Genomic DNA, 57,671 nt, shown 5'->3' with positions numbered 1-57,671 from the left:
AGCATTTACTATGAACGAAATCAGATGATGCAGGATTACATGATACTGCAAAAGGATTCCTTCCGGTCGGAAGCAGGAATGAATGATAAGGTAATACAGGACTTTAAGCAGAGGATGGACGAGCGTAAATATGAGGCCATGCGTCACAGAGGAGCCGTGGGCGTACTGACAGGTGTGTGCAGTGTACTTGCGGTTACGGTTCTGGCAGGCGGCGTGGCTATGTTCAGTAATTATCAGAAGCTTCACCGTATGGAAAGCGTCATTGCCTCGGTTATGCCGGAGGGACGGGGCGCAGGAGAACTTCTGGCTGATTTCGGAAAGGCCTCGGATAAGATGGAAGCTTCCTCAGGAAAAGGCTGGACTTCAGCAGATGAGCCGGATTATCTTATTGAGGAAGCGGCAGGAGAGGTGTATCCTACCACAGCTCCGGCAGATGAGGCTGGGAAGGAACTGCCTGCCCAGGTAAACCCGGAGACTATGCCGGTATCTGGAGATGGAGGCCACAGCAGCCAGGACAGCCAGGAATCCCAGGCTGTAATCTCAGAACTTCAGAACGTGTCAGAGACATCTCCCTCCGGGGATCAGACAGAACAGACGCAGAGAGAAGAAACAGGAGCTATTCAGACTCCGGCTTTCACAGAGGCTCAGAAGGAGGCAGCCCAGTCTCAGGAGACGAAAGCTTCCGATGAGAAAGAGGCAGGCACTTCCGGGCTTCCTCCCTCAGGGGGGAGGGAAAATGCCTCTGATGAGACGGTTTCGGCTGTGAACTACAAGGTTTACACAGTGACTGACGGGGAGACTTTATACGGAATCTGTTATAAGCTATATCAGAATTTAGGTCACATAGACGAGATATGCCGGGTCAATGCCCTCTCTGACCAGAACAGCATTTACGCAGGACAGAAGCTTCTTGTTCCGTAGAAATCAGAGGAAAAATTCCGGCCTCTCCAAAAAGGTAATGCGTTTTGCCCAGAATTGTTGTATACTTATCCATAGATGCGAAAGACGATTATTGGGAGAAGGTAAGATGGGCAGCACCAGTTCAATGAGCCGTGAAAATAAAAAAAAGCAGTTAAAACGCCGGATAGTTCCCTCTGGCGGTTCCTATGAGGAGGACGGCCGTAAGGCTGTACATAACGCCCGCCTCAGGGCAGTCCGAAAGCGGCTGCTCATCGTTCTTATTCTGGTAATTCTGTCAGTTATTACCGCCCTGGCGCTGTACCAGTATGACCGCTATCATTCCTTTACGGAGTATCAGGTTATCTGGGAAAAGAGCCTTTTAAGTGAGGCTCAGGAGTCTGCGGTTAAGGGAGAGGGCAGCTTCTGTGAATACAGGGATTTCGAAGATGGAGTACTTAAGTACACCAAGGACGGAGCGTCCTATATTGACTCCCAGGGCCGTGTGGTGTGGGTTCTAAGCTATGAGATGAAATCGCCGGTAGTTTCTGTCAATGGTGATTATGCGGCTATTGGAGACCAGCAGGGTAATCGTATCTATATTTGTGACAAAACTGGATGTATTGGACAGGCTGCCACTCTGCTTCCTATTCTTCAGGTAAGCGTATCTGCTCATGGGGTTGTTGCCGCCCTGCAGGAGGACGCCAATGCCAGCTATATTTACTATTATGAGCGGGATGGGAGGGCTATGGAGATTTGGATCAAATCCCTCCTTTCAGGAGACGGCTATCCGGTAGCCATGAGCCTCTCACCGGGAGGAACCCAGTTGCTTACCTCCTACATGTATCTGGATCAGGGCATGATAAAATGCAAGATTGTTTTTTACAATTTCAGTCTGGGAAAGAATGACCCCAACCGTGTGGTTGGAATTTTCTTTCCGGCAGATTTGGCAGACGCCATGGCTGGAAGCGTTCATTTTCTGGATGACAGCCATGCCGTCATTTTTACAGACAAGGGGCTTCAGTTTTTTTCCACTAGAGTGGAAACCTCCCCTGAGTCTGTGAAGCAGGTGCTCATTGAGGAGAATATCCGCAGCATCAGCAGTACCCAGGAATATGTGGGGGTAGTGACGGACAATATGGAAGGGGAAAATCCCTACAGTCTTAAGATATATAAAAATGACGGAACCCCTGTATTTAATAAAACCTTTAATTTTCAGTATACAGGCTTTGATATTGACGGAGATTTGGTTCTTCTGTACAATGAGAGTGCCTGCGTGGCCTACAATATGACAGGCACTGAAAAGTTTAACGGAACCTTTGATTTTACTGTATCCAAGGTATCTGCTGGGCGTTACCCAGGCACGCTTCTTGTGACGGGTCCCCAGATGATAAAGGAAATAAAGCTGCGATAGAGTGAGTATAAAGACACTCGGCAGTATATAGAAAGAAAGGAAGAGCGTACCATGGGGATGAAATGTATCGGAGTTGACATCGGAGGAACTTCTGTAAAAATCGGATTATTTGAGGTTACTGGAGAGCTTCTTGATAAGTGGGAGGTGGAGACTAGGAAGGAGGAAGGCGGTAAATATATTCTGCCGGATGTGGCGTCCTCCATCAAAAGCCGCACTGCTGAAAAGGGCATTGATCTAAAAACGGAGGTGAAGGGCGTAGGACTGGGTGTTCCCGGGCCTGTGCTTCCTGATGGATATGTGGAGACGTGTGTAAATCTGGGTTGGCGCAAGTTAAATCCTCAGGAAGAATTAAGCGCTCTTTTGGATGGCATAAGGGTAAGAAGCGGCAATGATGCCAATGTGGCTGCATTAGGTGAAATGTGGCAGGGTGGAGGTAAAGGCTACAGCGATCTGGTCATGATCACTCTTGGAACAGGTGTTGGAGGCGGTGTAATTCTGAATCAGAAGATTGTGGCAGGAAAGCACGGACTGGGCGGCGAGATTGGACATATTCATGTGAGGGATGAGGAATGGGAGCATTGCAACTGTGGCGGCATAGGCTGCGTGGAGCAGATAGGCTCTGCCACAGGCATTGCAAGGGAGGCCAGAAGAAAGCTGGCAAACAGCGATAAGCCCTCAGCCCTTAGGGAGCTTGGAGATACTGTTACCGCAAAAGACGTGCTGGATGCAGCCAAGGCCGGAGATGCGCTGGCTCTGGAGGTGATGGAAGTAGTAGGACATTATTTGGGTCTGGCATTATCCATGGTAGTGATGATCGTAGATCCGGAGATTTTTGTTATCGGAGGAGGCGTATCGAAGGCGGGCCAGTTTCTGATTGATGTGATTCAGAAGCACTACGACCATTTTACAGTTATCTCCCCTCGCAAGGCCAAGTTGGGGCTGGCTACCCTGGGAAACGATGCAGGGATTTACGGAGCGGCTCGTTTGATTTTGTAAAACCTACGAAGGCTAAAGAAAAAATCAATAAACGGTTCCTATACAACCAGTATATCCATAACATGGGGGGATAAAGAAGACGTCAGAGGGGTACAACGAATATGCGAATCCTGGTCTTCTGAAACGATCTTTCTTAAAAAGAGGGGATAAAATAATCAGATCAAAACGTTCAGTCTTAAGACAGGTTTTGCCGTGTCAGGACTGAACGTTTATTTGTGATAGAAAGCCCTTTCGATTGTTACATTCCGGGAACCCATGCTCCGCTTTCGTCTACCCAGAAGCCATCTGGGGTACGCCGGCTGGCGTACATGGCGCCGGTTCCAGTATCCAGATAGTAGAAGACTCCGTGTATTTCAACCCATCCGGTTTGCATATAGCCTTGCTTGTCAAAGTAGTACCAGTTTCCGTCTGTTTCCAGCCAGGCGGCTGCCGGGTATGAGCCGTCTGGATTCTTCCACCACCATCTGATTCCGTCGGCTGCCCGTTCCCAGCTTCCTGTGCTGCCGTTGGAGACGGCCAAAGCCAGAGGGGTATTTCCAAGAATCGCCGCCTGTTCAGCTGAGACAGTCCAGGAGCCGGAGGTAATCCAGCTGCTCTTGGCATTGTTGCTGGATGTTACGGAACGGACTTTAAAATGGTAGGTTCCCGGCTCTGTGATTAAATGGGCAAAACGATAGGTGTTCTCGTAAACAGACTCAATAGAGCTAACAGCTGTACTGTCTTTTAACAGCTGCACCTGATAATACTTGGCTGTAGATACATCGTTCCAGCTGCCAGTGGCATCGTTGGCATCAGTCCATTTGACGCCGGAGGGAGCGGCTGCCCTGCTGATGTCCGCATCCTTATCAAACACCAGACGGACGGTAAGAATCAGAGCTCCATTGTTGTCCTGCCGATCGGCCTTTACAAAGTCCACCTTATCATAACGGTTTTTGATGGAACTGCTCAGATTCAGCTTAAAGCTGCCGGCAGACTCACTGCCGAAATAGTATTCCTCCTCATCTTCCACACCCAGGACGATTTCCACTTCCGGTGGGTTAGAGCGGGTCCAGTTATCGCCCTCGTCGTTGATTACTTCCACAGAATCGACATAGTAGGCGTCAGTGTTACTGCCGGAGGCTGAAACATACACCTCTCCTCCACTGCTGCCGGTACGGATATCCGTGTCAAAGGTTAACGTAATTTTTCCAACCTTTGATTTGCCAGCAGCGGTGGCGCCAGAGGCCAGAGCTGCTGAAAGAAGCATTGAAAATAAAAGCGTGGCGCCCAGTTTTTTTGATAGAATCATAGGCTCAGTCCTTTCTGAAACGTAATTGAATTGCATGAGCAGATTTTATACCTGCCCTTCTCCTTGTATCAGAGAAGAAGGGGGAAGCATACCTGGAGGCATTCTGCTATTTCGGCGGGCATCTTAATGTGGGTATTCGCCTTGTACCGGTTTACCCAACTGCATACCGTTGTAAGGCTCATTATACCATATCCTCCGGCTATGGTATCCCTCCGGGGGATGCACATGGTTCGGAACGGTGCTCTGCCACGCATTCGCGTGTCACCGAACCAGCGCGGTATCATATCCGGAGATATTATACCACATGCCCCAGAGGATTGTCTTACATTTTACTTAAAAGTTAGTAGAGCGGGGAAGGGAAAAAATAAATTCTGTTCCAACGCCCTCGGTACTGATTACGTCTATATTTTCCCCGTGAGACTGGATAATTTCCTTTACAATAGAAAGCCCCAGTCCAGTACCCTTCTTGTCCTTGCCTCTGGATAAATCTGTTTTGTAGAAGCGTTCCCAAATTTTCTTTAGACTGTCTTTGGGAATTCCGATTCCCGTATCCTTTACAGAGACAAATATCTTTTCATATTGTCCCGAAGCCTGTATATAAATGGTGGAATTGTGGTGGCTGAATTTGATAGCATTGTCGATGAGATTGTACATGACCTGCTGGATTTTCCCCAGGTCTGCATACACCATCTGTATGCTGTCTGAAAAGGTCAGCTCAAAGCGGATATGCTTTGCGTCACAGGTTCCCTCAAAGGAGGCGGCCGTATCTTTGATAACGCGGTTAATATCGAAGTTTGAGCGGGACAGGTAACCCTTGGCATCCAGAGAGTTCAAGGTAAGCATACTCTCTGTCAGCTTGTGGAGACGATCGGTTTCGGAAATAACCCGGGAAATGTATTTTTCGTACATTTCCTGAGGAATGGTGCCGTCCAGAATTGCCTCCAGATACCCTTTGATAGAGGTAAGAGGAGAACGGAAATCGTGGGATACGTTAGCAATAAAGTTTTTCTGATAACTTTCCATCTTGTTCAGCTCGTCAGACATATAATTCAGTGTATCCGACAAATAACCCATCTCGTCATGGGTGTTGACATCGATCCGGTAATTCAGGTTCCCGGCTGCATATTCATTGGCTCCTACCGTGATCTTGCGCAGAGGCAGATATACAGTTTGTGTAAATACCAGCAGAATGATAAGGGAGAGACCGAACAGAGCAGCTGCTGATATATACAATATATTCAGGATATCATTCTGAGTCTGAGTAATCTGTCTTATAGGCATGTGAATCAGCACATAGCCGTAGGTGTTGTAATTGCCGGTGATAGGAGCGGATACGCTGAGCACATCCTCCTTAAAAAGTCTGTAGTACTGTCCGATGGAATAAGAACGGTTTCCGGCTGCAGCAGGATCGAAGTTGCTGATTGTATCTTGAAGCCTGGTGCCGTTGGTGCTGTCCATGATAATGGAGCCCTGCCGGTTTACAACCCATATTTCCGCCTGAATGTACTTGGATAGAGCGCGGATTTGGAAGGTGATTTCTTCCGTGTCCATCCGCTTCCCCTGATACATGGAACTGCAGGAGGAAGCGATAGCATTGGCTTCATCATAGAGGGTATCGGCTTTGTACTGGATCAGATAGTCCCTTGTCATTTTGGATGAAAAGGTGGCTACGGTAATGAAACCCAGCAGACCGAAGAGCAGATATCCCAGTATAAATTTGGAATACAAGGAACGGGTCATGGCTTTACCTCTTTACCTCAAATTTGTAACCAATTCCCCAAACGGTACTGATGGCCCAGCTTTTGTGATCTTTGATTTTTTCTCGCAAACGCTTGATATGTACGTCTACGGTACGGGTATCTCCAATGTACTCATAGCCCCAGATGTGATCCAAAAGCTGTTCCCTGGTAAATACCTGGTTGGGAGAGGCGGCTAAAAAATATAAAAGCTCCAGCTCCTTCGGAGGCATTTCCACGGAGTGGCCCATATAGATAACAGAATAATTGGTCAGATTTACGATTAGATCCGGGTATTCCACATATTCACCCTGCTGCTGGGAAGATGGGGTAGGAGAAGGAGAAGCCTGATAACGGCGCAGTACTGCCTTAACTCTGGCTACCAGCTCTTTGGAGTCAAAAGGCTTGATCATGTAGTCGTCTGCTCCCAGTTCCAGTCCCAGAACCTTGTCGAAGATTTCGCCTTTGGCCGATAGCATAATAACAGGCACCTGAGAGCTGGCGCGCAGCTCCCGGCAAACCTGGTAGCCGTCGATTCCCGGCAGCATTAAATCCAGCAGCACCAGATTTGGCTTAAACTCCGGAAATACCCGCAGGGCTTCCTCTCCGTCTCCTACAATCATGGTTTCATAACACTCTTTCATCAGGTAAAGGGAAATCAATTCCGCAATGTTTGCATCATCATCAACAATCAGAACCTTTTGTTTCTCTGCCATATATAATCCTCCTTGCTATGAGCGCTAAGAGATCAAACATTAATCCCTTAAATGCTATCTATGCCGGGCATCTGTTGGGCATGGTTTTTCGCAATGGTGCCGGGCTATTTAAATGTCACGATAGTTACGCCGCTATCCCCTTCTCCGAACTCACCTAGTCGGAAGTCCTTTACGTATTTCAACTGGCGCAGCCGTTTATGGCAGGCATTTTTCAGAGCTCCGGTGCCGCGGCCGTGTACGACCCGTACATTGGACAGGTGGGCCAGGTACGCATCGTCCAGATATTTCTCCATTACAGGCATTGCCTCGTCCACAGTCATGCCAATTAAATTAACTTCTGTGGAAATGGTAGAGGATTTGGATAGTTTAATCTGGCTGCTGCTTCCTTCTCTGCGGTTCTGGGCTCTGCTGCCGTAGCTGGCAGAAGAGCCGTCGCCAAAGCTTGCGTTGATGTCTTTTTCATGCAGCAGCTCTAGATCCTTTATGTTGACCAGGGAGCGGAGTATTCCCATTTGTACATAGAGATCGCCCTTTGCATTGGGAAGAGTGCTTACTGTGCCCTTTAAATTCATGGACAGAACCTTCACTCCGTCTCCGATTTTCAGCTTCTTGGGAGAAATGGGCTGGCTTGGCCCTTTGGACTTGACTGCCAGTTGATCGTCAGCCTTCTTAAGCTGTTCCCTCAGTTTAGCCCGTTCAGCTTCCAGCTCTTTGTTGATACCGGAGCTGGAGGACAGCTTGTTAATCTGCTTGATGGTCTGATCCGCTGTCTCCTTAGCTTCTCTTAGGATGCGCTGGGCTTCCTCAGCCGCATTTTTCAGAACTTTTTCCTTGCGTTCATTCAGGCGTTCCTCCTTTTGAGTCAGACGGGCTTTCAGCTGTGTGATTTCCTCTTTATAGGTATTGATCTCCGCCTGCTCCCTCTCAATGGTTAGGCGGCTGGACTCCAGGCTGGCCAGAAGATCCTCAAAGGATTCATCCTTAGCTTCCAGATGAGTTTTCGCATCCTCAATAATGTAGTCCGGCAGGCCCAGCTTTTTGGAAATTGCAAAGGCATTGCTTTTACCTGGAACGCCGATAAGCAGCCGGTAGGTGGGCTGCAGAGTTTCCACATTAAATTCGCAGGAGGCATTTTCCACGCCGGAGGTAGTGAGGGCAAATACCTTCAGCTCGCTGTAGTGGGTAGTTGCCATGGTACGGCACTTCAGGTTGTGGAGGAAGGAAAGGATGGAGATAGCCAAAGCCGCCCCCTCCGTAGGGTCTGTACCTGCTCCCAGCTCATCAAAGAGGCATAGGGAATGGGAGCCTGCTTCATTTAGAATCGTTACAATATTGGTCATATGGGCAGAAAAGGTGCTTAAGCTTTGTTCAATGCTCTGCTCATCGCCGATATCCGCGAACACTTCCTCAAATACAGCCAGCTCAGAGCCTTCCCAGGCCGGGATATGAAGCCCCGCCTGGCCCATAAGGGTAAAAAGGCCTACGGTTTTGAGTGAGACGGTTTTGCCGCCTGTATTGGGACCGGTTACGATGAGGAGATCAAACTCCTTTCCCATCCAGAGGTTGATAGGCACGACCTTTTGAGGATTTAACAGAGGGTGGCGTCCGTCCTTTATATGAATATAGCCCTTGTTGTTAAATATTGGGGCGCTGCATTTGTAATGGCGTGACAGGCCGGCTTTGGCGAAAATAAAGTCCAGTTGGGCCAAACGCTCCATGTCCAGCTTCAGCGTCTCCATATGGGGGGCAGCTTCGTTGCTTAAGGAGGCAAGCACTGCTTCGATCTCCTTTTGCTCCTGTATTTCCAGCTCTCGTAGTTCGTTGTTCAGCTTGATAATTACCATAGGCTCTATAAAGAGAGTAGAGCCGGTAGCGGACTGATCATGAACCATACCTGAGACCTGGTTTTTATACTCTGCCTTGACAGGAAGACAGTACCGTCCGTCCCTCATGGTAATGACTGCGTCCTGAAGATAAGCACGGTTGGAATTGAGGGTGGAGTTTAACTGTGAATGGATACGGCCGGCGATATGCTTCATGGAACGCCTTATATGGGAGAGGCCGATGCTTGCATCATCTGCCACCTGGTCCTCAGAGAGGATACACCGCTTGATTTCGTTGTTCAGAGGAGTCAGCGGCTCCAGTGCTGCAAAAAGCGGCTCTAAAGAGTCAAATCCGTCATCAGGCTGCTCTCCCTTTTCCCCATCATGACGGCCGTAGGCCTTGGCCCTGGCAGCTGCGGTGAGAAGTGAGCTGATGGAAAGAAGCTCTGGTATGCTTAAAGAGCTGCCGATGTCTAGACGCTTTAAGGAATCTCCAATATCCTTTACGCCGGAGAAGGAGATGGAGCCCTTCAAGCGAATCCTTGTGACCGCGTCGGTGGTCTGAGCCTGCCAGGCGCGAATTTCCTCGAAGGAAGAAGATGGCGTAAGCCTGCCGCACAGCTCCTTGCCTAAGGAGGAAGAGGCATATTCTGTAAGCTCTTTGATTATTTTATCAAATTCCAATATTTTTAATACCTTTTGATTCATGAAATTCCCCTGTTGTTTATATATAAATAATTCGTTACGAGTGCTTGTTTTGCTGAAGCCAGCATCTAAATTATAACACAAAAAACGATATTTACTATCTTTTTTGCTATCTTTTCCTCTATAAAATCTTGCATATTGCATGGAAGAAACGTATAATAGGATATAAAGTTCTTCGTAAGGAGGAATACAATGGCGGATAAACGTGCAGATCACCACAGAGACAGCAGCCGGCAGCAGTCGGAGCAGGACAAGTCTCATCCCTTTATCAATGAAAAGATCGTACGTCCTCCTATGACTAAAAGGCAGGAAGCCAGAAGAGTCCTGCTTACTGTTTTCTGCGCTGTATTGTTTGGCGTACTGTCGGCAGTATGCTTCGTGCTTACCAGGCCCGTGGCCCAGCGGCTTATGGGGCAGGAAATAGGATCAGAGGGAAGTCAGATCACCATTCCAAAGGATGAGCCTGAGACTGTGCCGTCCACTGGGGAGGCTTCGGTTTCCGAGTCTGTTTTGGAAACAGAGCCCGTGGATGAAATGATTCGTTCAGAGCTTGAAAAATACCAGTATTCGATGGATGATTTTAATAAGCTTTATGGAAATCTGCGCAGCGTTGCTGCTGATGCAGATAATGGCCTGGTGGTGGTACATTCCATACAGCATGAGATGGACTGGTTTGATAATCCCATAGAAACATCGGGACAGTTTTCCGGTGTGGTTATAGCCAGGGCCCCAACGGAGATTCTTATATTAACTCCAGAGAAAGCTGTGGAGGCTGCTGATACCATTGAAGTAGCATTTTCCGACGGCACAGTGCTGCCTGGTACGGTTAAGCAGAGTGATTCGATTATGGAGCTGGCAGTTGTAGGCGTTGACGGATCGCAGATGAATAAAGAGCAGTTTGATAAGGTGAAGGTGATTGCTCTGGGAAATTCTTACGGTGTGAAGCAGGGAGACGTAGTGGTAGCTGTGGGAGCCCCGGCAGGAATTGTCCGTTCCAGCGCCTATGGCAGTATTTCCTGTGTGCTGCGGAACGTACAGGCAGTGGACGGCGCTACCAGAATTTTTTATGCAGATGTGGCGGGAGATTCGTCTGCGGGAACCTTTGTGCTGAACACTGAGGGAGAGCTAATAGGATGGACGACGGATAAGTATGACGAGAGCAGCGCCAGTACCATGACGAAAGTAGCAGCTGTTTCGGACTACAAAGGTGTATTGGAAAAAATGAGCAATGGCAGCGAAGTGCCTTACTTTGGAATCCAGGGTCAGGAGGTCAGCCAGGCGATGGAGGATAGTGGCATGCCGGAGGGCATTTATGTAATTACCTCGGTAAATGACAGCCCTGCATACAATGCGGGTATCCAGCCCGGAGACGTTATTACCTGGGTAAACGGGGCGAAGATAGGGAATATGAAGGATTTCCAGAATCAGATAGAGGCTCTTAGCTTAGGGGATAAAATCAAGGTAGCTGTGCTGCGCAGCGGAAAAAACGGATATACAGAAATAGAGTTTCAGGTAACAATCGGAGCCAGGTAGTGAGAACGCCTGGCTGCGCTGTTGCCAGGGCTTTAGATGGGCTGTCAGAAAGTAGAACTGGGGGTGGCCATGCTGGAGCGTGGGTTGCGGCTTATAGCTTATAGAAAGATGAGGAAAAGAGAGAATGAAATATATTGACGCCTTCAGAGAAGGCATGCATGTGGCAGATGTGTACTTGTGTAAAAACAAGCAGATTGCGCTTACCAAGAATGGCAAGGAATACGGTAATCTGGTGCTCCAGGATAAGACAGGGACGATTGATGCTAAAATCTGGGATTTGAATTCCCCGGGAGTAGGGGAGTTTGAAACCATGGATTATGTTCATATAGAAGCGGACGTGACGCTGTTTCAGAGCTCCCACCAGCTTAATATACGCCGAATTCGAAGGGCTCAGGCAGGAGAATATGCGGAGGCTGATTATTTGCCGGTATCCAAGAAGAACATTGAGGAAATGTATCAGGAGCTGCTGGGATTTGTAGACAGCATCAAGAATCCTTATCTTAATAAACTCCTGTCTCTGTATTTTGTGGAGAGCCCTGCGTTTGCAAGGGCATTTCAGTTTCACTCAGCTGCAAAGAGCGTGCACCATGGCTTTGTGGGCGGATTGCTGGAGCATACGCTGAGTGTCACAAAGCTGTGCGATTATTACGCGGGATATTATCCTCAGCTCAATCGGGATCTGCTTCTCACAGCTGCGATGTTCCATGATATCGGAAAGGTGAAGGAGCTGTCACGATTCCCGGAAAATGACTATACGGATGATGGACAGCTTTTAGGCCATATTGTGATTGGGACGGAGATGGTCAGCAGCGCAATACGGGCTATCAAGGATTTTCCTCCCGGACTGGCTTCAGAGCTTAAGCATTGTATTATCGCCCATCATGGGGAGCTGGAGTACGGTTCTCCGAAGAAACCGGCTCTGCTGGAGGCATTGGCGCTGAATTTCGCAGATAACACAGACGCCAAGATGGAAACGATGCTCGAAGCACTGAACGCAGGCGGAGAGAATAAGGGGTGGCTGGGGTACAACCGGCTGCTGGAGACGAATATCAGGAAGACAGCAGAGTAATTTAGCATTGACTGTGTTTAATAAAGGTATGGAGCAGGTCAAATGATAAAAGGCATAGTTAAAGGTTAATGTACAGGCCGGAGACTGCCCTTAGATATAGGTAAGGTGCGTTTCCGGCCTGTTTTCTATCATTTTGTAAGAGGAAGGATGGAGATATGGAGAAAAATCAGGAGTTCGTGGTTGCCATAGAGGATATGAATGAGGACGGAGCTGGAGTGGGCAGGGTAGATGGGTACATCTGGTTTGTTAAGGATACGGTTATGGGGGATGTAGTTCGGGCTAAGGCTATGAAAATGAAGAAGACCTATGGCTTTGCCCGTCTGATGGAGGTGCTGGAGCCTTCGCCAGGCCGGGCAGAGCCGCTGTGTCCGGTAGCAAAACAGTGCGGGGGGTGTCAGCTTCAGGCAATGAGCTATGAGGAGCAGCTGCGGTTTAAGGAGCGGAAGGTGCTTAATAACCTGCTGAGGATTGGAAAATTTTCCAGAGATGAGATTGAAATGCTGCCTATTATAGGGATGGAGAAGCCCTGGAGGTACAGGAATAAAGCTCAGTTCCCATTTGGAGAGAACAAGGAGGGGGAGATTATAACCGGCTTTTATGCCGGGCGGACTCACAATATTATTGAAAATGAGGATTGTCTTCTGGGCGTGGAGGAGAACCGGGAAATATTAGGAATTATAAAGAGGTTTATGAAAGAGAACGGGCTTCGTCCCTATAGTGAAAAAGAACACAAAGGACTTGTGAGGCATGCGCTGATTCGAAAGGGCTTTCGAACCGGGGAGCTGATGGTCTGTCTGGTGATTAATGGGGAAAGACTTCCGAAAAAAGAACGCCTGGCAGAACTGCTGCTGCAGGTGAAGGGAATGACCAGTATTTCCTACAGTATGAATCGGGAGAAAACCAATGTAATTATGGGTAAGGAGATCGTAGATATCTATGGGCCGGGGTATATTACGGATTATATCGGAGCTGTAAAGTACCAGATTTCGCTCCTATCATTTTATCAGGTGAATCCGGATCAGACAGAGAAGCTATATAGGACTGCACTGGAGTTTGCGGAACTTACAGGAGATGAAGTGGCATGGGATCTTTATTGCGGGATAGGAACAATTTCTCTATTTCTGGCTCAGAGGGCTAAGATGGTTTACGGAGTGGAGCTTGTGACTGAGGCTATTCGGGATGCCAAAAAGAATGCCGAAATAAATGGGATTAGGAATGTGGAGTTTTTTGTTGGCAGGGCAGAAGAGGTACTGTTGGAGGAATATGAGAAGAATGGGCTGTATGCAGATGTAATTGTGTTGGATCCGCCACGGAAGGGGTGTGATGAGTTGTGTCTGAATACCATACTTAAGATGGGGCCTAAGAGGGTGGTTTATATAAGCTGTAATTCGGCTACGCTGTCTAGGGATTTGAGGTATTTGGCGGATGGGGGATATAGGATAGAGAGGGTTCGGTGTTGTGATATGTTTCCAGGAACTTATCATGTGGAGGTCGTGATAATGATGACGTATTGTGGTGATAAGAAGAAATAACAGGGATTGGCCACAAGATGTTGTGAGCCTGGGTAAAGCAAAGTTAAAAATGGCTGGATTTGCTCGACTTTTTATTCATTTTAATAGATGTGTACGAGAAAAAGAGAGTCATAGAGTGATTGGGGAAAATTAAGGAGAGAGGAAGAAAATAGCATATAGAATAAAAAATCAATTGTGAGGAAGAACAGAACTTGTTGCTGTGACAAAAAATATTAAATTGAGAAAACTACTTGACTAAAATCCTTAAAATGGTAAAATGGTTATAGAAAATAATGATAGAAAGGATTGGAGACACAATTGAATTACGAAGTAGATATTCCTCTTAAACCATTATATATAAGAATGATTGCCGAAGCAATTCCAAATGCATATTACTTATATGACGAACATGTAAATGAACAAAACTTTCTTACCGATAATGGAAGAGATGGTGAGATTTGGAATTATATAAATAAATGTGCATCAGAGGTTTTACCTGTAGATTCTTTTCAAATTGTAGTAATGAATAGAGGGATCTGGAAATTCCTTGGGCTTTATGATAAAGAGACACATTATTTATATACACTGATGAGAGAAAAAAATCTGACCAATATACAGAAAAAAATCTCAGATCATTTATTTCATTACCTAAATGCGTTGAGTAAGTTGAATGATGAACTTGCCGAAACATACGAACCGATTTATCATCAAATGAGTTTATTTGGTGTAGATTTCTATGATGAAGAAGGAAATGAAGTGTTGGAAAAAATTTTAAAATCAATGATTAGAAAAATCGATGGAGATATCGAACGGTATGTTTTGATTGCATTTGATTCCGATAGATTTGGTGTTGTCAAAAATATAAGAGGCATTATTCCTTCAAAGGGATTAGATTTTTATAAAGATGAAAACTGGAACACATATATTGCAACTGAATATGAAATATCAGAAGAAGCAGGTCAAGAGTCAGAAGTTTTAGAAAATATTGTTTTATTGCAGCGTAAGCCAAGGATGAAACGAGTTGAAAAAACAAAAAGAACAACAAAGAAGATAAATGAATAGAGGTAGATGTTATGTCTGAGAATTTAACATCCTTTAATGGAGAAAGGTTAAAAACAGCCAGACTTTATAATTCTATGACAATTACTGACGTCGCTGAACAAGCAGGTGTTTCGAAACAGGCGATTTCGCAATTTGAAACAAATAAAGCGGAGCCTAAGCTAGAAACAATGATAAAGTTATCTTCTATATTAGGATTTCCCAGAGACTACTTCTATGGGGTGTCTAAAAAAGAAATTGTCATTGGAGATACCTATTTTAGATCAATGGTTGCGACATCTAATAAGGAAAGAATGGCACAGATCGAAAGAGTGAAACTTTTTGTAGCAATTATGAACGTAATTGGTGAATATATAGAATTTCCACAATTAGCTTTATGTGATACAAATGATTTGAATGATATTGATGTTGAAGAACTAGCAGAGAAGGTAAGGAAAGTATGGGGACTGAAAAAACAACCAATTGCTAATTTGATTGATGAAATGGAGAAGCATGGTATTTTTGTGAACTCTGTTTTTACAAATACAAAACATATAGATGCATATAGCCAGATTCAACAAGTTGATGGTAAAACAACGGCAGTGGTAATTCTCGGAAGTGATAAAGACAATGCATTTAGAAGAAATTTTAGTGCGGCTCATGAATTGGGTCATTTATTATTAGATGATTTTTATAATGTAGATGATTTGTCAAAATTGGAATATAAGGAAATGGAAGATACAATGAATCGATTTGCAGGAGCCTTGTTAGTTCCGAAAGAACTTTATACAAGTGACTTGATGACATCTTCAAAAACTGATTTGAACTTTTATATTAGATTGAAAAAAAAATATCATGTTTCAGCAGCAGCATTAATTGTGAGAGCAAAACATCTTGAATTAATAACAGTGAATCAGTATCAATATTTAATGAAACAATTATCTCAAAAAGGATACCGAACAGCTGAGCCATTAGATAAGGAAACACCAACTATTAAACCAAGATATATAAAAGAAGCAATGAAAATGATAATTGAAGAGGATGGTGTTACGGGAAAAGAATTTTTGGGTGAGTTAGAAGAAAATGGAATTATATTATATAGTAAGACCGTTGAAGAAATTTTAAATTTACCGGAAGGATACTTATGTCAAAATGATAGTAAAGGAGAAGTTATAGAATTACAAAGAAAGTAATTGGTATTTAGAAGAAATTCTTTACATAAAAAGAACAGGATTACTAATCTGGCTCTTATGTCAAAAGCAATTTCTTACTAGATTATCTAATCAAAAGCAGCAAAACATTAATGAGGAGGGCGGGGATATCTTCGCCTTTTTAATATAAGTTATTAAGAGATGAGCAAAACGTTATGATTTATAGTTGAACGTTAGCAGTTATCTTTGCAATTAGAAAAGAGATGAATTTCTGAGGACAGCAAAGCTAACGTAAGTCCAAAACTTACACCACAGAGATACTATGAGAGCAAAAAGCATCAGGAGAAGTCTTTAAGGGACAACAGAATTTCTGCCGGGTACGTCCTTTGTCAGAAAACTTACCATCTTTCCACATGGCGAGCCCGGCTTCGCAGATAGGATTTCCTTGCGGGAGCAGCTTTGGATTTTTGGTGTTTCTTTTATTCAAGGGAATAATGCACTCACCTTCGTAAAGTTGTTTTACCTGGTTGTAGATGTTTTTAACATCGTAGCCTTTATCAGCGAGAAAGGTGCATTCTGCAACAGAGAGAAAACCGTGCGTATCAGCCAGAATATCCAGAGCAACGGTGGAATCGTTAACCTCGGCGGTTGTAGTCATTTCATAAATGGGAAGTCCAGAAATACAGTCTACAAGGACATGATTTTTATATCCCCAGTAGAATTTATATTTCTTTTCAACCGTCTGGTTGGAAGCAGCATGAACTCCGAGCTTACAGTCCTTATCAGCTTTTGGCTGGTAAGCAGGATTAAATTTATTACTGATGAAAGATTTGGGATTGTTTTGCGAGGTATTTGCTTCTATGGGAGTGGAATCAAGTCCTATAAAGGAAGAGTCAATGATTTCCTTATCGGCAAGGGAAAGAACCTGTGCTTTCATGATGTCAGATAAGATGGAATGATCGAAGTTAATTAGAAAACGGTCAAAGGTCCAATAAGATGGAAGTGGCCCGGAAATATCAAAACCGCAGTAATGAGCAATGAGAAGGTTGTTATTCAGATAATCAACAAGGTCAGAAATCATGGAAAGGCCTTCACATTTCATAACGATAAAAGCACAAACCATAGCATGGTTGGAAAACCCTTTTCGCCCTGTGACAGGGTATTCCTGAACGGAAGAGAGGTCAAGATTCAGGAAAAGGGAATCATAAAACTTAGCCACTGGCTGAGACGTAAAAAGACGAATATCTTTTAAAATTTCCTGGCGATAGATAACAATCAGCGCCTTTCGGTGTTATTGATTTTGACAACTTAATTATATTAAAGTGAGCTGATTGTTTCTATAAATTTGGAGTGATAAAGAGGTTTGCCATGCCTCGCAAAGACGCATAAATACTAGATGTGTGGAGTTTTGCTCATGGCTATAAGTTATTTGAAAAGAAGGTAATATTTTGGATTTGAATAGAAACGCAATAAATAGTCACATAAAGACGCATTCCAAGCGTTCTGTAGAAGATGATGCTGCCGTTACAACATTAAAATCGTTTTTGAGTTCAGATGGCAAAATAAATACAAATTTTTCTTATAATGATAAATGGCCGAATATTGATGGATCATTCGAGTTTGTTTCGAATCCAGAATTATCAAGAATGCCGGAACAGAATTTTATTGTTCAAATAAAAGGCACTACTTGCTATACGGAGAAGGATGACATTATATCATATAGTTTACAAAGTTTGGCATTTCCTGCTTATATTGCGGGTGAGGTGACCTTAGATCCGGGTATTCTTTTTGTTGTTCTAAACCCTGAGATTAGGGGACAAAAGAGAGTGTTTTGGAAATATATGTCTCCCAAAGTGATCCATTCAATAGATTTTGAGAAAGATAGTACCACTATTAAGTTTTGTCTCGAAGAGGAAATTAAAGATACGGATGAAAGTGTAAGCAGGTTTTGTGAAAAGCTTAAAGAAATTGAAAAGACTCATTTATTTTTGAATAAACTAAGAAATGAAATACTGACCAAGGAAGATGCAATAAAGATTATTAAGCGTAGATGTGAGGATATATCTTCAGAAATCAATAGATTTAAAATTGAAGGCAAGTCCCGCGACTATATTTCAAATAGAATAGTAAATGGATTATATGACTTATGCTACGCTGCACTAATATTAAATGCTGTTAAATTAGGATATGAGAATGTTTATGAGCGTTTGGCATGGGAGATAGCTCAGTTTAATGTTGAAACAAAATACTTATGTAATTTTTTGAAGGGTATCAAATATGTAGGCTCAAGGATTCCAGATGATGGACAAGCAGAAAGATTGATGTTGAAATACTATAGTTATCTTTGGGAAATCAGGCGCTTTTTAAAGAATAGCTATGATATTAAGGTGTTAGATAATTTGGAGGAATTTCCATTAAATACAGATAAACTTGATGAAGAATATTATAAAATGGTGGCACATAGCATTTCTTCTATAGATTTGACTCCGAAGAATCCTACGGTAACCAGGTATTATATTCAGAGAAAAACGCCATTTTTTGTAAATGGAGAAAGATATTTCGAAATCACATTACAGTTAGCTGGGCGTTTTGCAACAAAATTTAATAGAATCACTGTATATACTAAAGAAAATATTTCAACTAGATATTCTATACAAATTGCTTATGAAAATGCAGAAATAACTTTATGGAGGGTAAAAAATAAAGTTAAAGTTGTGACGAATTGGAAAGTGTCTGTTGACCCTAGATGTTTAAATTTGTTAAGTAAAATTCTATATAAAAGTACAAAAATCAGTTCGAAATATGGAGAGTATAATTCATTAATGAATTTCCTTACCAAGACAGGCATGAACTTTTTGGATATCATTCGATTGAGTGATGCTAATTATAACAAAGTACTAAATGATATTTTTGGAAAAACAAATACTTCAGAAATTAAGGAGATTTTTGATGAATTAAAACTTAAATACTCAAAATCATCAAGTCAAAGTGGGCAATATACAATACGATATATATTGCTTAATTTGAGGGAGGAGACAATAGAAGAAGTATTACCCGACTTTCATAATGTGAGGACACTAAAAAATGGCCCATATATCTCAAGTAAGTGTTATCCATTTGAAATAAAGCCATTTATTTCAAACATAGCAGGGGGGAAATCTAGCAAGGGTAGATTAACAGATATTCTTGAAATTGTTGATGACCCTCAAAAGTACAATATAGTACGACCTTATTTAGAGATTGAGCGGCAGATAAAGGAAACAGGAGAGTTGTATTTTAATATGGATTCTGTGGCAAATCTGGAGAAAGTTGATAAATATAACGCAAATTTGTATGAGTGGGAAAAAGGCCAAGGATTTTCAATAAAAAGTAATAATAAATTACTTTTTATCGAGTTTTATGAAAAAACCACATTGTCCATACTAACAAAATTAATATCTTTATCTAAGTGCGAGAATAAAGGACAAAAGACAGTAAACGCTGAGTATATTAAAAGATGTAATAACGATTTTGATGATAAGATAAAAGAGTCTGCTTTGAAGAATGCATTTGTAAATACCAATGTAATGCTTATTTATGGAGCAGCAGGAACAGGAAAGACTACATTGATGAATCATATATCCAATATGATGTGTGATTCTAAAAAGTTGTTTCTTTCAAAAACACGTACAGCCTTAGAAAATTTAGAAAGAAATATAAAAAATCCAGGAGCTGATGGTATTTTTAAAACGATTGATAGTTATGTAAAATCAAGTACAATTTTGGATTATGATATTGTATTCATTGATGAGTGTAGCACTATAGATAATAGAATGATGGATATGTTTCTAAAGAAAGTAAATAAAGAAACATTACTTGTATTGTCAGGAGATGTATACCAGATTGAATCAATTGATTATGGAAATTGGTTCTATTATGCGAAGGATATTATCAAATCAAAAGATTCTAATGTTGAACTTTTTAGTACATGGAGAACTGATAAGGAAGAGCTAAAGAGTTTGTGGAGCGAAGTAAGAACTGTCGAACCGATAATTACAGAAAAGCTTTCCATGGATGGTCCATTTTCTTCTGATATTGGAGAAGATATATTTGTACACGAAGATGGTGAGATTGTATTGTGCTTAAATTATGATGGGAAATTTGGGTTAAATAGCATGAATCTTTATTTTCAAAATGCGAATACATCCAGCAAACCATATTCGTGGAATGGATGGATATTTAAGGTCGGAGATCCGATTATTTTTGTGAATCCCAATCGTTCATCATTACTTTACAATAATCTTACGGGAAGGATTGTTTCTATTTCAATTAATGATAGTGCGATTTCATTTACGCTTGATGTTGATACTGTTTTGAATGAACAACAGTGTAGAAATGAGAGTTTTGAAGTACTGCAGAGAATGGAAGCGAAGACAAGAATTCTGTTAGATGTCATTGCGTATAATGATGAATTGAAAGATGAAGACCGAATTAAGACAATCATTCCTTTTCAGATTGCATATGCAGTATCCATTCATAAGGCGCAGGGGTTAGAGTTTAATTCGGTAAAAATAGTAATTCCGTCTAACAATGCAGAAAAAATAACGCATGATATTTTCTATACTGCAATTACTCGTGCTAGGGAAAAACTTAGAATCTATTGGAGTGCCGAAACGATGCAAAGTATAGTGGAGGGGTTTACCAAAGAGAAAAAAGAACAAAAATCGCTAACGCTGATCAAGAAAAAATTAGGGATAGATACTGATTAATGGGAAATCAAAGGAGCAAAAGAAAAATAGATATCATTTTTATAGCATAATTCAAAACAAGTTTCATTATGCTATCACAAATCATATAGTAGCAGAGATTATGTATAAGTCTACTGATTATCATAAAGAACATATGGGACTGACGACATGGAAGAATGCTCTGGAGGGAAAGGGTTTTAAATCAGATGAGGTAATTACAAAAAATTATCTTGACATGGAGGGAGAAACATACATGAATGATAGAAAGACCGCATTGAATATCCGCAGCAGTGCAGCAGAATTTTTGATCTTTTCTATACAGGAAGACGCGGATACGGTAGAGGTATTATATCAGGACGAAAACTTATGGCTGACACAAAAGATGATGGGACAATTATTTGATGTGGAATCGAATACCATAACATATCATTTGAAAGAGGTTTTTGATAGTGGGGAACTGGATAGAGAGGCAACTGCTCGAAAATTTCGAGTAGTTCAAAAGGAAGGTAACCGGTCGGTAAATCGGGAGATTGAGCATTATAATCTGGATGCAATTATCTCTGTTGGATATCGCGTGAGTTCCATGCGGGCTACTCAGTTTAGAAGATGGGCTACCCAGGTACTGCGAACCTATGCGATACAAGGTTATGTAATGGATCGAAAACGGATGGAAAATGGTTCTTTCATCGGCGAAGATTATTTTGAGAAACTGCTGGAAGAAATTCGGGAAATCCGACTAAGCGAGAGGCGGTTTTATCAAAAAATAACAGATATTTATGCAACCAGTATTGATTATGATAAGGATTCTCCATTAACAAGAAAGTTCTTTGCCAAAGTGCAGAATAAAATGCATTATGCAATTTCTCACCAGACCGCTGCAGAGATTATATACAGCAGGGCAGATCACACGCAGGAACATATGGGATTGACATCGTGGAAAAACTCTCCGGATGGTAAAGTTTTAAAATCCGATGTCAGCATAGCAAAAAATTATTTGTCGAAAGAGGAACTTGAAGATTTGGCGAGGATAGTCAATGCTTTTCTGGATTTGGCAGAAGGACGGGCAAAGCGACACATTCCCATGACAATGCAGGACTGGGCAGAGCGAATTGATAAATTCTTGTTGGCAGATGATAGGGACCTTTTAGAGAATGCAGGGAAAATTTCTATGGAGATTGCGAAAGGATATGCTGAAACGGAATATGAAAAATATCGTATTATCCAGGATCGGCTATTCGAATCAGATTTTGATAAAATGGTTTTGCAGGTGAAAAAGGATAATGCATGAATAATAAGGGGGTAAAAACCAACGGATGTTTCTGTCAAGGCGAAAGTACGCCTTTCAGGCATCCGAATCACACCCTCAACACATGTGGAGACTGTAACACTTTTATCCCAATAAAAAGCAGATGATGATATTGAGGTTGAATTGGAGTTAAACAAGCTGGATTTGACTTCGGCAGAAAGTAAGGTAACTTATGCTAAGATTAAGGATTATGTCTTAAAAGAGCATGGGTTGAAGGTTTTCTATCTATATATTTCACAGGAAAAGAGAAGGTGCTGAATAGAGGTTGGGAAAAATTATAACCTGCCGAAATCGGAGTATAGCAGACAGCCTCAGTGTCCAGGTGGATTGCAGGATTATGTGGATGTGTGAATGAGTTAAATGGATGTACTCTCGTATTGACAAAGGAAAATTAGAATGCTAGAATGGCAATATCTTAAGGAGAGAGGTGAAAAGATGAGAAGATAATTTACTTTTGATTACATGAATGTTTACGCAGTATGGGCGATAATGCTCATGCTATTTGTCATGTTGCCAAAAGTGGATTATGTTCTCATAACCTCTCTTTTTGTGTGCATAAAATTTTAGTGCTGGATGTATTCCCTCTTTTTGGATATCATATGTGGTTATAGTATGTAAATGGAACTGTTTGGCAACGAATGGTTCCTTTTTGTTATCGGAACCATGAGAGGAGGAATATATATGGCACAAATTAGTGTAAATAATCTCACTTTTGGTTATGAGGAAAGTTTTGACTATGTTTTTGAGAATGTTTCATTTTCTATCGATACAAACTGGAAACTGGGTTTTATCGGCAGAAATGGAAAAGGAAAGACTACTTTTTTAAATCTCTTACTGAGGAAATATCCATTTTATGGTTCTATAAGTGCAACGACAAAGTTTGATTATTTTCCTTACAAGATCGTTGAATATCAAAACGAATTGCCTATGGCAGTGTTTATGGAAGATTTGAAGCCGGGGTGCGAAATGTGGAGAGTGATTTGTGAGTTGGAAGAGCTGTCAGAGAGCCTGGAAATTTTGTACAGACCTTACTGCAGCTTAAGTCCCGGAGAGCGTACAAAGGTATTGCTTGCAATTTTGTTTTCGGAAGAAAATGAGTTTTTGCTGATAGATGAACCGACGAATCATCTGGATAAAAATGCCAGGGAGTGTGTGAAAACTTATCTGACTTCTAAAAAAGGCTTTATACTGGTTTCACATGACAGAGATTTGCTTGATGCATGTACGGATCATTGTTTGGTATTGAACCGGTGTAGCATTGAAGTGCAAAAAGGTAATTTTTCAGTTTGGTGGGAAAATAAGCAATGGAAAGATAAGTTTGCCATTTCAGAAAATGAGAAACATCGGAAGGAAATTCAGAAGTTGAATAGGGCGGCAGAGCGGGTCACTAAGTGGGCGGATAAGAATGAACATACAAAAATAGGATTTGACCCCATAAAAGAGCATGACAGATGTTTAAGTACAAGAAGCTTTATCGGCGCAAAAACTAAAAAGATGCAGAGTCGGGTGAAGCAGATGGAAAAGCGTGTTGAACGGGAGATTGAAAAAAAGAGGGCCTTCTGCAAAATATAGAATTGCCAATAGATCTAAAGCTGATTCAGCTGACTCACCACAAAAAGCTCCTTGTTAATGTGAAAGAGTATAGTCTGAAATATAAAGACTCAGATAAACTAGTGTTTGAAGGGATCTCTTTCAGAATTGGAAATGGAGACCGAGTTGTATTATCCGGGAAAAACGGAAGTGGAAAGACAACGATTATCAGAAAGATTTTGCAAAAATGTAATCCCGATATAACACCCGTTGACATAGTCGAAGAAGGACTATGTGAAGTAGCGAGCGGTCTTATTGTTTCATATGTTGGGCAGGAAACAGCGGGGTTAAAAGGTGATATTACAAATTATTGTAAAGAACACAATCTGGATAAGAGTTTATTTTGTTCCATACTCAGGCAGCTTGATTTTGAACGGGAGCAGTTTTTGAAAAATATAGAAAACTATTCAGACGGACAGAAAAAGAAAGTGCTGTTGGCGACAAGTTTACTTACACCGGCGCACCTTTATATTTGGGATGAACCGCTAAATTATATCGACATTTTTTCGCGGATGCAGCTGGAAAAATTAATTTTAGAATATCGACCAACTATGTTATTTGTTGAGCATGATGGAAGATTTTGTGAAAAAATAGCCACCGAGGTAATTGAATTATAAATTTGAAAGGAGATTTGCTATATGAGAAATATATTTGTACAAGGTATTCAGAGGGGGCATGAAAAAGTACTCTGGTAAATAGTATTTCAAAGTTGAATTCTTTGAATGTTCTTTCCTTCAAAATATAATTGAGGACTTGATTTTGTTTCACATGCTTAGTGATGAAGAGATTATCATGTTTTATCGTAATTTGTTTGAACTGGTGGATACACAGAAATTTTTGTTGTTGTACCTACATACTGATAAGTTGAAAGAAAATATCAAGATTATTCAAAAAGAACGTTGCGATGATGTGGGAAATGAGTTATGGTACCAGATGATGTTAGAGTGCATGACTGTGGGCCGAGAGATGAGCCAACGCCCTTCATTTCCTCGTCGCTCATGTCCAGATAATAGGACAAAAGAACGATGTTCCGCTTGCGCTCCGGTAATGCCGCCAGTGCTTCGTATTGGTGCTGGATTTTTTGTGAGAAGAAGATTGTTCCATACGGTTCACCTCCTTCCTGTTTAGGATTAAAGAAGCGTTTCGGTTTTCTCCTATTTTCGCTTACTACCCGCCAAGAAAAAGGCTGTTGGTTGCGTTGCTGGAACCTCCTTTATAGAAAAAATTGCAAAAGAGCCCGGCTGAAATAATCAGCTGGGCAAAAAGGCGCATAGGCTCCGCTTTTTTATTTTTAAAACAAGGAGCTATTGCCGGAAAGGCATAGGCCCGGCATAAGAAAATAGGCTTTTTTCATGGACAACAACACATTTTAAGAGAGAGTCTTTCAACATTCGGGATAATCTTATAGCTTCCGACACAGCCATACCTGATAATAGATAACAGCAGGAAATTTACCTGACTAAATCAAGGAGGCTGTGCTTGTGGAAGCCAAAAACCGAACTATTAACGAGATGATTGCCCAGATGATTACAGAAGCAAGAAAACGGGGTTACAGTGAGGTTGCTATTGGGAGGAAAATCACTCCTAAACTTCAAACGGTTGCTGCCTACTATGAAAAAAGAGGCGTCTGCTTTTATGACCCGCAATCACCAGGGAGTTTGTTGACCTGCAAAAAGAACGCCTGAACCGGAAGGAAATCACCATCCATTATTACAAAAGGGTAAAATCAGCAGCAAACCGCCTGGATGAGTTTTACCTGACAGGAACTCTACATTTAAATATGCCGAAGCATGGAACAAAGTATCAGATTTCGGAAGAAAATAAAAAACGGATTGATCTGTTTCTGGATTATTATACCCCTGATCCAGGGACAGGTGGTGACACAGCATGTCAGAATTTACGGATCTGATCACCATTTCTGTATACCTGGTTTTGCTGCAAAAGTGTAAGATGAATCCGATTTGGGTTATGGTGCTGGCAGGGGGCATGAAGGTGGCGGTCTCGCTGTTTTTCGAAGTTTTATCGTGACAATATGTCTAATAATTATCTAAATTCCCTACAACTTTTGCACATAAAGCTGCAAAACCTACAGCTTTGTAAAAAAATAATGTGAAGTTGTTGAAAATAAAAAAACCGTATGTTAATCTTGAACTAACAAAAAAAGAAACTGTTGTATGAAAAAATCAAAATTAACAAAAGGAGAAGGGCTATGAAGAAAAAAATGTTAGCACTTGGGTTGGCTGCTTTGACTGCAGTCATGTCTCTTGCAGGATGTTCGGAAAAAACGGAAACCTGGACGGTTACCTGTCCCTGGGCGCCATCTGGTGTGGCAGCCATGGTAAGCCAGAAAGCAGCCAGTCTTTCAAACACTTACTCAGACAAGATTGTACTGGTGGCGGATGCCGTAAAAGGGGATGCGGCAACGGTAAACAGCTGGGTGGCAGAAACAAAAGCAAATGATTCGGAACTGGTATTTGCAGGAGAAGGTCTTTTTTCCATTACCTCGATCCTGGATCCGGCGAAGATGCAGTTCAGTTATGACGATTTTGAATTTGTTGAAAATCTGTATTCCTCCGTATTTGTCATGTCGGCAGATGCAAAGCTTGGAATCACTTCAATCGATGAATTAAAGTCTTACATGGATCAGGGAAATCAGATTTCTATTGCAACAAACGGAGCAACCGGATCGGAGGCCTTTTTGGCGGCTGCACTGTTTGGTTCCATGGGCTATGGAAACCAGATCAAGATCGTTGCATACAGCTCAGCGGCTGAGGCAGCCCAGGCTGTGGCAAAGGGAGAGACAAACTTTGCAGTATCCCATCAGTCCCAGATTTTAGAGACCTATCAGCAGAATGGCGTCAGCATTGTCTGTGCCTTTGATGGCGAGGATATTGCAGACGGTCCGTTTGCAGGAGTGGAAGGTGTCGGTAAGTACGGATATCCTTACTTTAGAAACCGTTGCCTGATCCTTGCACGCAAAGGTACAGATGCAAAAAAGATTGCGGCATTAAGAGAACTCTATGACAAAATCCTTGCAGACCAGAGTGTCAGCGAGTGGCTGGCGGATACTATGCTTCTGCAGGTAGACACCATGACCAATGATCAGGTATTAGAACACATTGAGAACGTAAAGAGCATTGTAAACGAATACAAGGATCTGGTTGTACAGTAACCAGTGAAGGAAATATCATAATCATGAGGATGCTGTGTAACGGCAGCATTCTCATTTTACACTTAGCCGCGGCGAGCGGATGTTATGTCAGCCGTGAGACATATTCATAGCAATGACGGGAGGAAGGAAAACGATGCAGGAAAAGAAACTGGATCAGATCGTATCCAGATTAAAGGAAAAGCAATTTACAATTCCGACCGATCTGGTCGGAGCCATATTATTTTTTGCATTGGGGGCATTTTTATTTCTGATCATGCCGGAACAGATCCCTGTTTCGGAAAGTGATGTCGTAAATGGAAGAGTATTTCCAAGACTTTTATTTTTGCTCATGATGATCTGCAGCTTGATTCTGATCATTCAGAATGTTGTAAAGCTGCTGAGAAAGGAACCGGTTCAGACGTATACGTTTCATCTGTTGACAGAGATCAAGGCGTTGTTGATTCTCGGCATCCTCATTATGACTTATCTGATCTGTAAAGTAACGGATCTGTTTGTGCTGGGCGCTGTTTTTTGTGCAGTCAGTTTCCTGCTTTATTTCCGATGCCGGAAAAAAAGCTATTATGTGATTACGCTGGGGCTGTCTGTGCTGATCTGGGCGGTGTTCCGTTTTGGGCTGAACGTAAAATTTTAGAGGAGGAAATGTGAGATGGGTGCTTATATCGGATCGGCGCTGAAAATGCTGTTTACGCCGGAAAACTTTATTTGGATGAATCTCGGGGTATTTATCGGATCTGTGTTTGCTGCAATCCCCGGACTTACCGTAATCCTTTGCATTATCCTATTTTTGCCGTTTACCTACAAGATGACAGCGATCCCAGGTATGATGTTTCTGCTTGGAATTTACTGTGCGGGAGGTTATGGCGGAAGCGTATCTGCAATTTTGATCAATACGCCGGGAACACCGCATGCAGCTACCACCATGCTGGACGGACATCCACTGTCAGAAAAAGGACGGACAAAGGCGGCCTTGAAGATAGCTTTGTATGCATCTACGTTTGGAGGTATATTCTCCGCTTTAACCCTTTTATTTTTAGCACCGCAGGTGGCGAAGGTTGCAGCAAACATCGGAACGGCAGAATATTTCCTGGTTTGTGTCTTCGGCCTTACGATCATCGCCGGAATTTCCGGAAAGAGTATGATCAAGGGAATCATCTCAGCTTGTGTCGGTCTATTTGTTTCCTGTATTGGAGCGGATCCGCAAACCAGTTATGACCGTTTTACCTTTGGCATTTCCAGATTGTATCTGGGTCTGGATCTTGCAATCTGCCTGATCGGTCTGTTTGCGCTGATTGAGATTTTGAAGAAGGCAGAGCTGAAGCCGGATCGTTTAAAGCTGGATACGTCCAGAATTGCAGATGATGGAAAAATTAGTAACGATGAGTACCGCCGCATGGTACGCCCGGCATTTATTTCCTCGATCATAGGCACGATTATCGGAATCATTCCCGGAACCGGAGCGTCTATGGCATCCTGGTTCAGCTATGACGTGGCGAAAAATATGTCGAAGCATAAGGAAGAGTTCGGACACGGCTCAGTAGAAGGAATTGCTGCTGCAGAAAGCGCAAACAACGCAGTAACCGGTGCAACGCTCATTCCGCTGCTTACGCTCGGAATTCCGGGAGACGGCTGCGTAGCCATCATGCTGTCCGCGCTGATGATCAATGGACTGAATCCTGGCTTAAGCCTCTTTACGACGCAGGGAGATATTATGTACGCGATCATGATCGGTCTTTTATTTGTAAACCTTTTCATGCTGCTGCAGGGAAAATATCTGACGAAACTGTTTGCTAAGGTTGTCTCTATCCCGCAGGAAATACTTACACCGATCATTGTGATTTTCTGCTTTGCGGGAGCTTATTCGGTGAATAAGTCCTACTTCGATGTAGCAGTAACGCTGACATTTGCCGTGATTGCCTGGATCTTGTATAAGCTTGATTTCCCGACAGTTCCGATTCTCCTCGGTCTGGTACTTGGAAATATGACAGAAACTAATTTCCGCCGTGCGCTTTTGATCTCAGAAGGAAATCCATCTATTTTTGTAAGCAGTCCGTACTGTCTGATCTTTATTGCGCTGATCGTAGGTGCAGTGGCTATGATTGTGAGAAGCAAAGTTAAGGAACGCAATGCCCGGAAAGGAGTTTAAACCATGAGAGAAAATATTATCTTTTATTTTACAGATCAGCAGAGAGCGGATACCTGCGGCTGTTTCGGACAGCCTTTGGACATTACGCCGAATCTGGACAGCCTTGCAAAGGAAGGCGTAAAGTTTGCTCACGCTTATTCTCCGCAGCCGGTCTGCGGACCCTGCCGTGCATTGTTTCAGACGGGAAAATATCCTACGGAGACTGGGTGCTTTCGAAATAATATCATGCTTCCAAAAGGTATAAAAACACTTGCAGATTATATCGAGGAGGCTGGATACGAAACAGCCTACATTGGAAAGTGGCATTTGGCAAGCGATGGAGAACTGGAGAAAGCGCCGGTGATTGATCATACCATAACAGCCATTCCGAAAGAGCTGCGCGGCGGCTATACCGGGTTCTGGAGAACGGCGGATGTTTTGGAGTTTACTTCTCATGGCTATGACGGTTATGTCTTTGATGAAAATGATAACCGCATCGATTTTAAAGGCTACCGGGCTGACTGCATTATGGATATGGCACTGCAGTTTTTTGATCAGTATGACCGGAAGAAACCGTTCTTTATGACGATTTCCCAGATTGAACCGCATCATCAGAATGATCACAAGCATTATGAAGGCCCACATGGCTCCAAAGAAAAATACAAGAATTTTGTCCTTCCGGGAGATCTGGCAGCGTTAAAGGGAAATGCGGCAGAGGAGTATCCGGATTACCTGGGACAGTGTGCAAGCCTGGATGAGAATCTGGGGCGCCTGATTAAGAGATTGAAGGAAGAGCATCTGTATGAGAATACCGTCATCATTTTTGCATCAGATCATGGTTCTCATTTTATGACAAGAAATACAGACAGTCATCTGCATGGCTATGACGATTACAAGCGTACCTGCCATGGGGCGGCGACTCATGTGCCGCTTGTTATAGCGGGGGGCGACTATAAGGGAGGAAAGGCAGTAGAGGAGCTGGTCAGTACGGAGAGTCTTCCAAAGACGATTCTGGCGATTGCCGGTGTCGATGTGGGGGACGCCATGATCGGGGAGAATCTTCTTGACGTGGTCTGCGGAAAGACAGATAATAGACCTGATGAGGTGTTCTCGCAGATTTCGGAGAGCCGTGTTGGAAGATGTATCCGAACTAGGCATTATCTGTATTCTGTCTATGCACCGGATAAGGATGGAGGTGCTTGTGCAGCATCGGATTTGTATGCGGATGATTTCCTCTATGATTTGAGGACGGATCCGTATGAGTTGAATAATCTGATCCATGATCCGGCATATGACAAGGTCCGGCTAGAGCTGCGGGAGAAACTGCTTGGATGGATCGAGAAGGCGGAACATAGCCGTCCGCGCATTGTAGATGGGGAATAATATTGGAAAGTGGCAGAACTTCCATCTGCAGTGTGAAGGAAAATTGAAAAAGAACTGGCGGGAGGAGTGCATTGAATACAAGGTTATCTACTGACAAAAAGAAATCAGACATTATTTATAACCGGCTTCGCGCGTATATTGACGAAAATAAATTTTCGGCGAATCTGAAGCTCCCGTCTGAGAATGCACTCTGCCGTCAGTTTCAGATCAGCCGGGATACAGTAAGGCTGGCTATGGCGAGACTGGTAGAGGAAAAACTTGTGATCCGGGTCAAAGGCAGCGGTTCCTATATTAATAAAGGGACTGCGCTATCTAGCCGAGTCGGTTTGCAAAACTCTAGTCTGAAGATCGGACTGATTCTGCAGGGTCAGGATTCCAACGCGAATTCCGGTCTGATTGACGGGATTCGGGAAGTGCTGACCGATACGGATGCAGACTTGCAGACATTCTTTACGGACAATAAATTTTCCAGTGAGCGGAACTGTCTGGATGTGGTAGCCCATCAGGGCTTTGATGGGTTTATTGTGGATGGTGTGAAAGCAAGCCTTTTAAATCCCAATCTGGACTGTTATCGGAACATTTATTCCAAAAAAATCCCGGTGATTTTTTATAACAACTATTACAAAGAGTTAAAGTACCCCCGTGTGATCAATAATGATTATAAATGTGCTCGGAAACTGATCGGACTGCTGACCCGAGCAGGGCATAAAAATATAGCCGGCATCTTTGTGTACGATAATTATCAGAGTATTGAAAAATTCAGAGGATATGTGAGTGCATTAAGAAGCGCCGGGATTGTATTTGAAGATGATTATGTGAAGTGGTGCATTTCCAATGAAGCGCATTCAGACGGCTTTTATAAGGAGATTGGAAAATTTTTAAAGAGTCTGCAAAAATGTACTGCCGTGGTCTGCTGTAACTATATGATCCTGCAGTCTGTACTGGCCAGTCTGAAGGAGATGAAAAAGAATGTTCCGAAGGATTATTCTCTTGTCTGCTTTGATTATTCCAATAAGGACTGGAAAGAAACAGGTATTACCTGCTCGATCCATCCTGGTTATGAAATGGGAGTTTTGGTCGGAAGCCGGTTGATGCAGATGATCCGCCAGAAGGATTATTCGGATAATGGATATTCGTATCTGATGGAGCCGCGCATTTATGAGGGAAGATCAATCAGGGTGATCAGATAAGAGGTACAGATAAGATGAAACAGCTTACTGTGATGCTGAAACCGGTATCGTCACTTTGTAATCTCCGCTGCAGCTATTGCTTTTATGATGATATCAGCAGTTTGAGGGAGGCGTCCTCCTTTGGAATTATGACGGAGTCGGTTGCCAGATCAGTGCTCGATCACATTCTGACTGAACTGGAAGCCAAAGACCGGCTGACATTGTCCTTTCGGGGCGGAGAACCAACGCTTGCGGGGCTTGATTTTTACCGGAATCTGACTGAGTATATAAAGCAAAAGAAAACAGAGGTACAGATCTTTTACACGATTCAGACCAACGGTCTGCTTTTGAATGAGGAGTGGTGTGAATTCCTGGCAGAGAATCATGTTCTGATTGGAATTTCCTGTGATATTCATCCGTCCGCACATGATCATGCGCGGACGGATGAAAAAAAGAATGGAACATACCATGATGTTCCAGCTGCAAAAAGGTTGTTTTGATAATAGAATGCAAATGGGGAAATATGTAGATCAAAAAGAGAACCATACTGACAAGGGAAGTGTCTATATGGCAACTTCAAGTATCACTAAAAACGTTATCATTTCCGGTGAAAAGCAAGTAGAGATGTTTGCCAATGCCATTGAGGAATCCTATCGGGATTCTGTTACAAGAAAGCAGGCGTTTGATATGAGAATAACGCATTTACGAGGCTCGGAGGAAGCTCTCCACTGACAACACCGCTGTTTGCGAATAATAAGGAACCGCTTTTTCATAGATGAACTCAAAGTTTACACAGTTCTTAAGCTGTCTCAACAAATGATTTTGAAGGATCATAGAATCTATATCAAAAAGGCTCAACTGTATTTGGTTGTCAGTTCTTCTCATCATAAAAAACACCTACCATATTAATATATTAATTATACCACATGAAAGGTGTTTTTTAGTTTGTCAACAGGCTCAATGTTGTACCTTATCTAACGAAATTCTCCATTCTTTTGATTTATTTTGTAAATTCCATAGTCTATAATAAAGACCTTCTTTTAGCAGCAATTCCTTGTGGTCTCCTTCTTCCACAATTTTCCCTTTATCTAAAACGATAATATGATCAGCATTCTTTATAGTTTTTAACCTATGAGCAATCATGATTACAGTTTTATCGTTAACCAGATTCGATATAGCTTTTTGAACTAAAACTTCATTTCTTGCATCTAAGCTGGAAGTAGGTTCATCAAGCAAAAGAATCGGTGCATTTTTAAGAATGGCTCTAGCAATGGATATTCTTTGTTTTTCACCGCCTGATAGAGTTGAGACACCTTCTCCTACAAGTGTTTCATAGCCTTCTGGCAGCCTTTCAATAAATTCATGACACCCTGCGAGCGTTGCAGCACGAATCATGTCTTCTTCATTGGCATTTTCATTTCCAAACATAATATTTTCTCTTATAGTTTCATGGAAAAGATAAACATCTTGCAAGACCATAGAAATCTGTTCTAACCAAGTATCTGGATTTATTTCATTTAATGGAATAGTTCCGATTTTTATAGCGCCTTTATCAACATCCCAAAACCTAGCGATAAGCCTTAGTAGTGTAGACTTTCCTCCGCCACTTGGACCTACAATAGCAGTAAGAGCGTTTTTTTTAAAAGTACAGGATATATTGTCAATGATATTTTGACCTTTTAAATATGAGAAGCTGACATCTTCAAAATGGATATCCTCTACCTTTGCTATTTTTTCTGCTCCAGACAGCTCTTTTTCTTTCATTACATTATCAATTCTCGTTGCACTTATATAGTGAGATCGGAGTACCGCAGTGTACCTGATCCAAGTAAGAATAGGACTTATAATTTTAGTACCAATGATTATCATACTTAAAAATTCAATTAAACCTATCTCTCCGCCAAGTAATATATAAGAACCAACCAAACACATTAGTGGAAGTCCTGCCCTTGCAAAGGTTAGTGCAAATCCTAAAAGAGATCCTCCTATGGACTCTCCTTTTATACTAACATCCATCAAATGCTGATAAGAAGTTTTAAGTTTAGAAAAACCATCTCCTATTTGGTTGTAACTCCTAAGGATTTTCATTCCTAAAAGATATTCATTTAAACCCTCTGCTGTATCATCTTTAGCAGCTCTTAAACTAACGCTTAAATTTCTAAATACCTTCATTGAGATAAGAATAATGATTGCTGAAATTGGAATAGTAATATAAAAGGCGAGAGCCATCTTCCAATTAAAGTAAAACATAAGGACAGAGGTTACTATGCAGGAAAAAGCAACGCCCAAAAGTCCAGTGAACATCCCTGCCATACTTTGTTCAAGGGCTAAAAAATCTCCTGTAAAAGTATTTATAAGCTCTCCTGAACGTGTTTTAGAGAAAAATCCAAGAGGCAATCTTTTTATTTTCTGTATAAATTCCTTTTTGTTATCTGTAGAATTCCTTGCTCCCGGAAGAAATGTCTTTAAAAAGGTTAGTGTGCTAATAATAAGCTGTAATAAGAAAAAAACCAACATCCATAGGGCAATATTCCAATATCCTTTATCAAAAATCACTTCAGGGTTTTCAAAATATTCTATAAATAGATTGATAGCAAAATAAATGGCTATGGCAGGAAAGGTCATGGTAAAGCCTTCTAAAAAATGCCATGTTGTAGGCTCAACTACTTGTTTTGGATGCCCCATAGTAAATTTTCTTATAATTTCTCTCACTACAGCTCACCTCCCCTTGCTTTTATTTCCCAACTCTCAGCTTCATGCTGTAAATCCCATAGGCTTTTATAAGCTCCATTTTTTTCTAATAGATCTCTATGAGCTCCTTCTTCTATTATTTTTCCTTCATTTAAAACAATAATCTTGTCTGCATCCATAATGCTCCTTAGCCTATGGGCAATAACAAGAACGGTCTTATCCTCAACTAGATTTTTGATAGCTTCTTGAATCAGATTTTCATTTTCTGCATCTGTGTAGGCTAAAGCTTCATCTAAAATGACAATTTTAGAGTCCTTTAAAAATGTCCTTGCTATGGATATTCTCTGTGCTTCTCCACCTGATAGTTTTATATTCCCACTGCCTATTATCGTGTTATAACCATTAGGAAGATTCATTATAAATTCATGGCATCTTGCCTTTTTTGCTGCTTCAATTATTTCTTCATCTGTAGCATTTCTATTCATTGAGATATTATTTTTTACCGTATCAGAAAAAATATGGGTATCTTGAAAAACAAACGCAATTTTCTCCATTAAATCTTTTGTTTTAATAGACCGTATATCTCTGCCTCCAATCCTTATACTTCCCTCATCTACATCCCAAAATCGTAAAATTAGCTGTCCTATAGTGGATTTCCCGCTTCCTGATTCGCCTACTAAAGCAGTCATTTCTTTCTCCTTACAAACAAAAGAAACATGATTAAGTGCCATCTTCCTTAGTGGATCAGCCTCGCTTTCATAAGAAAAAGAAACATGATCAAATACGACATTATTTCCCTTAATTTCATCTGAGCTATCCTTTATAACAAACGCAGCTTCATTTATAATAGTTTCAATTTGAAAAAGACCTGCTTTAGTAAGGTTTATTTGAGTAGCATAGTCAACACAAGTTAGAAGCGGCTCATATAATGCCGGTGCAATAATAAGGGTCATAATAACGGATAGGACAGTATGGCTTGTAGGATCTGTTATAATCAACAGACCTCCTACCGGAACTACAAAAGTCAAAAGAGACAGTACTACACTCTTATACATACTCATAAAAAATGCTGACCGTTTGTAGTTTATAATTTCCCACTGAAGGCTTTCATCAAGATAATTTTCCAGACTCTTTAACATACCGCCAGATTTACCAAATAGCTTTACTTCCGCCATTCCCTTTACATATTCAGAAAAACTGCTTGTAATATTGGTTGAAGCCTTCATATAGCTTGCATATCTTCCCTTTGCCTTCTCACTTCCAAAAATCATATATTGAAAGAAAAATGCAATAACAACTGACACAAGGACTGTTACTGCCATGATTATATTGAGATAACCGATTCCTAAAAAAAGCAATAGCAATACAATAGATGAACCTATTAGGTCAGGCATCATATGGGCGATAATCCCTTCTAGCTTTTCAATATTTTCATCCATGATTTTTTGAATGCTGCCGCTTGTGTTTTTTGAGAAAAATCCTATTGAGAGTTTGCCTAAATGCTCCATAAGCTTAATTCTGTAGGTATACAAGGTCTTAAAAGCTATTTTATGACAACCCAAACCTCCAAGGAAACTAAAAATCAAATTGAGAAAAATAGCTGCTCCTGCAATAATAATCCAAAATATAATCGCTTCTTTAGTTTCTCCTACTGATGTTAAAAATAGTTTACTGATAAAATATACTGATACGTATGGGACAACATTGCATATCATACCTATGACGGATAAACATAAACTGAGTATGAGAAATGCCTTTCCGTCATTTGAATCATAAAAGATATGCTCAAATATCCCTTTAGATTTTTTATTCAAAAAAACAACTCCTTTCACAACCGTATTTTTAGATAGCGCTAACTTGATTAATTTTAGCGTATTTGATGGTGTTTATCAACCTATTATTTCTTCAAATGAGAAAGGTTATATTGGATATTTCTTGTATTTTCAAGACTTTTATAGTATTATATTCTTTAAATAGGAAAGAAAAAACCTTAAGAAAAGCAGGTGTTGATATGAGAACTATAGAAGCTTATTGGAAGGACTTTGAAAATTGGGGCTTTGTTAAGCATTCAAAAGAAGGGAGAAATGACTATATTTTAAAAAATGAAAAAGGTAGCGGAGGTTTTTCTGTCTTAGGGGAGCCTCTAACATCTATGGTAATTATTTCAGATTGCACACTCTCTCAGCCTTTTATTATCAAAGAATATATAGATGAGAGAATGATTGAAGTAGGACAATATTACACAGGAATAGCGTCCTATTATCAAAAAAAAGACACTATGTGCGAATTTGAATATGGACTCAACGCTTATGTAAACGCTACTACTTTCTACGGTTATAAGAGAATTGAGCCTAATGTAAGGCTTCTGAATATTGGTTTTGCTTTTAGAGAAACGTTTTTTTCTTCCCTCCCTATAAAATTAGAAGAAGATTTTTTTGAGAGAGCAGCGATCGTTCTTAATCCTAAACCTGTTTCTATTCCTAAAATAACAGCAATTTGCAGTAGTATGAAAGAATGTACTTTGGAAGGAAATGCCCTAAAGCTTTATATTCAAGGCAAATCATTAGAGGTTTTTTCACTTCTTTATGACTATATTTATAAAGAAAAACTTAAAACTACTGTTTACCTTTCTTCTAAGGACAAATCTATTTTAAATGATGTTAAATCGTTCATAGAAATAAATTTTGCAGACAGATTTACAATTGCTGAACTTACTAAAAGATTTGCCATCAATCAACAAAAGCTGGTAACAGGTTTTAAGGAATCATTTAATACAACTATAAATGAATACACAAAAAAATGTAGAATGACGAAAGCACTCGAATTACTCTATGATGATGAATTATCTATTGTAGAGATAGCAAAAACGGTAGGATATTATGGCGATGGATATTTTCAAAAGGCTTTTAAAGAGATTTATGGTGTCACTCCGAGTCAAATGAGAAAGGATTTATAAAAAGTAAAGGAGCTCGTTTTTTATTATAACCTATCCGAATATTCAAGCATGCAACTATAAGAGGGGTAACAGACTATATTTTTATGGTTCGGGCCGGAAGAAGAGAAGCAGGCATTGAAAGCAGTGGATGAATTAGAATTGACGGACGAGCAGAGAGGCTGTTGATACATTGATTGCCAGAAAAGTTGCACGGTAATAGGACTATCACGTTGTAAAATTTTTAAAAATCCTGCTGTCTATTATTGAAAAATATGGTAAAATAGTACACGGTATCTGGCGCATGTGCGTAAACACAATTATTTTTTACTAAATGAAACTGGAATATATAAGCTATGATAAAAAAGAGAGAAAAAAAGAGAACCTTGAGGACAGAGATAACAATACGTACAATGCTCATATCTGTCTGTATGATGCTATTGGTCTGTGCGGTAATACTCTGTGTATTTTTCTCTTTTTTTTATAAAAAGACCCAAAAGAATATTGAGTATGTTCTGACGAATGTAAGCCAGCAATTCCAGTCCCATATGCAGTTTATTGAGGACGGAGCTGTGTCGATCCGGCATAATGCTATGCTGGAGGATTTCTTTTCAGGAGAAGTTTTTGAACGGTCGATAGCGGAAGCGCAGTTGTCTTACAGTATGGAGCTGTTTTCAGATCGCAACACCATTGAACGATATATTCCCTTTGTTACCAGCGTGTATCTGTTTAATAACCGGGATGACTGTGTGTATGAGCATTATTATGCTTCTACAGTAGCCCTGGAGAAGCTGCAGGAGGAACGATATGCCAGGCTGCAGCGGCAGTTTAAGAAGAGTAGCAGGCAGTACCAGAGCACGGTGGATGAGAAGAGCATGAATCTTTGCTTTCGAATTTATGGTGATGATATGGAGGAAAGGGGGATCTGTATTGCGGAAATCAGCAGAGACGCGGTTGGAATAGTTTTGTCAGAGGTGACTGTGTATAAAAAGGGCAGTTGGGCTGTCCTGTCGTCTGATGGACAGATAATTGACTTTTTTGGAGAGCAAAGCTATATAGAAAAATTGAAAACTTCGGAGAATGGTTGGCAGGGTAAGAGACGAATTGACGGGGAAGCCGTAATAGGCTGTGCCGATATAAGCGGATTTGGCATCCGATCAGTAATAACGGTGGGGCAGGAAAATATTTTTTTTATGTTAACACCGACGATGCTGATTATGGGGAGCGGATTGCTTTTGGCTCTGGTGGCCACAGGCTTTGCGGCCTTTGGGGCGAGCTATCAATTTACCAGGCCAATTACAAGGATGATTGAAAGTATCAGGGCTTTCGGCCGTCCGGATCTTGATGTGCGTATGGAAAATGCCTCCATACAGGAGTTCCACGAGATCGGTATTGTGTTTAATGAAATGGCGGATCGAATCAAGTATCTGATTACGCAGGTGTATGAAAAGCAGATTTTGGCGACACAGTCCCAGGTGAAATACCTGCAGGCACAGATTAATCCGCATTTTCAGTTTAATATTCTGGCAATGCTGGGTATTCAGGCAAAAATGGCAGGTAATGAGGAGGTATATGAAGGCCTGCAGGCCTTTTCAAAGCTGGTTCAGGGAAAGATATTCCGGGAGAAGGAAATAAAAATTAAGGTTTCTGAGGAATTAGAGATTGTGCGGTTTTACCTGTATTTGCAGAGCAGCCGTTTTCGGGATAAAATTTCCTATGAGATTGTTCTGGAGGATGAGGCTATTAATGAGGATTTGATTCCAAGGCTTTTGATTGAGCCTCTTGTGGAGAATGCAGTTTCCCACGGTCTGGAGCCGAAACGTGGGCATGGAGTAATTAAAGTTCGCTTATATGAGAGCAGGGAAATAACACAAAAGGAGGAGGAGCATAAGGAGAAAAGCCGAAAGGACAGGCTGCATATCTGTGTTGAGGATGATGGAGTTGGCTTTGATGCAGAAAAAATAATAGCGGCTGATACAGATGGAAAGGGCTGGATTGAGAAGCAGGAGCATACACATACAGGTTTGGAAAATACGAAGCGTCTGCTCCAAATTTTGTATGGAGATGAGCATGAATTTAAGATCAGCGGAGGAAAAGGCAAGGGAACCAAAATTGAGATTGTCCTTCTGGCTGAGAGGAGTGGGGAATATGTGGAAGGTAATGGCTGCGGATGATGAAGCATACATAAGGGAAGCCCTGCAAAAGATGATTTCCTGGGAGAAAATGAACTGTGTGTTAGCCTCCATATCGACGAACGGTCAGGAGCTGATTGATCATATGGAGGAGGAGCATCCAGATATTATTGTTACAGATATCCAGATGCCTGTGTTGGATGGCCTGGAGGTATGCAGGTATGTGTATGAGACCTGTCCGGAAACACAGGTGATTCTACTGAGCGCATATTCAGCCTTTGAATATGCGAAAAAGGCTATTAAATACAGCGCATGCGAATATGTGCTTAAGGTTTCGGTGCTGGAGGAATTGCCAAAGGCTGTGGAAAAAGCGATTCGGGAGCTGGAGCGGTTTCGCCGGGAAATGGAAGAGGATAAGGCGGGGAAGGAAGAGGGGGGGAGAGGATTATATTTGCAGATGGAGCAGTATATAGAACAGAATTTCCGGCAAAGAATTTCGCTGGATGAAATTGCGGAAAGCCTGCATGCAAACAGAAGCTATCTGAGCAGGCTTTATAAAAGTAAATCAGGGGTTAATCTGTTTGACGCGATTCTGTGTAAAAGAATTGAGGCAGCGAAGGAATATTTGCTGCATACGGATATGAAAACCTATGAAATTTCTGAGGCAGTGGGCTTTGAAGATGCGGGTTATTTTTCCAGAGTTTTTAAAAGACAGGTTGGGATTTCACCAAAAGAATACAGAAAGAAGGAAGGAAATGTGTAAAGGCTGGATACTGGGCCTGGCAGGCGGCATTTTGATGGCCTTCCTCCTTGCCGGATGTCAGAAGAAGCAGCCGGAACAGGTGATGCTTACAGTGATTCATGCATGGGGAGGCACGGAGGAGGATCATGTGGCCATGAGGGAAATTTATGAAAGCTTTCAGGAAAAAAATCCCGATATACAGCTTCGTCTGATTTCCATACCAACCAGGGATAAGATGCTTCGTAAAGTAGAAGACATGATTATGGTAGGAAATATTCCGGATGTTATATCCTTTAGTGGTCTGGGGAGGAATGAGACCTACGATTTTATGGTAGAAAATGATATGGCATTGAATCTGATGCCGTATGTACAACAAGACGGAGCGTTTGAGTCCAGCATTGCTGAAGCGAATCTGGAATACTGGGCCACGGATCGGGGAGAGCTTTTTAACATTGCTGACGTACTGTCATTAAGCGGCGGTTATTGGTATAATGAGGATATATTCCGGGAGGCAGGAATTGAACGGATTCCCCAAACCTGGCAGGAATTTATAGAAATGTGCGAAACCCTGCAGCGATGGTCAGTCAAAGAAGAGGCAGGAATAAAGCCCCTTCGGGTATCGTCAGAAGGCTATCTGTATTTTTTAGATCACATGCTGGCTGATAATGGAGGGGATGCCGAAGGGGCGATACAGAGTCACTGGATGTTTCATGAGGATTGGGAGCTGGAGGCCGCGCTTGATCGGCTGAAAGAGATATATGCCTATTCATCCGCTGAGGATGAGCACTACAGTTATCGGGATGAAACGGGTCTTTTTAATGAGAGAAAGCTGGCGATTTATGTGAACGGAGTATGGGGAGCTCCTATGATTTCAGATGATATTCATGCAGCCTACGCATTGCTTCCTACAGAGTCAGGAAAAGAGATGTCATGTGAATCGGCATGTATGGGCTATGTGCTTGGAAACAGCAAAAATGTAGAGAAGGAGAGAGCGGCAGTCCGGTTTTTGAAATACATGCTGAGCGAGGACGTTCAAACACGTATATTGGAGGAAACGGAGCAGATTCCGGCGAATCCGAAGCTTTCACTTGAGAGCTACAAAGACCAGAAGCCAAGACTTTATCAGGCGGCAGAGCTGGTATTGAATGCTCAGAGGAAGATTGAGGTTCCGGATAATCTCTGGACCAGCGCTCAAAAAGCCGTATTTTCAGACCGCATATTGGAAGTGCTGTCCGGGGAATTAGGGTATAAGGATTTTATAGAATATTTGAAGTAAAGAGAGGGCTGGAAAGAACCATTTACAATAAATATGCAGGATTCATTTAGAAAAAAGAGAAAAGCGCAGTCTGGCATATATGGACAATCCAATATCAGGCTGTGCTTTTTTATTGTAAAATGTGTAAAAAATGTGACTATTAAAGTAAATAAAATACAAAATAATTTGTTGATAAGTAAAAATGATACAAAAATCTGTAAATTAGGTTCATTTAAAACATATAAAAAATGAGTTAAAATTATATGCAGATAACAAAAAACGCACAAAAACATGGAGGGAAAATGGTGAAAAAGAAGGTAGCAGGCGTATTGGTGGTTTCGGCAATGTGTGCAGTCATGGCTGCAGGCTGTAAAAGCGTAGAGACGGATTCTGGCAGCTCTTCAGCCTCCGAACAGAAGATAGCAGGTGCGGATGGCGGCAGTTCCTCAGTATCCAGTCAGGATAGCGTGTTAGAATTCTATCACGGATATTATCATGATGAGAGTGAATGGCCGGCAGCAAAGGTCATGCGGGACATCTACGATCAATTTGCGCAAGAGCATGCTGATGACAAGGTAACTTTTAAACCAATCGCTGTAGAAAACCGTGATGATATTGTCAGCGCCCAGGTAGCCGGAGGTTCTTTTCCGGATCTGGTGGACTGCGGCGGAGCAGGAGTTCCCCTTGCTGCGGTTGAACAGGGGCTGGTATATGACCTGAAATCCTATATTGATGAAAATAAGCTGCAGGATGCAATAGGGCTGAATTATACACAGAACAATCAGGATGGACATATTTATTCTGTGCATGATCAGATTGAAAGCCGAGGTCTGTGGTATAACAGGAATATGTTTGAACGGGCAGGAGTTACAGCAGACGCGCTTTCTGATTGGGATTCCTTCGGGGCTGCGATGGAGAAAATCCGCGCTTTAAAGGATGGGTCATATGGATATATTGCAGGCCAGGGCTCCAGCTACATATTTAATACAGTGATGGCTTCCACAGAGGAAGGGAAAGAAATGCTGGAGTCTGATTTAACGGAAGCTACCATCAATTCAGATGCTTTTGCAAAGGCATTTAAAACAACGGCAGCTCTGGATCAGGCAAATGGTTCGGATCATACAACTGAAGATAATGGAAACCTGATGGATGACTTTAATAAAAACGGAACAGTAGGAGTCCTTTTTAATGGCGTATGGAATGCCAGCGGAATCAGTGAGAATTTAATGGGAGACATAGAGCCGGCGATTTATCCTGGTAACATTGCGATAGCGTCTGCTGGCGGCGGACTGGCAGTTGCAAATGGCATGAGTGATGAGAAAACAGAGCTTGCCCTTGAATTTATAAGGTATATGACAAGTGAGAAGGTTCAGGAAAGAATCTTTACAGAGGTTCAGGCAAATCCCTGCAATACGACGCTGGATCTGAACTCGCTGGCGGAAAAGAGTGGGGATGAGGCTGTTAAGAAGCTGGCTAAGGCATGCTCCCAGGTAAATGAAGCAGAACATATAGTCATTGATATGAATTATTCATGGGGCTTTGACGTGGATAAAGCGATTATCAATGCCTTAAGGGAATGTGCGGTTTCTGGAACTGATATAGATGCCAGATTCCAGCAGCTTCAAAAAGAGCTGATTGCATTAATTGGATAATGATAGTTTAGAAGCGGTAAGTCAGGGAAGGGGTGATCCCTTCCCTGTTTTTATGGAGGTGTATACTATGGAAAAGCAACATACATATAAAAAAAAGAGTAAAATCAGCATGAGAAAAACAGGCTTTATAATCGCCTTTCTATTGCCCACGCTGCTGGCGTTTTGTGTGTTCTATCTTTATCCGATCCTTACGGTGTTTGTAACTTCTTTCTGCAAATGGGACTATACGAATATAACTAGTCCTGAGTTTTTCGGCTTTAGTAAGCTGTGGGAAAATTATGAGTATCTTTTTAACAAATATCCATATTTTTGGGAGGCTCTGAGAAATTCTGTAATCTGGGCCATTTTGGGAGCGGTGGTACAGATTCCAATCGCGGCCTTGATAGCATTGGCCTTATCCAGAAAAGTAAAGGGTATTAAATTTGTCCGCAATGTCTATATCATACCAAATATGATCTCAACAGCAGCAATGGGAGTGATCTTTCTGCAGCTATACAATCCATCCTATGGGATTGTCAATCCGATTATCCGGCTTTTCAACAAAGGCTTTAACGACAATATCCTTCTGCTGAAAGGGCCAGCCTTTCTGGCGATGACTGCCTCCTATATCTTTTTTACCGGAACCACCACACTGATGATTCTGGGAAATATTATGGCAGTCCCCAGGGAAATAAAAGAAGCGGCTATGCTGGATGGCGCAGGCGGGTTGAAGCAGGACTGGTTTATCACGATTCCCATGATAAAGGAAACCCTTCGGACTGTGTCAATACTGGCTGCCACGTCAGGCTTCCTGCTCTATAATGAAGTATATTTTCTGACCAAAGGCGCGGCGGGAACCTACAGCATCAGCTATGTAATCCGGGAACTGGCCATTACCAGTCCAAGAACTCAGTTTGGCAGGGCCAACGCGGTTGCCACGATTCAGATTTTGGCCGGAATGGTTATCATTGTGATAATAAACCTGCTGTATCGTATTTCCTTCAAAAAGAAGGCAGGACAGGAAAGGGAGGGAGCGTAAAATGACTTTGAAACACAGACAAGGAAAGAACGTAAAAACTATGCCTAAGGGAACCAGAATTTTCACTTATATCTGCCTGATATGGGCCCTTTTCGTATCACTGTTTCCCCTTGTATGGCTGGTGATTTCCAGCCTGAAGAAGGACCCGCTGGCAAGACCAGGCTTTCAGCTTCCGGACTCTATTTATCTGGAGGGATACCTGTCGACCTTCCGTGATCTGCATGTACTTCGCTACTTCGGTAACAGCTTATTGATAGCGGGGCTTTCGGTTGCCATTAGTGTTGTGATGATTTCAATGTCCGCTTATGTAGTTGGGAGAATGGAATTTAAAGGAAAGGGGCTGGTCAGCGGCCTTTTGTATTCTACCATGTTTATTCCGGCAACTGCTCTTACATACCCTGTATATAATCTGATTAATACGATGAAGCTGTATGACACAAGGGCTGCCTTGATTCTGATTTACTCCTGCAGCGGAATTGCGGTCAGCTTTTTTTTAATTAAAAATTATTATGATAATATTCCAAGAGAGCTGGAGGAGGCTGCAAGAATTGACGGCTGTGGATACGTACAGACATGGGCAAGGGTCATATTTCCCATTGCCCGGCCGGGAATCATGATAGCGGCAGTACTTGCGTTTCTCAATAACTGGAACGAGTATTATTGGGCGTCGCTGGTTTTAATTGATCGGAATAAATTGACGGTGCCAGGACTTTTGTCTACGTTTACGTCCTCCTTCCGGACGAATTATAACGGCCTGTTTTCTGCCATGGTTGTCATCATTTTGCCGCCCATTATATTATACTGTATTTTCAGTAGGTTTTTTATTGAAGCATTGTCCGGTGGAGCTGTAAAGGGTTGAAAAAAGCTTTACAATCACCTGTAGAGATTCTAACAGTAAGGAGAGAGCATATGAATCAGGAAATCAGAGAGCGCACAAAGTGGTTTATGGATGCAAGATTTGGGATGTTTATCCATTGGGGATTATACTCCATACCGGCATGTGGGGAATGGGTGATGTCTGAAAGGGAAATGACCGCAGAAGAATACCGTCCTTTCTTTGAACAGTTTGATCCAGTGGATTATAATCCCCAAAAATGGGTTCGCCTGGCAAAGGAGGCAGGTATGAAATATGCGGTGCTGACAGCAAAGCATCACGATGGCTTCTGCCTGTTTGATTCGGTCCTGACGGATTACAAGTCGACTAAAACAAAGGCAGGGCGAGATTTGGTTCGGGAATTTGTGGAGGCCTGCCGGGCAGAAAATTTACGTGTAGGACTTTATTTTTCCATTATTGACTGGCATCATCCGGATTTCCCCAAATATGGGGATCGGCAGCATCCTATGCGCAACAATGAAGCACATAAGGATGAACGGATTGACTTTGATCGGTATCTGGAGTATATGCATGGGCAGGTAAAGGAGCTGGTGACGAATTATGGGAAGTTGGATCTGCTTTGGTTTGATTTTTCCTATGATGATATGAGAGGTGAGAAGTGGCGGGCGGCTGACTTGATCCAGATGGTACGCGCCTACCAGCCGGATGTGATCATTGACAATCGCCTGGAGGGAGCAGGAGACAGCCACGGAAGTATTGCTACCGTGAATCCTCTCGTCTACAGCGGGGACTTTGCCAGTCCAGAACAGCTTATCCCGCCGGAAGGAGTGTGCGACGAAGCGGGAGAGCTTATTCCGTGGGAGCTGTGCACCACTATGAATAATCATTGGGGATATTGTAATTTTGACCATCAGTATAAATCCTCTCAGATGCTGGTGCGTAAGCTTGTGGAATGTGTAAGCAAGGGTGGAAATATGATTCTGAACGTAGGGCCAGACGCCAGAGGGAATATACCGGAGGAAAGCGTAAGAATTTTAAAGGAGATTGGAGGATGGATGGAAAAAAATAAGGAAAGCATCTATGGCTGCGGAATCTCAGAACTGCCTAAACCAGAATGGGGGAGGTATACGCAAAGGGGAGATATAATATACGCACATGTGTATGAAACGCCGTTGGGAGCCCTGCCTCTCTATGGAATTAAGCCTGACAGGCTGGCTGACGTAGTCTATCTGGCAGATGGAAGTAATGTGAACCGGGGAGAAGCGTGGAACACAGCTCTTTATCCCGATGTGGCCTTTGTGTCCTTGGGAGACAATCCTGTATTTACGTATCCGTTGCCGGATGAGAGGGATACAGTACTGAAAATTTGCCTGAAGCAGGGCTTTACGGAAAAATATGAGAGACAGCGGCATTGACTGTCAGCCTGACGCTAAGTAGACATGAAAAAGGAGGGGGGCAGCAAGTTTCACAACCTGCTTGCGCCTCTATAGAAGGGAAAGGAATGATGAAAAATATGAAACAGGTAACAGCGGCGCTTGTGGGGGCAGGATTAAGGGGAGCACATGTATATTCTAATTACGCATTGGAGCACCCGGAAGAATTTCGGGTGGTTGCGGTTGCTGAACCAGATGAAAAACGGCGGCTTATGTTCGCGAAAAAGCATGGGATTCCAAAGCATTTACAGTTCCAAAGGGATGAGGAGCTGTTTCAGCAGGAGAAGCTGGCAGACTGCGCAATGATCTGCACCCAGGATAGGATGCATTTTAAACCCGTGATAAAAGCAATGGAAAAGGGGTATCATGTCCTGTGTGAAAAGCCTATGTCGCCAGAAAGGGAAGAAATTATAAAAATGGGAGAGATGGCACAGAAATATGACCGTATCCTGTCTGTGTGCCATGTGCTTCGATACTCCCCCTTCTTTGTAAAATTAAAATCCCTTCTTTCAGAAAAAAGGATTGGAAGGCTTATAAGCATCCAGCATATGGAGGAGGTTGGATTTTGGCATTATGCACACAGCTTTGTCAGAGGCAACTGGAGAAGGGCGGAAGAATCCAGTCCAATGATCCTGCAGAAATGCTGCCATGATATGGATATCCTGCTATGGCTGGCAGAAAGTAGCTGTGTGAAGATTAGCTCCTTTGGAGCTCTGTCCTATTTTAAAGAGGAAAATGCCCCGGAACATGCGCCTGCCTATTGCCTGGACGGCTGTGTCCATAGGGAAGAATGCCCCTTTTACGCACCCAGATTCTACCTTGAGCATCCAAAGGCAGAAGAGGATGGATTCGTCTATGGAGTGACCCAGGAGGCAAGTCCTAAAAATATCATGGAAGCGTTGAGGAAAGGGCCTTATGGGAGATGTGTTTTTCACTGCGATAATACGGTGGTAGATCACCAGGCAGTGAATCTGGAATTTGATAATCAGGTGACAGCCTCCTTTGTAATGACGGCATTTACGAGTCAATGTGCAAGGCGGATTCGTCTGATGGGTACAAAGGGAGAAATCAAGGGCGATATGGGGGCAGGTATCATTGAGATTCTGGATTTTGTAAGCGGAGCAGCTGAGGTAATCCGTCTTCATACCCCCGAAAAGGGGCACAATGGCAGTGATACAAGTATGATGAGAGATTTTGTCAGGATGATAGGGGAAGGAATGCCGGGAAAAACGGAAGCAGCGGTTTCTGTAGCAAGCCATCTGATGGCTCTGGCGGCAGAGGAGGCCAGACTGGATGGAATGGTTATTGATTTTCCAAAATATGTAAGGAGAATATGAGTTGGAGCTGCATAGATTTTTCGAGGGAATAAGGATGATGCCGGAGGCTGTAAGGCAGGTGGGGCGGCTTCATATTGAGGAACGCACATATCAGCGGATAAAGGCTCTGTTTCAGAGGGATAAAAAGAAATTTTACACTACGGTGTTAAGACAGCCGGATTTTAGAATCTGTTTTCTGTATTACTTCAGCCGTATGGGGTGTGAAACCTATGAACGCTATCAAGAGGATGGAATTGGGGAACGGATTTATTGGGATACCTTTTATGATCTCACCTTGTGGTGTGAAAATTGTTTTCGGGAATACGGAGCCTATGGAACTGATCAGTACGACTGGTTTTTTCGCCATATCGAGTGCAGGCTGTTTCGGCTTGGACGCCTGGAGTTTGAAAGGATGGAATCAGAGTGGGCTCTTAAATATGGCAGGACGGAGATAAAAAAAGGCGATACTGTGATTAACGTTCATATTCCCCAGGGAGAAAGGCTGGAGCTGGCAGCCGTTAGAGCTTCCTGTGAACAGGCTTTCAGTTTTTGGGGAAAGCAGTATCCTTACATATGCCATTCATGGCTGCTGTATCCTGAGCTTTCTAGGGTGCTGGGAAAGGAAAGCAATATCCTGGGCTTTCAGAAGCTATTTCGGATCGTCCAGGTGGATTTTGCCGAGAGAGAAGCAGAATGGAGGATATATGGGAAAATACAGGATGACCTGGAGCTGTACCAGGAAGCAACCAGCCTCCAGAAAAAGGCAAAGGAGTATTTGAGGGATGGGGGAGCATTAGGAAATGGACTGGGTATTCTGGATTTTTCTGCCGGATAAAAGGATTCTAACATGAATGAACGGATTGTACTGAGAAAGCAGGGCAGATAATATGCCTTGCTTTTTTGCTCATATCAACGTATGATAGGAATAGGCGCCGGCCTGTGTCCCTGCTGCTGGAAAGCTGGTGAGAGAAGTTTTGGAGCAACGTAAAGCAAGCCTGTAAAGAGCCGGCGTGCTGTAAGGGAAGCTGTCCATGGGGCGGTCAGTGAAGGCATAGAGCGAGGCATATACAAAGGAGAGACATATGACAAAGAAGGAATTGACGCTTGCGATCATAAAGCGTCTAAAGAAGGAGTACCCAGACGCAGGATGTACATTGGACTATAATCAGGCCTGGAAGCTTCTAGTAAGCGTGCGGCTGGCAGCCCAGTGTACAGATGCAAGAGTGAATGTAGTGGTCCAGGATTTGTATGCCAGGTATCCGGATGTGGCCGCTTTGGCTGCCGCTGATGTGGAGGAGATTGAACAGATTGTCAGACCCTGCGGACTGGGACGCAGCAAGGCCAGGGATATCAGCGCCTGTATGAAAATATTGAAGGAGAAATATGGGGGGAAGGTGCCGGAGGATTTCGAGGCTCTCTTGGAGCTTCCGGGAGTGGGCCGCAAGAGCGCCAACCTGATTATGGGAGATGTGTTCGGGAAGCCTGCGATTGTGACGGATACCCACTGCATTCGTCTGGTGAACCGTATGGGCCTGGTGGATGGCATAAAGGAGCCGAAAAAGGTGGAAATGGTCTTGTGGAAGCTGGTTCCTCCAGAGGAGGGCAGCGATTTTTGCCACAGGCTGGTATATCATGGAAGAGATATATGCACAGCCAGGACAAAGCCTTTTTGTGATAAATGCTGCATCAATGATATTTGCAGGAAAAAGGGGATTTAAATGATACAGCAGGCATTTTGCGCTTTGAGAGAATCGAAAGGATTGGATATAAACATGAATATTCAGATATTTGGCAGAGCTAAATGCTATGATACGAAAAAGGCAGAGCGGTATTTTAAGGAAAGGGGCATCAAGTTCCAGATGATCAGGCTGAATGAAAAGCCTATGAGTAAGGGAGAGTTTGTAAGGGTAAGGCAGGCGGTGGGAGGACTGGATGAGATGCTTGATCAGAGCTGTAAGGATCAGGATACCCTGACTCTGCTTGAGTATATCGCCAAGGAGGACAGGGAGGAAAAAGTGCTGGAGAACCAGCAGGTTTTAAAGACCCCCATTGTCAGAAATGGAACCCAGGCTACAGTTGGCTATCAGCCGGAGGTGTGGAAAGCTTGGGAATGAAGCCGGAGGTGAGCGTATGAGCTTTATAGAACAGAAACGGCAGCTGCGCAGAATGTTAAAAGCGCAGGCAGCACAGCTGGATCTTTCCTACTGCCGTGAGGCGGACCGGGCGATTTTTAAGAGTATTACAGATTTGCCGGAGTATCAGAGGGCAGAGCGGATTTTCTGCTTTGTAGGTACGGCAAGGGAGATTGACACGGCTCCTGTTATAAAGGATGCTCTGAAAAAGGGAAAAGTCGTGGGTGTTCCCAGATGTACAGGCAAGGGGATAATGGATGCCTGTCAGATAGATGGGCTGAACTGTCTAAAGCTGGGGCGGTATGGTATTATGGAGCCAGAAGAGACGGCGGCTGTGCTTTTTCCTGAGGATCTTGAGCTGGTACTTGTTCCTTGCCTTACGTGCAGCCTGTCAGGGAAGCGGCTTGGATATGGGGGAGGGTATTATGACAGATATTTGGCAAGAACAAGGGCTTTTAAAGCAGTCCTTTGCCGGGTTAGGAGCATGAGGGAGGATATTCCGGCGGAGGCGCATGATGCAGTGATGGATGCTGTTATTTCTGAAATGGGCGTAAGGCGCGTATAGGACTTTTGCTCTAAATCTGATTTGCTCAAATTCAAAGTTATGTAAACTTGGATACAAAAGCCTCCTATTCTTGGTTTCTTAAAATCTCTTAGAGCCAACGTACTTCTTCATGATTAAGAAATTGCCTTTTTCTAATGAATGTAGGATATTGATGTAATAGATGCCTCGTGAATGGAATATGCTATGATAATGCTTCCAATTATGATAGACACACTATGGTAGATACAGCAAACAAAAAGCCCAGTAAAGAGTGCAAGCACCACCTATGGTGGCAAGCTCTTGACAGGACTTTTTTTCTGTGATAGATAATCAAGAAGAAGTAAAGTATTGCTAAATTTGTTGATAATCAGACAAAGGTAACGCAGGGATCACAATATGAGCTAACACTACATAATGATACTCCACCGCCCATAGCAACAGTATTAAGAATTGCTTCTACAGTATCTAATTCAATTATCATTGGTGAATTCGATTGATGTAAGTTCCACCAATCCAAAAGAGCTTTTCTGTAGGGGCAGGACTTGATATTATTTTAAATAAACTTATTATTATACTAGGCAGGGGGAGGAATCTATGCTATATTAAATTATAACATTCATATGAGGAGGTCTTTTGATGAAGAAAGATAGTTTTGGGATATGTATTTCTTTTTATGCAATTCTGGCTTTTGTTTTAGCAATTTTGGGACAGACATTATTATGTGGTATGTTGCTTGGCTTTGTTATTGTGCTTCAAAAGGACGAATGGCTCACAAAACAAGCAATGCAGGCTTTTTTTCTCAGTCTTCTGAAAGGAATTATATCAGCTATCATAAGTGCGTTTTCTTGGTCTTACTCAATTCCGCTGATTGGAACAGCCATTTCCGGTGTATTTGGCTTTATCGGTGGTATTTTGTCTCTCATTGTATTAATAATTGCTCTTATGGCGCTTAGCCGTGTCGCAAAAGGTTCCGACGCGAAGCTTCCGGTGGCTGCCGCCTTGGCCAATAAGGCATTTGGACTGACCTGTACTGTGAAATATGAGCCAGCTCCTGAATCAGATAAATCGTGAAAATAGTTTACAAGCATTCTTAATAAGCTCGCCTTATGGCGGGCTTATTCCATCTAGCTGGCAGTTGATGCTTCACGTAACGGAAGAACGGATTTTGGAGGGCGTAAAGGAGCTGATGGATGTTTGCATGAAGCGTTGGTTCCCCTGAATAGAGGTGTTTTCTTAGAAAGGGATTCTAAAGGGCAGAGAGATGATAAGAATGCCGGAACAGAGAAGTAAAGGCTGAATAATAAATGGAAGTAATTCTGACTTGAAAAAATGGCGGAAAGAGATTAAACTGTTATTATGAAACTATTATATGAAGAAACGCTGGGTGGATTGTCCATCCAGCGTTGTTATGGTTTAGATGGAAGCGTGGTGGTGCCTGAGCGCATTAATGGTCTTCCAGTGAAGGAGCTTGCCGGGTATGTGCTGTCAGAAACGGTAAGGGGACGTGATAAGCCGCCGGCGGAGTTTGCCGGGGAACCGGAGATAAAGGGAGGCCAGGTTGAGGAGCTGGTTCTTCCCGTAAGTCTTGAAAGAGTGGGAGCTTATGGATTCTATAATTGCTATGGACTGAGGACGATGGCCTTCCACAGTACCACGCTGGACTGGGGAGCCGGAGTTTTTACCGGATGTACAGGGATAAAGCGTCTGGATATCCGGGTTCATGAGGGAAGCAGATCCTGCTTAAAGGAGATTTTAACAGAGCTTCGACAGACTCTGGTGGTGGATTACCGGGATGAACAGGGACGCATGCTGGCAAAGCTTATATTTCCAGAATATTTTGAGGAATCGGTGGAAAATACGCCTGCCCGGATTATTACAAGAGAAATGCATGGGTGCGGGCATATGTACCGCTATTGTTTTGAGGAAACCAGGTTTAAGGTGGGGGAGTATGACAGGCTGTTTAGGCAGGTGCAGATTCAGGAAAGCGAGGCATTGGCCGTAAGACTGGCGCTTTATCGTCTGTTCTGGCCCTGGGGGCTTTCCGGGGACGCTGGGAATGTTTACTGGGAGTATGTGAAAAATCATGTGAAAGCGGCCGCAATGGGTCTTTTGGAGAGGGAGGAAACAGAGATTCTCTTCTGGCTGGCAAGAGAGCGGCGGATGGATGAGATGGCTTTGGAGGAGATGGTGACGGCGGCGGCCCAGATGGAGGATGCCCAAAGCGCTGCAGCTTTGATGGACACAAAATACAGGCGCTTCGGAGCTGCTAAGGCTGTAAAGCGATCCTTTGAATTATAACAATATACAAATATACGAAATAGAGAAAGCAGGAGGAATACGATGGCTAAGAAAACAAAGGGACAGGAACTGCAGGAGAAGCTTACATGGAAGTTCCCTAATATTGGAAAAGAGAGACCGGAGCTGGTAGAGAAAGCAGAGAAATACTGTCATGGATACAAGCGGTTTTTGAATGTGGGGAAAACGGAGAGGGAGTGCGTTCGGGAAGCCGTAAGGCTGCTGAAAAAGGCCGGATATAAGCCCTTTAAGCGAACGGATGAGTATCAGCCAGGAGATAAGGTTTATTTTGTAAACCGGGAAAAGGCGCTGATTGCCACTACCTTTGGAAAACGCCCGATAGCAGAGGGCCTGCGGCTGAATGGCGCTCACATTGATTCACCCAGGCTGGATTTAAAGCCGAACCCTTTGTATGAAAAGGATGAGGTGGCGCTGTTTAAAACTCATTATTATGGGGGAATACGGAAGTATCAGTGGGGTACTATTCCCCTGGCTCTGCATGGAGTTGTGGTGAAAAAGAATGGGGATTTGGAAGATATCTGTATTGGGGAGGATGAGGACGATCCGGTATTCTGCGTGACGGATCTCCTGCCCCACCTCTCGGCTAAGCAGAATGAACGTCCTTTGAAGGATGGATTGAAAGGAGAGGAGCTGAATATTGTGGTAGGCTCTCTTCCCTATGAGGACGAGGAGGTTAAGGAGGGAGTAAAGCTGATGGCTCTCAGTCTGCTCTATGAAAAGTATGGAATGACAGAGAAGGATTTTTTCAGGGCAGAGCTGGAGATGGTTCCTGCGGCTAAGGCAAAGGACGTAGGCCTGGACAGGAGCCTCATCGGGGCTTACGGACAGGACGACAGAGTTTGCGCTTATACAGCTCTGACAGCTGAGATAGATGTGAAGAAGCCGGAGTTTACAACCGTTACCATCCTTACGGATAAGGAGGAAACCGGATCTGACGGAAATACAGGGCTGGATTCTGATTATGTTCTCCACTACATAGAGGATCTGGCAGAGTTGGAGGGGGTGGCTGTGCGGGATGTGCTGAGAAATTCCCTGTGCCTGTCCTCGGATGTGAATGCTGCCTTTGATCCCACCTTTTCGGATGTTTACGAACCCCGGAATTCCTGCTACATCAATAAGGGCTGTGTTCTGACCAAGTATACAGGAGCAAGGGGAAAAGCAGGATCGAATGATGCCAGCGCGGAAACGATGGCCAGGGTCATTGCCATGATGGAGTCTGCCGGCGTTTACTGGCAGGCCGGTGAGCTGGGAGCTGTAGATGCCGGAGGCGGCGGAACCATAGCCAAGCTGGTGGCTCGTATGGACGTGGATACAGTAGATCTGGGAGTGCCTATTTTATCAATGCATTCGCCCTTTGAGCTGGCTTCCAAGCTGGATGTATATCAGACCTATAAGGCCTTTAAAGCCTTTTATCAGTAATGGGTTTCAGGAGTCCGTTTGCTGTAAAACGGCTGATTCCCTTAAATTTTCATGAAACTTAGAGGAAAGGCTTTTTTTTCCCAGGCAGGTATGGTATAACTATGTACAGCGCACCCCTGGGGCAGCAGGCTGAAAAAGGATGGTTTGGCTGGCAGACGGATGGTGCGAAATCAGTAAAAGAAAAGGGAAAAGTACGATGAAAAAATTAACAATACTGTGTTTGTGCGGATTGGCTGCCATGTCTATGATGACCGGCTGCTCAAAGACTGCATCTGATGGTAAGGAAGATCTGGGCACTGTAGAATTGGCTGAGTATAAAGGCGTGAAGGTGGATATTCCGGTTCCCCAAGTGACGGACGAAGAGGTGGATGCCAGAGTGAATCAGGCCTTAGCTGCCAACCCGAAGGAGACGGTGGTAAACCGGGCTGCTGAAATGGGTGACATCGTTAACATTGATTATGTGGGAACACAGGACGGCGTGGAATTTGCGGGAGGCAAGGCGGAGGGTACAGATTTAACCCTTGGTTCCGGACAGTTTATTGACGGATTCGAGGATGGCCTGGTTGGAGCCAGGGCCGGAGACAAAAAGGAGCTGAACCTGACATTCCCTGAGGATTATAAAGAGAAATCCCTGGCTGGTCAGAACGTAGTTTTTAAAGTTACTGTAAATGAAGTAAAGATTAAGGAAGAGGCCAAGCTAGATGACGAGTTCGTTCAGAGCGTTTCTGAATATCAGACAGTAGACGAATATAAGAGCAGCATCCGTCAGGAGCTGCAGGATCAAAAGCAGAAGTCCTATGACTTGTCTGTTCAGCAGGCTGTGCTCCAAAAGGTAGTGGAAGGTTCTAAGTTTAAGCTTAATAAGAGTACGGTTTCCAGGCGTTATAATACAATGGTAGACCAGTATACACAGCAGGCTAAGCTGCAGGGCGGTACCTTTGCCAGCTTTGCGCAGGCTAATGGTATGGACGAAGGCGGACTAAAGGAATCTCTCTACGCCTCTGTGAAGGACGCTGTAAAGAACCAGCTGGTAATTAACACCATTGCTTTAAATGAGGGAATGGCGCTGGAGGATGCAGATCGTGAGGCCTTTGCCCAGACCAACGGACAGACGGTTGAAACAGCGGTAAATGCTTACGGTCAGGAGACCTTTGACGAGATGGCGCTTAACCATAAGGTTATGAAATATTTGGCTGATCATGCGGTAAATGAGGCTGCGGGCCTCCAGGCAGACGAGCCGTCTCCGGCAGACTCCGGGGAGCCTGCTGCAGAGACAGCTGCTTCTGAAGCGGCAGCGCCGGAAACAGCAGCCCGCTAATCAGCGGGAGAATAAGGAGGGGTGGCGCGTGCAGATATTAAAGGACAGAATACGTAAGGATGGCAAAATTAAGGCCGGGAACGTGCTGAAGGTGGACAGCTTCTTAAACCATCAAATGGATATTAAGCTGTTTGGCGAGATTGGCAAGGAGTTTAAGAAAAGGTTTTCTGATGCTGAGGTGACAAAGATTCTTACCATTGAGTCGTCAGGAATTGGAATTGCATGTATTGTGGCCCAGTATTTTGACGTTCCTGTGGTTTTTGCGAAAAAAACACAGACGAAAAATATTGCAGGCGAGGTGTTTACCACCAAGGTCGAATCCTTCACCCATGGGCGTGTGTATGATATCATTGTGTCAAAGGAGTTTATGGGTCCTGGAGACAGGGTTTTGCTGATTGATGATTTTTTAGCAAACGGCAAGGCTCTGGAGGGGCTGGCTGCCCTGGTCAGGGACTCAGGAGCAGAACTGGTGGGAGCTGGCATTGTAATAGAGAAGGGATTTCAGGTAGGCGGAGATTTGCTCCGGGCAGAGGGAATCCGTCTGGAGTCGCTGGCGATTGTAGAGAGTATGGACGAGGAGACACAGAGTATTGTGTTCAGAAATGATGAATAGACGGACAAAAGCATTATTTTTTGATATTGATGGAACTCTTTTATCTGAAAAGACTGGGAAAATTCCTGAAAGCGCTAAGATAGCTCTCCAAGAAGCAAGAAGAAAAGGACATCTGGTATTTCTTAACTCTGGAAGGGTATACGGTCACTTAAAGGGGATTCGGGACGAGGTGGAGGCCGACGGTTATCTCTGCGGCTGCGGCACCTACATTTTGGTGGGGGGTAAGGTGCTTTACTGTCACCGGATTCCGAGAGAACGGGGCATCCAGATAAAGAAGGATATTGATGCGTGTGGTCTGGACGGAGTTTTGGAGGCCATTGAAGGCTGCTATTTTCACAAAACGCCTTCCAGGATTCCCAAGGTGGAGGCATTGAAGAATGCGGTGCAAAAATCGGGCAGTGCGCTGGCATATGACTGGGAAGAGGACTGCTATGATTTTGACAAGCTGTATCTGGGTTCAGATGAACAGAGCCAGTGCAGGGAGCTTTTCGGACGATTGAAGGATTTCGAGATTATTGACCGGGGGCAGGGATTTTACGAGTGTGTTCCCAGAGGACATTCCAAGGCGACGGCCATCGACCTGGTGCTGAAACATTATGGGATTTCTCTGCAGGATACCTATGTCTTCGGAGACAGCAGCAATGATTTGGAAATGTTCAGATATGCCACCAACTGCATCCTTATGGGACAGCACGATTCTGTGCTGGAGCCCTATGCTACATTTGAAACAAGGGATGTGGAGGACGACGGTATCGCCTATGCAATGAAGGAGCTGGGCATTATTTAGCACATCGTATAGAAAGAGCTGGCTGAATGAAGAAAAAGACTTGGATTATCAGTGCCCTGATGTACGCCGCAGTATTTGCAGCGTGCTTCGGGGTACTGCATTTTATGAAGAAAATAATTGAGCCGGGGAGTCAGGCTTCAGTTCCAATCAGCGCTGTAAGAATGGAAGCGGGAGAGGAGACAGGCGATGCGGATCAGGGGAATGTGACGGATGAGTCAGCGGAGCCTGTTCCTGTAGCTACTGGTTCCCAGGCTGAGGAGATAATCAGGGAAAAGGGATATAAAAGCTGGGAAAAGTATTTTCCAGGTATCTGGTCTCCGCCTCAGACGGAGGAAACGCCCTATGTACCGCCTAAAGTGATACTGGCTACGGATCTTCACTATCAGAGCGCTTCAGGATGGGACAAAGGAAGGGCGTTCCAGCTATTTGTAGAGCGGGGAGATGGGAAGGTAGTTCAATATTTGCCGGAGCTTTTAGAGGCATTTATAGACGAGGTGATAGAAGAAAAGCCCACAGCCCTGGTGCTTAGCGGAGATATTACTATGAACGGTGAGAAGATGAACCATGAGGAGCTCTCTGCCCGGCTAAAGAGGGTTCAGGATGCGGGAGTGCAGGTTCTGGTAATTCCCGGCAATCATGATATCAATAATACCAAGGCCTCAGTATTTTTTGGAGAAGAAAAGGAACAGGCCCCCTGGGTGACTCCCCAGGAATTCTATGACATTTATCATGAATATGGTTATGACCAGGCTTTAAGCAAAGACCAGGATTCCTTAAGCTATGTCTATGAGCTGGATGAGAAAAACTGGCTGCTGATGCTGGATTCCTGTCAGTATGAGCCGGAAAATCTTGTGGAGGGAAGACTAAAGGAAAGCACCATTGCCTGGGCCTGGGAGCAGTTGGCAGAGGCGAAGGAAAAGGGGGTGTTTGTTCTGCCTGTGGCCCATCATAATCTGTTGGCTCAGAGCAGAATGTATACTACCCAGTGCGCCATGGAGAACAATCAGGAGGTAATCGGCCTGCTGCAATATTATGAGGTTCCATTGTTTGTCAGCGGGCATCTTCATGTGCAGCGCATACGCAAGTACAAGAGTGAGCCGGGAGTGCCGGATGGGGAGTACGGGATACAGGAGATCATTACCGATGCTTTGAGTATTCCTCCCTGTCAGTACGGAGAGCTGGTATGGGAG

General features: G+C 43.2%; 47 protein-coding genes and 1 pseudogene (2 of these 48 running past the window's edge). 41 read left to right on the top strand and 7 right to left on the bottom strand.

Annotated features, from left to right (window positions below):
* The 3 genes from FYJ39_RS05035 to FYJ39_RS05025 form a co-directional block, all read left to right on the top strand.
* Positions 1-921: the 3' portion of a LysM peptidoglycan-binding domain-containing protein gene (locus FYJ39_RS05035; protein WP_154471352.1), read on the top strand. It extends 498 nt beyond the left edge of the window; 921 of the gene's 1,419 nt are visible here — the last part of the coding sequence; the start codon falls outside the window, past its left edge; it ends in the stop codon at positions 919-921.
* Between the two features lie 106 nt (positions 922-1,027).
* Positions 1,028-2,311 (top strand): DUF5711 family protein, encoded by a 1,284-nt coding sequence (locus tag FYJ39_RS05030; protein ID WP_154471351.1) that lies wholly within the window; start codon positions 1,028-1,030, stop codon positions 2,309-2,311.
* 51 nt (positions 2,312-2,362) lie between these two features.
* A complete protein-coding gene (locus FYJ39_RS05025) occupies positions 2,363-3,307 on the top strand; it encodes an ROK family glucokinase (RefSeq protein ID WP_154471350.1) in 945 nt (314 codons plus the stop codon).
* 238 nt (positions 3,308-3,545) lie between these two features.
* Here the strand turns inward: FYJ39_RS05025 and FYJ39_RS05020 are convergent, their stop codons facing one another.
* The 4 genes from FYJ39_RS05020 to FYJ39_RS05005 all read right to left on the bottom strand — a co-directional run bounded on the left by FYJ39_RS05020 (position 3,546) and on the right by FYJ39_RS05005 (position 9,578).
* Positions 3,546-4,595 carry a hypothetical protein gene (locus FYJ39_RS05020; RefSeq protein ID WP_154471349.1) on the bottom strand — a complete coding sequence of 350 codons (1,050 nt, stop codon included), beginning with the start codon at positions 4,593-4,595 and terminating at the stop codon, positions 3,546-3,548.
* Between the two features lie 333 nt (positions 4,596-4,928).
* Entirely contained in the window at positions 4,929-6,335 is a 1,407-nt protein-coding gene (locus FYJ39_RS05015) for a sensor histidine kinase (RefSeq protein WP_154471348.1), read from the bottom strand.
* Between the two features lie 4 nt (positions 6,336-6,339).
* The gene (locus FYJ39_RS05010; protein ID WP_154471347.1) at positions 6,340-7,047 is read right to left on the bottom strand and encodes a response regulator transcription factor; all 708 of its coding nucleotides are present in this window, start codon (positions 7,045-7,047) and stop codon (positions 6,340-6,342) included.
* 104 nt (positions 7,048-7,151) lie between these two features.
* A complete protein-coding gene (locus FYJ39_RS05005; protein WP_154471346.1) occupies positions 7,152-9,578 on the bottom strand; it encodes an endonuclease MutS2 in 2,427 nt (808 codons plus the stop codon).
* Between the two features lie 189 nt (positions 9,579-9,767).
* Between FYJ39_RS05005 and FYJ39_RS05000 the strand changes: the two genes are divergently transcribed.
* The 5 genes from FYJ39_RS05000 (at position 9,768) to FYJ39_RS04980 (ending at position 15,919) form a co-directional block, all read left to right on the top strand.
* Entirely contained in the window at positions 9,768-11,108 is a 1,341-nt protein-coding gene (locus FYJ39_RS05000; protein ID WP_154471345.1) for a S1C family serine protease, read from the top strand.
* A 124-nt stretch (positions 11,109-11,232) separates the two neighbouring features.
* Positions 11,233-12,177: a 3'-5' exoribonuclease YhaM family protein gene (locus tag FYJ39_RS04995; protein WP_154471344.1), complete on the top strand. Its 945-nt coding sequence runs from the start codon at positions 11,233-11,235 to the stop codon at positions 12,175-12,177.
* A gap of 155 nt (positions 12,178-12,332) precedes the next feature.
* A complete protein-coding gene (rlmD, locus tag FYJ39_RS04990) occupies positions 12,333-13,709 on the top strand; it encodes a 23S rRNA (uracil(1939)-C(5))-methyltransferase RlmD (protein ID WP_154471343.1) in 1,377 nt (458 codons plus the stop codon).
* Between the two features lie 297 nt (positions 13,710-14,006).
* A complete protein-coding gene (locus FYJ39_RS04985) occupies positions 14,007-14,750 on the top strand; it encodes a DUF5986 family protein (RefSeq protein ID WP_154471342.1) in 744 nt (247 codons plus the stop codon).
* An 11-nt stretch (positions 14,751-14,761) separates the two neighbouring features.
* Positions 14,762-15,919 (top strand): helix-turn-helix domain-containing protein, encoded by a 1,158-nt coding sequence (locus FYJ39_RS04980; protein WP_154471341.1) that lies wholly within the window; start codon positions 14,762-14,764, stop codon positions 15,917-15,919.
* Between the two features lie 262 nt (positions 15,920-16,181).
* Here the strand turns inward: FYJ39_RS04980 and FYJ39_RS04975 are convergent, their stop codons facing one another.
* Positions 16,182-17,096, bottom strand: coding sequence for a transposase (locus FYJ39_RS04975; RefSeq protein ID WP_328597518.1), 915 nt, complete (start codon positions 17,094-17,096; stop codon positions 16,182-16,184).
* Between the two features lie 229 nt (positions 17,097-17,325).
* Between FYJ39_RS04975 and FYJ39_RS04970 the strand changes: the two genes are divergently transcribed.
* The 13 genes and pseudogenes from FYJ39_RS04970 (at position 17,326) to FYJ39_RS20435 (ending at position 32,078) form a co-directional block, all read left to right on the top strand.
* Complete coding sequence (locus FYJ39_RS04970) at positions 17,326-20,625, top strand: ATP-dependent DNA helicase (RefSeq protein ID WP_154471340.1); 3,300 nt, start codon at positions 17,326-17,328, stop codon at positions 20,623-20,625.
* On the top strand, positions 20,615-21,892 hold the full coding sequence (gene rhuM, locus FYJ39_RS04965) for a RhuM family protein (protein ID WP_328597520.1): 1,278 nt from the start codon (positions 20,615-20,617) through the stop codon (positions 21,890-21,892). Before FYJ39_RS04970 ends, rhuM begins: the two co-directional genes overlap by 11 nt.
* A gap of 699 nt (positions 21,893-22,591) precedes the next feature.
* Positions 22,592-24,117 (top strand): annotated as a pseudogene (gene abc-f, locus FYJ39_RS21470) (ribosomal protection-like ABC-F family protein).
* A 175-nt stretch (positions 24,118-24,292) separates the two neighbouring features.
* Positions 24,293-24,628: a hypothetical protein gene (locus FYJ39_RS21655; RefSeq protein WP_195840379.1), complete on the top strand. Its 336-nt coding sequence runs from the start codon at positions 24,293-24,295 to the stop codon at positions 24,626-24,628.
* A 353-nt stretch (positions 24,629-24,981) separates the two neighbouring features.
* A complete protein-coding gene (locus FYJ39_RS20440; RefSeq protein WP_195840378.1) occupies positions 24,982-25,185 on the top strand; it encodes a hypothetical protein in 204 nt (67 codons plus the stop codon).
* Between the two features lie 202 nt (positions 25,186-25,387).
* On the top strand, positions 25,388-25,528 hold the full coding sequence (locus FYJ39_RS04945; protein WP_195840377.1) for a hypothetical protein: 141 nt from the start codon (positions 25,388-25,390) through the stop codon (positions 25,526-25,528).
* A gap of 181 nt (positions 25,529-25,709) precedes the next feature.
* On the top strand, positions 25,710-26,672 hold the full coding sequence (locus FYJ39_RS04940) for a type 2 periplasmic-binding domain-containing protein (protein ID WP_154471338.1): 963 nt from the start codon (positions 25,710-25,712) through the stop codon (positions 26,670-26,672).
* A 133-nt stretch (positions 26,673-26,805) separates the two neighbouring features.
* Positions 26,806-27,303: a tripartite tricarboxylate transporter TctB family protein gene (locus tag FYJ39_RS04935; protein WP_195840376.1), complete on the top strand. Its 498-nt coding sequence runs from the start codon at positions 26,806-26,808 to the stop codon at positions 27,301-27,303.
* A 15-nt stretch (positions 27,304-27,318) separates the two neighbouring features.
* Positions 27,319-28,815 (top strand): tripartite tricarboxylate transporter permease, encoded by a 1,497-nt coding sequence (locus FYJ39_RS04930; RefSeq protein ID WP_154471336.1) that lies wholly within the window; start codon positions 27,319-27,321, stop codon positions 28,813-28,815.
* A gap of 3 nt (positions 28,816-28,818) precedes the next feature.
* On the top strand, positions 28,819-30,177 hold the full coding sequence (locus tag FYJ39_RS04925; protein WP_154471335.1) for a sulfatase-like hydrolase/transferase: 1,359 nt from the start codon (positions 28,819-28,821) through the stop codon (positions 30,175-30,177).
* A 71-nt stretch (positions 30,178-30,248) separates the two neighbouring features.
* Positions 30,249-31,367, top strand: a complete 1,119-nt coding sequence (locus FYJ39_RS04920; protein ID WP_154471334.1) for a GntR family transcriptional regulator — start codon at positions 30,249-30,251, stop codon at positions 31,365-31,367.
* A 14-nt stretch (positions 31,368-31,381) separates the two neighbouring features.
* Positions 31,382-31,846: a radical SAM protein gene (locus FYJ39_RS04915; protein WP_154471333.1), complete on the top strand. Its 465-nt coding sequence runs from the start codon at positions 31,382-31,384 to the stop codon at positions 31,844-31,846.
* 67 nt (positions 31,847-31,913) lie between these two features.
* Complete coding sequence (locus FYJ39_RS20435) at positions 31,914-32,078, top strand: hypothetical protein (RefSeq protein WP_195840375.1); 165 nt, start codon at positions 31,914-31,916, stop codon at positions 32,076-32,078.
* Positions 32,079-32,303: 225 nt separating this feature from the next.
* Here FYJ39_RS20435 and FYJ39_RS04910 read toward each other — a convergent pair whose 3' ends face one another.
* Positions 32,304-34,058 carry an ABC transporter ATP-binding protein gene (locus FYJ39_RS04910; protein WP_207708692.1) on the bottom strand — a complete coding sequence of 585 codons (1,755 nt, stop codon included), beginning with the start codon at positions 34,056-34,058 and terminating at the stop codon, positions 32,304-32,306.
* Positions 34,058-35,851, bottom strand: coding sequence for an ABC transporter ATP-binding protein (locus tag FYJ39_RS04905; protein ID WP_154471332.1), 1,794 nt, complete (start codon positions 35,849-35,851; stop codon positions 34,058-34,060). Before FYJ39_RS04905 ends, FYJ39_RS04910 begins: the two co-directional genes overlap by 1 nt.
* A 197-nt stretch (positions 35,852-36,048) precedes the next feature.
* Here FYJ39_RS04905 and FYJ39_RS04900 point away from each other — a divergent pair, with 197 nt between their 5' ends.
* From FYJ39_RS04900 to FYJ39_RS04805, 20 genes are all read left to right on the top strand, one after another.
* Positions 36,049-36,993, top strand: coding sequence for a helix-turn-helix domain-containing protein (locus tag FYJ39_RS04900; RefSeq protein ID WP_154471331.1), 945 nt, complete (start codon positions 36,049-36,051; stop codon positions 36,991-36,993).
* 332 nt (positions 36,994-37,325) lie between these two features.
* Positions 37,326-39,143, top strand: a complete 1,818-nt coding sequence (locus tag FYJ39_RS04895; RefSeq protein ID WP_154471330.1) for a sensor histidine kinase — start codon at positions 37,326-37,328, stop codon at positions 39,141-39,143.
* Positions 39,118-39,864: a response regulator transcription factor gene (locus FYJ39_RS04890; protein WP_154471329.1), complete on the top strand. Its 747-nt coding sequence runs from the start codon at positions 39,118-39,120 to the stop codon at positions 39,862-39,864. Before FYJ39_RS04895 ends, FYJ39_RS04890 begins: the two co-directional genes overlap by 26 nt.
* Entirely contained in the window at positions 39,857-41,119 is a 1,263-nt protein-coding gene (locus FYJ39_RS04885; RefSeq protein WP_195840374.1) for an ABC transporter substrate-binding protein, read from the top strand. Before FYJ39_RS04890 ends, FYJ39_RS04885 begins: the two co-directional genes overlap by 8 nt.
* Positions 41,120-41,400: 281 nt before the next feature.
* Positions 41,401-42,750: an ABC transporter substrate-binding protein gene (locus FYJ39_RS04880; RefSeq protein ID WP_154471327.1), complete on the top strand. Its 1,350-nt coding sequence runs from the start codon at positions 41,401-41,403 to the stop codon at positions 42,748-42,750.
* A gap of 67 nt (positions 42,751-42,817) precedes the next feature.
* Positions 42,818-43,768 (top strand): carbohydrate ABC transporter permease, encoded by a 951-nt coding sequence (locus tag FYJ39_RS04875; RefSeq protein WP_154471326.1) that lies wholly within the window; start codon positions 42,818-42,820, stop codon positions 43,766-43,768.
* Between the two features lies 1 nt (position 43,769).
* Positions 43,770-44,627, top strand: coding sequence for a carbohydrate ABC transporter permease (locus tag FYJ39_RS04870; RefSeq protein ID WP_154471325.1), 858 nt, complete (start codon positions 43,770-43,772; stop codon positions 44,625-44,627).
* Positions 44,628-44,677: 50 nt separating this feature from the next.
* Positions 44,678-46,018 carry an alpha-L-fucosidase gene (locus FYJ39_RS04865; RefSeq protein ID WP_154471324.1) on the top strand — a complete coding sequence of 447 codons (1,341 nt, stop codon included), beginning with the start codon at positions 44,678-44,680 and terminating at the stop codon, positions 46,016-46,018.
* An 86-nt stretch (positions 46,019-46,104) separates the two neighbouring features.
* Positions 46,105-47,373, top strand: coding sequence for a Gfo/Idh/MocA family protein (locus FYJ39_RS04860; protein WP_407923827.1), 1,269 nt, complete (start codon positions 46,105-46,107; stop codon positions 47,371-47,373).
* A 1-nt stretch (position 47,374) separates the two neighbouring features.
* The gene (locus FYJ39_RS04855) at positions 47,375-48,187 is read left to right on the top strand and encodes an acyltransferase domain-containing protein (RefSeq protein ID WP_154471323.1); all 813 of its coding nucleotides are present in this window, start codon (positions 47,375-47,377) and stop codon (positions 48,185-48,187) included.
* Positions 48,188-48,434: 247 nt separating this feature from the next.
* Positions 48,435-49,070, top strand: a complete 636-nt coding sequence (locus FYJ39_RS04850; protein ID WP_154471322.1) for an endonuclease III domain-containing protein — start codon at positions 48,435-48,437, stop codon at positions 49,068-49,070.
* Positions 49,071-49,124: 54 nt separating this feature from the next.
* Positions 49,125-49,466 carry an arsenate reductase family protein gene (locus tag FYJ39_RS04845; RefSeq protein ID WP_154471399.1) on the top strand — a complete coding sequence of 114 codons (342 nt, stop codon included), beginning with the start codon at positions 49,125-49,127 and terminating at the stop codon, positions 49,464-49,466.
* A gap of 16 nt (positions 49,467-49,482) precedes the next feature.
* Positions 49,483-50,049: a 5-formyltetrahydrofolate cyclo-ligase gene (locus FYJ39_RS04840; RefSeq protein ID WP_154471321.1), complete on the top strand. Its 567-nt coding sequence runs from the start codon at positions 49,483-49,485 to the stop codon at positions 50,047-50,049.
* 615 nt (positions 50,050-50,664) lie between these two features.
* Positions 50,665-51,099: a hypothetical protein gene (locus FYJ39_RS04835; protein WP_154471320.1), complete on the top strand. Its 435-nt coding sequence runs from the start codon at positions 50,665-50,667 to the stop codon at positions 51,097-51,099.
* Between the two features lie 285 nt (positions 51,100-51,384).
* Positions 51,385-52,326 carry a leucine-rich repeat domain-containing protein gene (locus tag FYJ39_RS04830; protein ID WP_154471319.1) on the top strand — a complete coding sequence of 314 codons (942 nt, stop codon included), beginning with the start codon at positions 51,385-51,387 and terminating at the stop codon, positions 52,324-52,326.
* A 42-nt stretch (positions 52,327-52,368) separates the two neighbouring features.
* Positions 52,369-53,763: an aminopeptidase gene (locus FYJ39_RS04825; protein ID WP_154471318.1), complete on the top strand. Its 1,395-nt coding sequence runs from the start codon at positions 52,369-52,371 to the stop codon at positions 53,761-53,763.
* Positions 53,764-53,959: 196 nt separating this feature from the next.
* Positions 53,960-55,081 (top strand): trigger factor, encoded by a 1,122-nt coding sequence (gene tig, locus FYJ39_RS04820; protein WP_154471317.1) that lies wholly within the window; start codon positions 53,960-53,962, stop codon positions 55,079-55,081.
* 28 nt (positions 55,082-55,109) lie between these two features.
* Positions 55,110-55,694, top strand: coding sequence for a xanthine phosphoribosyltransferase (locus tag FYJ39_RS04815; protein ID WP_178258449.1), 585 nt, complete (start codon positions 55,110-55,112; stop codon positions 55,692-55,694).
* A complete protein-coding gene (locus FYJ39_RS04810) occupies positions 55,672-56,481 on the top strand; it encodes an HAD-IIB family hydrolase (RefSeq protein WP_154471316.1) in 810 nt (269 codons plus the stop codon). The genes FYJ39_RS04815 and FYJ39_RS04810 overlap by 23 nt, the downstream gene beginning before the upstream one ends.
* 26 nt (positions 56,482-56,507) lie before the next feature.
* Positions 56,508-57,671, top strand: the 5' portion of a protein-coding gene (locus FYJ39_RS04805; protein ID WP_154471315.1) for a metallophosphoesterase. Its footprint extends 384 nt past the window's final position; the window shows 1,164 of its 1,548 coding nt (coding positions 1-1,164); the start codon lies at positions 56,508-56,510; the stop codon falls past the right edge of the window.

This window comes from Clostridium porci (genome assembly GCF_009696375.1).
Classification (GTDB): Bacteria; Bacillota; Clostridia; order Lachnospirales; family Lachnospiraceae; genus Enterocloster; species Enterocloster porci.
This window is presented reverse-complemented; position numbering and strand designations above follow the sequence as displayed.

Excerpts from the sequence above, each read along its gene's own strand:
- FYJ39_RS04825 (WP_154471318.1), top strand. The coding sequence starts at position 52,369 with ATGGCTAAGAAAACAAAGGGACAGGAACTGCAGGAGAAGCTTACATGG.
- FYJ39_RS04945 (WP_195840377.1), top strand. The coding sequence starts at position 25,388 with ATGTCAGAATTTACGGATCTGATCACCATTTCTGTATACCTGGTTTTG.
- FYJ39_RS04860 (WP_407923827.1), top strand. The coding sequence starts at position 46,105 with ATGATGAAAAATATGAAACAGGTAACAGCGGCGCTTGTGGGGGCAGGA.
- FYJ39_RS05015 (WP_154471348.1), bottom strand. The coding sequence starts at position 6,335 with ATGACCCGTTCCTTGTATTCCAAATTTATACTGGGATATCTGCTCTTC.
- FYJ39_RS04830 (WP_154471319.1), top strand. The coding sequence starts at position 51,385 with ATGAAACTATTATATGAAGAAACGCTGGGTGGATTGTCCATCCAGCGT.
- FYJ39_RS05000 (WP_154471345.1), top strand. The coding sequence starts at position 9,768 with ATGGCGGATAAACGTGCAGATCACCACAGAGACAGCAGCCGGCAGCAG.
- rlmD (WP_154471343.1), top strand. The coding sequence starts at position 12,333 with ATGGAGAAAAATCAGGAGTTCGTGGTTGCCATAGAGGATATGAATGAG.
- FYJ39_RS04925 (WP_154471335.1), top strand. The coding sequence starts at position 28,819 with ATGAGAGAAAATATTATCTTTTATTTTACAGATCAGCAGAGAGCGGAT.
- FYJ39_RS05030 (WP_154471351.1), top strand. The coding sequence starts at position 1,028 with ATGGGCAGCACCAGTTCAATGAGCCGTGAAAATAAAAAAAAGCAGTTA.
- FYJ39_RS04850 (WP_154471322.1), top strand. The coding sequence starts at position 48,435 with ATGACAAAGAAGGAATTGACGCTTGCGATCATAAAGCGTCTAAAGAAG.
- FYJ39_RS05025 (WP_154471350.1), top strand. The coding sequence starts at position 2,363 with ATGGGGATGAAATGTATCGGAGTTGACATCGGAGGAACTTCTGTAAAA.
- FYJ39_RS04915 (WP_154471333.1), top strand. The coding sequence starts at position 31,382 with ATGAAACAGCTTACTGTGATGCTGAAACCGGTATCGTCACTTTGTAAT.
- FYJ39_RS04880 (WP_154471327.1), top strand. The coding sequence starts at position 41,401 with ATGGTGAAAAAGAAGGTAGCAGGCGTATTGGTGGTTTCGGCAATGTGT.
- FYJ39_RS04935 (WP_195840376.1), top strand. The coding sequence starts at position 26,806 with ATGCAGGAAAAGAAACTGGATCAGATCGTATCCAGATTAAAGGAAAAG.
- FYJ39_RS04885 (WP_195840374.1), top strand. The coding sequence starts at position 39,857 with ATGTGTAAAGGCTGGATACTGGGCCTGGCAGGCGGCATTTTGATGGCC.
- FYJ39_RS21655 (WP_195840379.1), top strand. The coding sequence starts at position 24,293 with ATGTTTTATCGTAATTTGTTTGAACTGGTGGATACACAGAAATTTTTG.
- FYJ39_RS04845 (WP_154471399.1), top strand. The coding sequence starts at position 49,125 with ATGAATATTCAGATATTTGGCAGAGCTAAATGCTATGATACGAAAAAG.
- FYJ39_RS05005 (WP_154471346.1), bottom strand. The coding sequence starts at position 9,578 with ATGAATCAAAAGGTATTAAAAATATTGGAATTTGATAAAATAATCAAA.
- FYJ39_RS04980 (WP_154471341.1), top strand. The coding sequence starts at position 14,762 with ATGTCTGAGAATTTAACATCCTTTAATGGAGAAAGGTTAAAAACAGCC.
- FYJ39_RS05010 (WP_154471347.1), bottom strand. The coding sequence starts at position 7,047 with ATGGCAGAGAAACAAAAGGTTCTGATTGTTGATGATGATGCAAACATT.
- FYJ39_RS04875 (WP_154471326.1), top strand. The coding sequence starts at position 42,818 with ATGGAAAAGCAACATACATATAAAAAAAAGAGTAAAATCAGCATGAGA.
- FYJ39_RS04870 (WP_154471325.1), top strand. The coding sequence starts at position 43,770 with ATGACTTTGAAACACAGACAAGGAAAGAACGTAAAAACTATGCCTAAG.
- FYJ39_RS04900 (WP_154471331.1), top strand. The coding sequence starts at position 36,049 with ATGAGAACTATAGAAGCTTATTGGAAGGACTTTGAAAATTGGGGCTTT.
- FYJ39_RS04890 (WP_154471329.1), top strand. The coding sequence starts at position 39,118 with ATGTGGAAGGTAATGGCTGCGGATGATGAAGCATACATAAGGGAAGCC.
- FYJ39_RS04995 (WP_154471344.1), top strand. The coding sequence starts at position 11,233 with ATGAAATATATTGACGCCTTCAGAGAAGGCATGCATGTGGCAGATGTG.
- FYJ39_RS20435 (WP_195840375.1), top strand. The coding sequence starts at position 31,914 with ATGGCAACTTCAAGTATCACTAAAAACGTTATCATTTCCGGTGAAAAG.
- tig (WP_154471317.1), top strand. The coding sequence starts at position 53,960 with ATGAAAAAATTAACAATACTGTGTTTGTGCGGATTGGCTGCCATGTCT.
- FYJ39_RS04895 (WP_154471330.1), top strand. The coding sequence starts at position 37,326 with ATGATAAAAAAGAGAGAAAAAAAGAGAACCTTGAGGACAGAGATAACA.
- FYJ39_RS04840 (WP_154471321.1), top strand. The coding sequence starts at position 49,483 with ATGAGCTTTATAGAACAGAAACGGCAGCTGCGCAGAATGTTAAAAGCG.
- FYJ39_RS04940 (WP_154471338.1), top strand. The coding sequence starts at position 25,710 with ATGAAGAAAAAAATGTTAGCACTTGGGTTGGCTGCTTTGACTGCAGTC.
- FYJ39_RS04930 (WP_154471336.1), top strand. The coding sequence starts at position 27,319 with ATGGGTGCTTATATCGGATCGGCGCTGAAAATGCTGTTTACGCCGGAA.
- FYJ39_RS05020 (WP_154471349.1), bottom strand. The coding sequence starts at position 4,595 with ATGATTCTATCAAAAAAACTGGGCGCCACGCTTTTATTTTCAATGCTT.
- FYJ39_RS04835 (WP_154471320.1), top strand. The coding sequence starts at position 50,665 with ATGAAGAAAGATAGTTTTGGGATATGTATTTCTTTTTATGCAATTCTG.
- FYJ39_RS04865 (WP_154471324.1), top strand. The coding sequence starts at position 44,678 with ATGAATCAGGAAATCAGAGAGCGCACAAAGTGGTTTATGGATGCAAGA.